This window comes from Variovorax paradoxus (genome assembly GCF_022009635.1).
In the GTDB taxonomy this organism is placed as follows: domain Bacteria; phylum Pseudomonadota; class Gammaproteobacteria; order Burkholderiales; family Burkholderiaceae_C; genus Variovorax.
The window spans coordinates 1,908,506-1,963,409 of the sequence record NZ_CP091716.1; the positions used below are offsets into that span (position 1 = coordinate 1,908,506).

The window sequence follows — 54,904 nt, forward strand, 5'->3', positions numbered from 1 at the left end:
CCGCGCCGCCAGCGCCGTGACGCATCGCCGTCGCAGCCCAGTGCCTTCCCGGCCGACGGCACTTACGCGCCGCCGCCGCGCTATCGCCAGTGACGCTGCCGCCATGAAACGTGTTGCCGCCTTCCTGCTGCTCGCGCTGGCTGCCGCCACCGGCGCGCAGGCCATGAGCATCCGCGAACTGCGCACGCTCGAGGCCAGCGAGAAGGACGGCAAGGCCTATGCCGGCTATTACCTCGTGGGCGTGCTGGAAGGCCTGCGCGAAGGCGTCGAATCGTCGCAGCGCAACGGGCAGAAGCCCGTGTTCTGCGTCGAGGGGCGCCGCCTCGAGCCCTCCATGGCCCGCTCGCTCTACCAGACCGAGCTGAGCCGCAACGCCGACAGTTACGAAGCCGACATGCCAGTGCAACTGGTCATGGCCGGCGCCCTGAAGAACAGCTACCGCTGCACGAAATGACCGCTCCCGAATCCGCCCGCCCGCCGCTCGACCGCATCCGCTCCGACGTACGGTCCATGCATGCCTATGCGGTACAGGACGCGCGCGGCCTCATCAAGCTCGACGCGATGGAAAACCCCTTCGGCCTGCCGCTCGCGCTGCAGGCCGAGCTGGGCGCCCGCCTGGGCGCGCTGGCGCTCAACCGCTATCCGGGCGACCGCGGCGCCGAGCTGCAGCGCGCGCTGGCGGCCCACGCGCAGATGCCCGAAGGCTTCGCGCTGATGCTGGGCAACGGTTCGGACGAGCTGATCTCGCTGCTGGCCATTGCCTGCGACCTGCCCGGCGCGACGGTGCTGGCGCCGGTGCCCGGCTTCGTCATGTACGCCATGAGCGCGCAGCTGCAGGGCCTGAAGTTCGTCGGCGTGCCGCTCACGGCCGATTTCGAGCTCGACGAGGCCGCCATGCTGGCCGCCATCGCGCGCGATAAGCCCGCCATCGTCTACCTGGCCTACCCGAACAACCCGACCGCCAACCTCTGGAACGACGCCGTCGTCGAGAAGATCGTCGAGGCCCAGGGCGCGCAGGGCGGCCTGGTGGTGATCGACGAGGCCTACCAGCCCTTTGCCGCGCGCAGCTACATCGACCGGCTGGCCCGGCACCGCCATGTGCTGCTGATGCGCACGCTCAGCAAGTTCGGCCTGGCCGGCATCCGGCTGGGCTACCTGATGGGGCCGGCCGCGCTGGTCGCCGAGATCGACAAGGTGCGCCCGCCCTACAACATCAGCGTGCTCAACTGCGAGTGCGCGCTGTTCGCGCTGGAGCACACCGAGGTGTTCGAGGCCCAGGCCCGCCAGATCCGCGAGGAGCGCGAGCGCCTCATGACCGGGCTCGGCCGCCTGCCGGGCGTCAAGACCTGGCCCAGCGACGCCAACATGATCCTCTTGCGCGTGCCCGATGCCGCCAAGACCTTCGAAGGCATGAAGGCTCGCGGGGTTCTGGTGAAGAACGTTTCTAAAATGCACGAACTGCTCGCAAACTGCCTGCGCCTCACCGTCGGAACGGCCGACGAGAATGCGCGGATGCTCGCGGCGCTCGAAGCCTCACTATGACCACCCCCACCAGCCAGGACAGCGGCGACCGCATCGCGTCCGTCACCCGCAACACCGCCGAAACGAAGATCACCGTCACCGTCAACCTCGACGGCACCGGCAAGGCCAAGCTCTCCACCGGCATCGGCTTCTTCGACCACATGCTCGACCAGATCGCCCGCCACGGGCTGATCGACCTCGACATCGACTGCCAGGGCGACCTGCACATCGACGGCCACCACACGGTGGAAGACGTCGGCATCACGCTGGGGCAGGCCGTGGCCAAGGCCATCGGCGACAAGAAGGGCATCCGCCGCTACGGCCATGCCTACGTGCCGCTCGACGAAGCCCTGAGCCGCGTCGTCATCGACTTCTCGGGCCGCCCCGGCCTCGTGATGCACGTGCCCTTCACCAGCGGGATGATCGGCACCTTCGACAGCCAGCTCACCTACGAGTTCTTCCAGGGCTTCGTGAACCACGCCTTCGTCACGCTGCACATCGACAACCTCAAGGGCGTCAATGCGCACCACCAGTGCGAGACCGTCTTCAAGGCCTTCGCGCGCGCCATGCGCGGCGCGCTCGAGCTGGACCCGCGTTCCGTCGGCGTCATCCCCTCGACCAAGGGCTCGCTCTGAACGCGGTCGTCCATCAGCTATGAAATCTGTAGCAAATACCGTTGCCGTCGTCGACTACGGCATGGGCAACCTGCATTCGGTGTCGCAGGCCGTGCGCCATGCGGCCGACCAGGTGGGCGTGGAGGTGTTCGTCACCTCCGACCCGGACGTGGTCCGCAAGGCCACCCGCGTGGTGCTACCGGGGCAGGGCGCCATGCCCGACTGCATGCGCGAGCTGCGCGACTCCGGCCTGCAGGAATCGGTGCTCGAGGCGGCGGCCAGCAAGCCGCTGTTCGGCGTGTGCGTGGGCATGCAGATGATGCTGTCGCGCAGCGACGAGGGCCCGACCGAGGGCCTCGGCCTCATTCCGGGCGAGGTCGTCAAGTTCGACCTGGCCGGGCGGCTGCAGGCCGACGGCAGCCGATTCAAGGTGCCGCAGATGGGCTGGAACCAGGTGCGCCAGGCCCGGCCGCATGCGGTGTGGGCGGGTATTCCCGACCTGAGCTACTTCTATTTCGTGCACAGCTTCTACGCCCGGCCGGCCGACGCCCGGCACAGCGTGGGCGAGGCCGATTACGGCGCGAGCTTTACCGCAGCCATCGCACGCGATAACATTTTTGCTACCCAGTTCCACCCGGAGAAGAGTGCGGACCACGGGCTGCAGCTCTATCGCAACTTCCTCCACTGGAACCCCTGAACCCATTTTTCCGACCGGGCCGAACCTTTCACAGCCCGGATTCCGCTCACTCGCGTCACTTCCATGCTCCTCATTCCCGCCATTGATCTCAAAGACGGCCACTGCGTTCGCCTCAAACAGGGCGACATGGACCAGTCCACTGTCTTCAGCGAAGACCCCGCCGCCATGGCCCGCAAATGGGTCGAGGCCGGCGCACGTCGGCTGCACCTGGTCGATCTGAATGGCGCCTTCGCCGGCAAGCCGCAGAACCACGCGGCGATCAAGGCAATCCTTAAAGAGGTGGGCGACGACATTCCGGTGCAGCTCGGCGGCGGCATCCGCGACCTCGACACCATCGAGCGCTACATCGACGACGGCCTGCGCTACGTGATCATCGGCACCGCCGCGGTCAAGAACCCCGGTTTCCTGAAAGACGCCTGCAGCGCCTTCGGCGGCCACATCATCGTGGGCCTGGACGCCAAGGACGGCAAGGTCGCCACCGACGGCTGGAGCAAGCTCACGGGCCACGAGGTGGCCGACCTGGGCAAGAAGTTCGAGGACTACGGCGTCGAGTCGATCATCTATACCGACATCGGCCGCGACGGCATGCTGTCGGGCATCAACATCGAGGCCACCGTGCGGCTCGCGCAGGCGCTGACCATTCCGGTGATCGCCTCGGGCGGCCTGTCGAACATGGCCGACATCGACCAGCTCTGCGCGGTCGAGTCGGACGGCATCGAGGGTGTGATCTGCGGCCGCGCCATCTACTCGGGCGACCTCGACTTCGCCGCCGCGCAGGCCCGCGCGGACGAACTGGCCGCCTGACGCCTTCCCACCTTTAGGCCAGGCCCTGCAGCGCGTGCTTTCCGCGCTCGCCATTGCCAACTACCGCTCGCTGCGGCAACTGACGGTGCCGCTGGGCCGGCTCACGGTCGTGACCGGGGCCAACGGCAGCGGCAAGTCGAGCGTGTACCGGGCGATGCGCCTGCTGGCCGACATCGCCAACGGCGGGGTGATCCGTTCGCTGGTGCGCGAGGGCGGCCTGTCTTCCACGCTGTGGGCAGGGCCCGAGCGCTTCTCGGCCGCCATGCTGCGCGGCGAGATGCCGGTGCAGGGCACCACGCGCAGCGAGCCGGTGGCTCTCCAGCTCGGCTTTGCCGGTACCACGGCCGAAGACTTCGGCTATGCCATCGACATCGGCCTGCCGCCGCCGATTCCGTCGACTGCCTTCTCGCACGACCCCGAAATCAAGCACGAGGCTATCTGGAGCGGCCCCTTGCTGCGGCTGTCGACGCAACTGGTCGACCGCAAGGGCGCCGCGCTGCGCCTGCGTGAGGGCAAGGGCTGGCAGGCCGTGGGCCGGCCGATTCCGGCCTTCGCCAGCATGATGACCGAGCACGCCGACCCGCGCGACGCGCCGGAGATGCTCACGCTGCGCGAGCAGATGCGCTCATGGCGCTTCTACGACCACTTCCGCTCCGACGCCGAGGCGCCCGCGCGCCAACCGCAGCTCGGCACCCGCACGCCGGTGCTGGCCAACGACGGCGCCGACCTGGCAGCGGCGCTGCAGACCATCCGCGAGATCGGCGACGGCGGCGCCCTCGACCGCGCGGTGGACGACGCCTTTCCGGGCGCAAGCATCGAGGTGCGTGCGTCCGGCGACCGCTTCGAGACGCTGATGCATCAGCACGGCCTGCTCAGGCCCCTGACGGCCGCCGAGCTGTCCGACGGCACGCTGCGCTACCTGCTGTGGATCGCGGCGCTGCTCACGCCGCGTCCACCCGCGCTGCTGGTGCTCAACGAGCCCGAGACCAGCCTTCACCCCGACCTCCTGCCGGCCCTCGGCCGCCTCATCGCGCAGGCCGCGCGCGGCTCGCAGGTGATCGTGGTGTCGCACGCCGCGCGGCTGATTGCCGCGCTGGAGGACAGCGACGGCGTGCAGCCCGTGGTGCTGGAGAAGCGGTTCGGCGAGACGCGCATCGCCAACCTCGACATGAGCGAGATTCCGCGCTGGGAGTGGCCGGCACGGTGACGGCTGCCGCCTGGCGAAGGCCTACTCGGCCTTCACCGACATCGTCTGGATGATCGTCTCCAGCTGCGCGCTCATCGGCAGGTTGATGCTCTCCCCGGTCGGCAGCTTGCGCAGGAACCAGCGCTTGTACTGCCGCTCGATCTCGCCGTCTTCCGCGAGCACCTGGAAGGCATCGATGACCACCTTGTTCAGTTGCGGGTCGTCCTTGCGGTACATGATCCCGTAGGGGTCGTAGGAGAGAAAGTCGCCGACCACCTCGTAGTCGGCCTTGGCCGCGTCCTGGGCGATCAGGCCGTAGAGCAGCACATCGTCGGTCGCGAAGGCGTCGGCCTGGCCGCTCTTCACGAGCCCGAACGACTCCGCGTGGTCACGCGCCACCAGCAAGTCGATGCCGAGCTTGAACTTCGCCGACAGGTCGCGCAGCGTCTTCTCGTTGGTGGTGCCGGCCGTCACCGCCACCTTCCTGCCCGCGAGGTCGCGGAACGACTTGATGGGCGAGCCCTTGCGCACCAGCACCTTGGTGCCGGAGACGAACATGGTCGGCGAGAAGCTCACGCGCTTCTGGCGCTCGAGGTTGTTGGTGGTCGAGCCGCATTCCAGGTCGACCTTGCCGCTCACGACCGCGTCGATGCGCGAGTCGGACGTGACGGGCACCCACTGGATGGCGAGGCTCTTGTTCACCGCGTCTTCGATGGCGCTCACCAGCGAGCGGCACAGTTCGATCGAATAGCCGATGGGTTCCTTGCGCGTGTTGAGGAACGAGAACGGCACCGACGACTCGCGGTAGCCGATGGCGATGGTGCCGCTGGCGCGTGCCTTGGCCAGCGTGCCGATGAGTTCCTGCGCCTGGGCGGCAACGGCCGCCGTGGCCAGCGTCACGGTTGCGAGCAGCAGGCCGGCGATGCGCTTCATGATGGCGCCTTGGCTCATGCGTGCGCCGGATGGGCGAGGGTGGCGCTGGCCTCTTCGTCGAGCGCCTTGGCGTTGATCTCGGCGTCTCTCTCGGAGAGCAGTTCGCCTTCCCACTTGGCAACCACGGCGGTGGCGATGGAGTTGCCCACCGCGTTGGTGGCCGAGCGGCCCATGTCGAGGAAGGTGTCCACGCCCAGGATCAGCAGCAGGCCGGCCTCCGGAATGTCGAAGTGGTTCAGCGTGGCGGCGATCACCACCAGCGAGGCACGCGGCACGCCGGCCATGCCCTTGGAGGTGAGCATCAGGATCAGCAGCATCGTGACCTGCGTGCTGATCGGCATGTGGATGTTGTAGGCCTGTGCGATGAAGAGCACGGCAAAGGTGCAGTACATCATGGAGCCGTCGAGGTTGAACGAGTAGCCCATGGGCATCACGAAGCTCGAGATCTTGCGTTTCACGCCGAAGCGGTCGAGCGCCTGCAGGATCTTGGGGTAGGCCGCCTCGGAACTGGCCGTGGCAAAGGACAGCAGGAAGGCTTCCTTGATGAGCACCAGCAGCTTGAACACGCGCGGGCCGAGGAACAGGAAGCCCGCCAGCGTCAGCACGCTCCACAGCACGAACAGGCCCAGATAGAAGTCGCCCATGAACACCGCGAACTTGATCAGGATGCCCAGCCCGTTCACGGCCACCGTGGCGGCCATGGCCGCCAGCACCGCGAGCGGCGCGAGCTTCATGACGTAGCCGGTGATCTTGAGCATGGCGTGCGACAGCTCCTCGATGGCCGCCACCAGCGTCTTGGCCTTGTCGCCCAGCGAGGCGAGCGCCACGCCGAAGAACATCGAGAACACCACGATCTGCAGGATCTCGTTGTTGGCCATGGCCTCGACAAAGGACTTGGGCACCGTGTGGCTCACGAAGTCCTTCAGCGTGAACTTGGAAGTCGCGAGGTTGGCCGAGGCGCCGATGTCGGGCAGCGGCAGGCCCAGGTTCTCGCCGGGCTTGAGCAGGTTGGCCATGATCAGGCCGATCACCAGCGAGATCAGCGAGGCCGTGAGGAACCAGCCGATGGCCTTGCCGAACACGCGGCCGACCGACTTGGCGTCGCCCATGTGCGCGATGCCCACCACCAGCGTGGAGAACACCAGCGGGCCGATCAGCATCTTGATCAGGCGCAGGAACACGTCCGAGACAATGGAGACGTAGTCGGCGATCTCCTTGGCGGCTTTCTTGTCCGGAAAGCTTGTGAAGATCATGTAGCCCACGAGGATGCCCAGGACCATGGCGATCAGGATCCAGGCGGCCATCGGCAGCTTCTTTTTCATGCGTATCCCCTTTTGTCGTGTATGAGTATTTCTTCGGCCACAGGGTATCGAAGAAGCCCCATGGCACGCAATGGCTCCAGAGGCCCAATTCCATGCGGCGGCCATGCGGCTGGCGCTGCCTACAATTCCTTGCATGGAAATCAGCTCGATCGAGTTTCGCGGCCAGCTCGCCGTATGCGCCCGTGGCGCCGACGGCAGTAGCCTCACCGTGGCGCTGCACGGCGCGCAAGTACTCTCCTGGATCACGGCCGACGGGGTGGAAAGGCTTTACCTGAGCCCGCGCGCCGTGTTCGACGGGCAGGCGGCCATCCGCGGCGGCGTGCCGATATGTTGCCCGCAATTCAACCAGCGCGGCATGCTGCCCAAACATGGTTTCATGCGCAATCTGCCTTGGGAAGCCGAAGCCGCCGGCATGCCCGGCACGCTCCGGCTCACGCTGCGCGACAGCGAAGCCACCCGCAAGCTCTGGCCGCATGCCTTCGAGGCGCGGCTCGAAGCCACCCTGGAAGCCGGCAAGCTGCGCACGGCGCTCACGCTGCTCAATACCGACAACGCGCCCTGGACCTTCGCCGCGGCGCTGCACACCTACCTGCGGGTCGACGACATCGCTCAGGTGCGGCTCGAAGGCCTGCAGGGTGCCAACCGCTGGGATTCGCTGCGCGACGATCGCCATGTGGAAACCGAGCCGGCGCTGCATTTCGACGCCGAATTCGACAGCGTCTATGCCGCGCCGCCCGAGCCGCTGCGGCTGGTTCAGCCCGCCGGCACCCTCGAGATCTCGCAAAGCGCCAGCTGCACCGAAACCGTGGTCTGGAACCCCGGTGCCGTGCTCGGTGCGAAACTCGCCGACATGCCCGAAGACGGCTATCGCCACATGCTCTGCGTCGAGGCGGCCCGCATCGACGAGCCGGTGCTGCTGGCACCCGGCGCCCAATGGCAGGGCTGGCAACAGCTTTGCGTTCTCTGATTCTTTTCCGGTTCATCCCATGCTTGCCAAACGCATCATTCCCTGCCTCGACGTCACCGGCGGCCGTGTCGTCAAGGGCGTCAACTTCCTCGAACTGCGCGACGCCGGCGATCCGGTCGAGATCGCGGCGCGCTACAACGCCCAGGGCGCGGACGAACTGACCTTCCTGGACATCACCGCCACCAGCGACGGCCGCGACCTGATCCTGCCGATCATCGAGGCCGTGGCCTCGCAGGTCTTCATTCCCCTGACCGTGGGCGGCGGCGTGCGCACCGTGGCCGACGTGCGGCGGCTGCTCAACGCGGGCGCCGACAAGACCAGCTTCAACTCGGCCGCCATCGCCGACCCGAACGTGATCGACGCCGCCTCGCAGAAATACGGCTCGCAGTGCATCGTGGTGGCCATCGACGCCAAGCGCCGCACGCCTGAAGAGGCCGCCACGCGCGGCGCCGGCTGGGACGTGTACAGCCACGGCGGGCGCAAGAACACCGGTCTCGATGCCGTCGAATGGGCCACCGAGATGGTCCGCCGCGGTGCCGGCGAGATCTTGCTGACCAGCATGGACCGCGACGGCACCAAGAGCGGCTTCGACCTGGCGCTGACCCGCGCGGTGAGCGACGCGGTCGGCGTGCCGGTGATCGCCTCGGGCGGCGTGGGCAATCTCGACGACCTGGCCGACGGCATCCAGAACGGCGGCGCCGACGCGGTGCTGGCCGCCAGCATCTTCCACTACGGTGAATACACGGTCGGGCAGGCCAAGGCCCGCATGGCCGAGCGCGGAATCCCTGTGCGCAGCTGAGCTTTAAGGGTCTTTTTCTATCCCTGACAATACCTCCATGAATTGGCTCGATGAAGTGAAGTGGGACGCGAACGGCTTGGTGCCGGTCATCGCGCAGGAACAGGGCAGCAACGACGTCCTGATGTTCGCGTGGATGAACCGCGAGGCGCTCGAAAAGACCGCTGAGCTGGGTCGCGCCGTGTATTTCAGCCGTTCGCGCAACAAGCTCTGGTTCAAGGGCGAGGAATCCGGCCACGTGCAGACCGTGCACGAGATCCGCCTCGATTGCGACAACGACGTGGTGCTGCTCAAGGTCACCCAGCTCGGCCACGAGCCCGGCATCGCCTGCCACACCGGCCGCCACAGCTGCTTCTTCAGCAAGTACGAGAACGGCAACTGGACCGTGGTCGAGCCCGTCTTGAAAGACCCGGAGTCGATCTACAAATGATGGCCGCCGTGAACACCGAGATCTCCGATGCCCTTGCCCGACTGGCCGCCGTCATCGAGACGCGCCTGCCCGCGCAAGGCGGCGACCCCGAAAAAAGCTACGTTGCGCGCCTGCTGCACAAGGGGCCCGACGCCTTCCTCAAGAAGATCGGCGAGGAAGCCACCGAGGTCGTGATGGCCGCCAAGGACGCCGACCACGGCGGCGACCGTTCGAAAATAGTGAACGAAGTGGCCGACCTGTGGTTCCACACCATGGTGGCGCTGGCGCACTACGGCTTTTCGCCGGCCGACGTGGTGGCGGAACTGGAGCGCCGCGAAGGCACCAGCGGCATCGAGGAAAAAGCCCTGCGCAAGGTGCAGCAGCGCAGCAGCGAAGAAAAAGGCGGGGTATCCGGATGAGCGACATCACCACCATCGACGACTTCTCCTCGGGCAAGACGCCCGAGCAGATCGAGAGCTTGCGCCAGATCACGCTGGCGGTCTACGTGCTGTATGCGCTGTCGTGGTTCACCGGCGGCCTCACGGGCATCGTGGGCATCGTGCTGAACTACGTCAAGCGCGAAGACGCCGCGGGCACGCTCTACCAGAGCCATTTCACCTGGCAGATCCGCACCTTCTGGTGGGGATTGTGCTGGTCCATCCTGGGGTTCATCACCATCTGGATCCTGGTCGGTTTTCCCATTCTCTTTGCCACGGCCGTGTGGATGATCTACCGGCTGGTCAAGGGATGGCTGAACTGGAGCGAACGCAAGCCCATGGCTGTCTGAGCATGTCACACGATCCCAACTGCATCTTCTGCAAAATCATCGAGGGCAAGATTCCCTCGCGCAAGGTCTACGAAGACGAAGACCTGTTCGGCTTTCACGACATCGCGCCGTGGGCGCCGGTGCACTTCATGCTGGTGCCCAAGAAGCACATCGCCTCGATGGCCCAGCTGACGCCCGACGACGCGGCCCTCATGGGCAAGATCATGACCCTGGCACCCAAGCTGGCGCTGGAACAGGGCTGCAGGCCCTATCCGGAAGGCGGCTTCCGGGTCGTGGTCAACACGGGCGCCGAGGGTGGGCAGGAGGTCCAGCATCTCCATGTCCATGTCATGGGCGGTCCCCGGCCATGGCTTCGCGGCTGAGCCGCATTAAGCCAAACTGTCACATTACGCCCGACTAAAATCGGGCACATTCTTAGGAGTCTTCCATGGGTTCTTTTTCTATCTGGCACTGGCTGATCGTGCTGCTCGTCGTGGTCATGATCTTCGGCACCAAGAAGCTGCGGAACATGGGTTCGGACCTTGGTGGCGCCGTCAAGGGCTTCAAGGACGGCATGAAGGACGGCAGCTCGTCCGACGCCGCCGCTTCGTCGGCCCCTGCGCAGCAAGTGACGGGCCAGCCGGCCAACAGCGACAAGTCGACGATCGACGTCGAAGCGCGTCAGAAGTCCTGAGCGCGGCCCGCACGTGCTCGACCTCGGCATTGAGAAGCTGGCGCTGATCGGCGTCGTGGCGCTGATCGTCATCGGCCCGGAAAAGCTGCCGCGCGTGGCCCGCACCGTCGGCACCTTGCTCGGCAAGGCGCAGCGCTACGTCAACGACGTCAAGGCCGAAGTCAACCGCTCGATGGAGCTCGACGAACTGCGCAAGATGAAGACCACCGTGGAGGATGCGGCGCGCGACGTCGAGCACAGCATCCACACCGGTGCGAGCGAATTCGAGAAGCAGTTCTCCGGGTCGGGCGAAACCCTCTCGGCGCTGGCCGAACCAGAGCCGCCACCGCCGCCCGAATACAAGCACCCGCGCAAGAACTGGCGCCTGAAGCAGGGCGCCACGCCGCAGTGGTACAAGGCGCGCAACGGCGTGCGCACCAAGGCGCTGTCGGGCGCCGCGCGCGTCGCGCGCTTCCGTCCGCACACGATCAACAAGATCAACTAGCGCATCCACAACACCGCGTTCTGAGCGCGCCGCACGCCGGCCGACGTCACGCTTTCTTCTTTTCCAATGGCCGATTCCGACAACAAGAACAAAGACAAAGAAGACGAGCTGGCGGGCACCGAGCAGCCGTTCGTGGCGCATCTGGTCGAGCTTCGCGACCGGTTGCTCTACTGTGTCTACGGGCTCGTGGTCGCCGGCATCCTGCTGGCCATCTGGCCGGGCCCCGGCGGGCTGATCGACCTGATCGCCATGCCGATCAAGGCCCACATGCCGCACGACGCGAAGCTCATCGCCATCGGAGTGTTCTCGCCGTTCTTCGTGCCGCTCAAGGTGTTGATGATGGCGGCCGTGCTGCTGGCGCTGCCCTGGCTCATGTACCAGGCGTGGATGTTCGTGGCGCCGGGCCTCTACAGCCACGAAAAGAAGTTCGCGCTGCCGCTGATCTTCTTCGGCAGCCTGCTGGCCTACGCCGGCATCGCCTTCGTGCAGCTCTTCGTGCTGGACAAGATGTTCAGCTTCATCCAGCGTTTCGCGCCCGCCGCGGTGCAGGCGACGCCGGACATTTCCTCCTACGTCGAGGCCATTCTTTCGCTCTACATCGCGTTCGGCGTCGCCTTCCAGGTGCCGATCGTCGTGATGCTGCTGGTGCGCTTCGAGATGGTCACCATCGAGAAGCTGAAGTCGTTTCGCGGCTACTTCATCGTGGTGGCCTTCGTGGTGGCCGCCGTGCTGACCCCGCCCGACGTGGTGTCGCAGCTCGCCCTGGCCGTGCCGATGTGCCTGCTTTACGAGGTGGGCATCATCGGCGCCAAGTATTTCGCCAGCAGCGGCAAGAAGCCGGAAGACGAAGAAAGCGCCGATTCGGCATCATCCAGCTGATCCGCTGAATGGGATAGCCGCAGGCGATCCCAATGTCCAGAACACCGAGGAACCGGCTTAGCCGGGTCTCAGGTGTTGCCCCCGGTAGGGGGAAGGCGAAGCGGACACGAAGTGCCGCGCAGCCTGGGGGCGAGCCTATTCTTGTTGATTGGGCACTTGCCGCACCGGGCTCTTTGGTCGAAGCCCCGGCGTCACATCCAGTTCCATCTTGTCGCTGCCGCGTTGCAGCGCGAAGCGCGAGGTGCTGCCGGGCTTCAGGCCGGCCACCGCGGTCAGCAGCGCCTGCACGTTGTCCGTCTTCTTCTCGCCCACCGAGGTGATCACGTCGCCCGGGCGAATGCCGGCCTTGGCCGCGGGGCCGTTCTGCAGCACGCCGGTGATGATCACGCCGGAGTCGGCCTTCACGCCGAAGGTCTCGGCCAGTTCGGGCGAGAGGTCGCTCGGCTCCACGCCGATCCAGCCGCGGCGCACCTGGCCTTCCTTGACGATGCCTTCGAGCACGATCTTGGCCATCGAGACCGGGATCGCGAAGCCGATGCCCATGCTGCCGCCCGAGCGCGAGTAGATCGCGGTGTTGATGCCCTGCAGGTTGCCGTGCACGTCGATCAGCGCGCCGCCCGAGTTGCCGGGGTTGATGGCCGCGTCGGTCTGGATGAAGTTCTCGAAGTTGTTGATGCCCAGCTGGTTGCGTCCCAGCGCCGAGACGATGCCGCTGGTCACGGTCTGGCCCACGCCGAAGGGGTTGCCGATGGCCAGCACCTGGTCGCCCACCTGCAGCGCGTCGGAGTCGCCCAGCACGATCACCGGCAGCTTGTCGAGCTCGATCTTGAGCACGGCCAGGTCGGTGTCGGGGTCGGTGCCGATCACCTTGCCGCGCGCGTGACGGCTGTCGTTCAGCGTCACTTCGATCTCGTCGGCGCCCTCGACCACGTGGTTGTTGGTGAGGATGTAACCGTCGGTGCTGACGATCACGCCGCTGCCCAGGCCCACCTGGGGCTGGTCGTCTTGGTCGCCGAAGAAGAAGCGGAACCACGGGTCGTTGCTGCGCGGATGGCGCTGCGCCGCCTTGCTGGTGTTGATGCTCACCACCGCCGGCGAGGCCTTCTTGGCCGGCACGGCCAGGCTGCCGGGCGTTGCGATGGCCGGGTTGGCGGTGGGCGCCTGCACGACCGACACCACGCCGCCCAGCGAGGTCGCGCGCTTGTTGAGCCATTCGGGCTTGAGCGTCGCGACGACGAAGTACGCCGCGAGCAGGACGGTCACGGCTTGGGCAAAAAGCAGCCAGGTACGTTTCATGAAAACTTGCTGAAAAGACGTTCGGAGAGCGCCATTCCAGGCGCGGCACTGCCTCCGATTGTCCCTCAACGGCACTGTCCATAGACCGCGCCGGGCGGTCGAGATTGCGGCCGGTCGGCTGCGTGAATCCGGGATAACCCCTAGTATTCCGGGTCGGTTCCGATCCGGACCGTGCTTTCCAGGCCTCCCGCGCTGCCCACCCGGCGGATGCGGCCAGGCGTTTCGTCGGCGCGCCGCCTCCCGTTCCCACCCGGTCTCGCGGACCGGTGCGCGCAGCAACGATATCTCCGTCAGCCATGACCCCAGAAGCAACCCTCCCGGACGGCGCGCAGCCGGCGCCGGCACGCACGCTCGGCACGAGCGACTACAAGACCCTGGCCCTGTCCGCCCTCGGCGGCACGCTGGAGTTCTACGACTTCGTCATCTACGTCTTCTTCGCCACCGTGCTGGGAGCGCTGTTCTTCCCGACGGACATGCCCGACTGGCTGCGGCAGCTGCAGACCTTCGGCATCTTCGCGGCCGGCTACCTGGCGCGGCCGGTGGGCGGCATCGTCATCGCGCATTTCGGCGACATCTTCGGCCGCAAGCGCATGTTCACGCTGTCGATCTTCCTGATGGCGGCGCCCACGCTGGTCATCGGCCTGCTGCCGACCTACGCGAGCATCGGCGTGGCGGCGCCGCTGCTGCTGTTGCTGATGCGCGTGCTGCAGGGCGCGGCCATCGGCGGCGAGATGCCGGGTGCCTGGGTGTTCGTGGGCGAGCATGTGCCGGCCAGGCGCTACGGTTTCGGCATCGGCATGCTGACCTCGGGCATCACCGGCGGCATCCTGCTGGGTTCGCTGATCGCGGTGGCCATCAACCGCCATTACTCGCCCGAGCAGGTGAGCGACTTCGCCTGGCGCATTCCGTTCATCCTGGGCGGGGTGTTCGGGCTGGTGTCGGTGTACCTGCGCCGCTTCCTGCATGAGACGCCCGTGTTCAAGGAGCTGGCCGGCCGCCGCAGCGTGGCGCGCGAACTGCCGCTGCGCACCGTGCTGCGCGAGCACCGCCTGGCCTGCGTGTACGTCGCGCTGCTGACCTGGGTGCTGTCGGCCGCCATCGTGGTGGTGGTGCTCTACACGCCCACCTACCTGCAGAAGGTGCACCACATCCCGGCCGCGCTGTCGCTGGAAGCCAATGCGCTGGCCACGCTGACCCTGACGCTGGGCTGCATGCTCGCGGGCTGGGCCAGCGACCGTTTCGGCACGCGCACGGTGATGCTGGTGGGCTGGGGCGGACTGTTCGCGACCGCCTACCTTTTCTACACCGGCCTGCCCGGCACGCCGGCCACGCTGTTCTGGCACTACGGGCTGGTCGGCCTGTTCGTGGGCACCATCGCCACGGTGCCGATCGCGGGCGTGCGCGCGTTCCCGGCGCCGGTGCGGTTCACCGGGCTTTCGTTCGCCTACAACATGTCTTATGCCGTCTTCGGCGGGCTCACGCCGGTGATCCTCACGCTCTGGCTGCAGCACGACACCATGGCGCCCGCGCACTACGTGGCGGTGCTGGCGGCGCTGGGCTTCCTGCTCGCGCTCCTGCCCCTTGCCGTGCGCGGCCATGCCATGCGCGACGGCGTGGCGCCCGCGGGGCGCGCGACAATGTCGCGATGAGCACCACCCGCCACGAACTGCTTCACGCATTCGACCTGCTGCTCGCCCCCGGGCGCTTCAAGGATTACGGACCCAACGGCCTTCAGGTCGAGGGGCGCACCGTGGTCCGCAAGATCGTCTCGGGCGTGACCGCCAGCCGCGCCTTGATCGAAGCCGCCATCCGCGCCGAAGCCGACGCCATCTTCGTCCACCACGGCCTGTTCTGGCGCGGCCAGAGCGGCTGCGTCACCGGCTGGATGAAACAGCGCCTGGGCCTGCTGCTCGGCCACGACATCAACCTGTTCGCCTACCACCTGCCGCTCGACGCGCACCCTGAGTTGGGCAACAACGCGCAGCTTGGCCTGCAACTGGGGCTCGTGGCCCATCCTGGCGCCACCGGGCGCTTCGGCGAGCAGGAGCTGGGTTTCCTGGGCACGCGCGAGAACGGCGAGGGCTTTGCCGATGCCAAGGCGCTTGCCACCCATGTGGAGGGCGTGCTGAAGCGGCCCGTCACGCTGCTCGATACCGCGCAGCGTCCCATCAAGACCGTCGCCTGGTGCACGGGCGGCGCCCAGGGCTATTTCGAGGCCGCCATCGCGGCCGGGGCAGACGCCTTCATCACCGGCGAGATCTCGGAACCCCAGGCCCACTACGCACGCGAGATGGGTGTGGCCTTCCTGGCCTGCGGTCACCATGCCACCGAGCGCTACGGCGCCCAGGCGGTGGCCGGGCACGTGGCGGCGCAGCTCGGGCTGACGCACGAGTTCATCGACATCGACAACCCCGCATGAGCGCAGTGAACAGCCCCATCGCCATCACCCTGGGCGACCCCGCGGGCATCGGCCCCGAGATCATCGCCAAGGCTTTCCGCGAGGCGCCGGATGCCACGCGTGGCGCCTTCGTGGCCGGCGACGTCGGCACGATGCGCCAGGCCTCCCAGGCGCTGGCCGCGCCGGGAGAACTGGCGTGGCCGGTGCTGGAGATCGAATCCGTCGCCGAGGTTGCCACCGTGCCGCCGCGCTGCATCCCGGTGCTGCAGGTCATCGCGCCGCCTTCGGGCATCGAGATAGGGCAGGTCAGCGCCGAGGCCGGCCGCGTGGCGGGCGAATGCGTGGTCTGGGCCGCGCGGGCCGCGTTGCGCGGCGAGGTGGCCGCCATCGTGACCGCGCCGCTGCACAAGGAGGCGCTGTCCGCCGCTGGCTTTCCGTATCCCGGCCATACCGAATTGCTGCAGGCCGAGGCCGCCGCGCACCTGGGCCGCACCGTGGCCGACGTGCCGGTGCGCATGATGCTGGCCAACGACGAGTTGCGCACCGTGCTCGTCAGCATTCATGTGTCGCTGCGCCAGGCCATCGAGGCGGTCCGCTTCGAGGGCGTGCTCGAGACGCTGCGCATCACGCACCGCGCGTTGACCCATGCGCTGGGCCGCATGCCGCGCATCGGCGTGGCGGGCCTGAACCCGCATGCGGGGGAGGGCGGCCTTTTCGGCTCGGAGGAGCGGGAGGTCATCGTGCCGGCCATCGAGGCCGCGCGCGCCGAAGGCATTGACGCCCATGGGCCCTATGCGCCCGACACCGTGTTCATGCGCGCGCGCGCCAAGGGCGGCGTGCCGTCCAGCGGCGAGTTCGACGTGGTGATTGCGATGTACCACGACCAGGGCCTGATCCCGGTCAAGTACCTGGGCGTGGAGAAGGGCGTGAACGTGACGCTGGGGCTGCCGCTGGTGCGCACCAGCCCCGATCACGGCACCGCGTTCGACATCGCGGGCACGGGGCAGGCCGATGCGTCCAGCCTCGTCGAGGCATTGCGCATGGCCCGTCGGCTGAGCTGAAAGCGAGAGCCGCCGGGGCTTTCAGGAACACCGAGGAACCGGCTCTGCCGGGCCTCTGGTGTTGCCCCCGGTAGGGGGTAGGCGAAGCGACACGAAGTGCGCGCAGCCTGGGGGCGAGCAACAGTTATCGCTTGAGGCTATCGCGAATTTCGCGCAGCAGTATCACGTCTTCGGGCGTTGCGGGGGCGGCGGCCGGTGCCGGCTCTTCGCTGCGCTTGAGGCGGTTGATCTGCTTGACCATCATGAAGATGATGAAGGCGAGGATCACGAAGTTGACCGCGATGGTGATGAAGTTGCCGTAGGCCAGCACGGGCACGCCGGCCTTCTTCAGGTCGGCCAGCGTGTTCGCCACGCCGGCCGGTGCGGTGCCCAGCACCACGTAGAGGTTGGAGAAGTCGAGCTTCCCGAACACCAGGCCCACCAGCGGCATGATGATGTCGGCCACGAGCGAATCGACGATCTTGCCGAACGCGCCGCCGATGATCACGCCGACCGCCAGGTCGATGACGTTGCCCTTGACGGCAAATTCCTTGAATTCACTGAGGATGCTCATGATTCAAAAGGCTGCTGGAGCTCTGCTGTTGAAGGAGAGCCGAGTATGCCCGCGATTGTTCACTTCCCAGGCGGGCGCAACGCGACATCGACGTGCGCGGTGGGTAACCCTTCACGACTGCGCGCGGCAATCTGCCTGAAGCCGTCCTCGAGGTGCCGCACGAAGCGCGGCGTGTCGAAGTAGCCGCGGCGCGCCTCCTTGGCCGCGGCCAGCCGCGCGCGCAAGGCAGCGAGTTCGTCGGGGTGCGTGGCGTAGTGGATGGCCTTCTGCACGTACTCCGCGTGGTTCGTGGCCACCAGCTCCGGCAGCCCGATGGCGCCCAGCAGGCTGCCCGCCATGCGCGACACCATCGTCGAGCCCGTGAGCGCCAGCAGCGGAACGCCCGACCACAGCACGTCGTTCGCGGTGGCGCCGCTGCTGTAGGGGAAGGTGTCGATGAACAGGTCGGCCAGGCCGATGCGCGCCAGGTGCTGGTCGACCGGCATGCGCGGCGACACGATCAGGCGCTCGGCCGGCAGGCCGGCCTTTTCCCAGTGCGCGCGCAGGTTGCGCTCGAAGCCGTTCGGGCCTTGCGCGAGCCATAGCACTGAGTTCGGAATGCCCCGCACGATGCGGACCCAGGCGTCGAAGGTTTCGGGCTGGATCTTGAAGGACTGCGAGAAATTGCACAGCACGAACGCGTCTTCCGGCAGGCCGTGCGCCTCGCGCGTGGCCTTGTGCGGGTTGACGGGGCGCTTCGTGTCGATCACCTGGAAGGTCTCGGGCAGGCGCAGCAGCTTCTCGGTGTAGCAGTCTTCCGTGCCCTGCGGCGAGAGAAAACCGTCGGACACCAGGTAGTCGTAGTTGGTAGAGCCGCTGGTGCCCATGTAGCCCAGCCACATGAGCTGCGCGGGCGCCGTGTGATAGGCCATGACCTGCGGCTTGGCGCCGCGCGTGTCGCCCGAGAGGTCGACCAGGATGTCGATCTCGTCCTCGCGGATGCGCTCGGCCATCTGCTGGATCGACTGGCCGTGCATGTCCACGAAATGCTCCGCCGACGCCGCGATGCGCGCGCGCGCCGGGTGGCCGTCGTCCGGGCCGTAGGAGTACACGAAGACTTCGAAGTCCTTTCGGTCGTGCAGGCTGTAGAGCTCGGCCGTCAGGTGGGCCACCGGGTGGTTGCGGAAGTCGAACGAGTAGTAGCCCACGCGGATGCGCGGCGATGTGCGGCGCGCCCCGGCATCGGCAAAGGGCTTGATGGCCGTGTTCCTGTCGGCCAGCGTGGCGGAGCGCTGGGTCCAGTGCATCAGCCGGTGGGCGTCGTCGTAGTTCGACATCAGGATGAACGACGACGCTGTCTGGTCGTCGACCGGATTGTCCAGGCGGGCCGCGATCTTCGCGCGCAGCTCGGGCACGCCCTCCCAGCGGGCGATGTGCGCCTTTTCGCCGAGCAGCCACACCATGGCCGGCATGAAGTCCGGGTCGTCGCGCAGGCACTGCTCGAACTCCGCGATGGCGGCCTCCGACTGCCCGGCCATCACGTAGGTCACGCCGAGGTTGCAGCGCGCGAGCACCTGGCGCGGATGCAGTTCGAGGGCCTTCTTGAGCACCTCGATGGCCGCGTCGTAGCGGCCCTGGCGGAAGTTCGTCGCGCCGAGGTTGTTCAGCAGCGCTTCCTGTTCGGGCATCGACTCCAGCGCGAGCTTGTACAGCTCTTCCGATTCGTCGAAGCGCATCGCCGCGCCCTCCAGCGCGGCGCAGACGCCGTAGAGCGCCGCCACCGCTTCGGGGTCCGACAGGGCCCTGGCCCGCACTTCGACTGTCGAATGGCGCATGGCGCGCTGCATCGGCGCGATGGCCTCTTCGTTGCGGCCGCAGGCGATCAGCGCGCGCGACAGCAGATAGGCCGCCTCGAAGTCGGGCGGATCGGTCTGGGCCTGCTCCAGCGAAGTCAGCGCGCCGGCCCAGTCCTTCTGGTGGGCGCGGATCTTCCCGATGTTCTTGTGGGCGGCGATGTAGCCGGAGTCCAGCTTCAGTGCCTGGCGGAACTGCTCGACAGCCTCTTCGAGGCGGTCCTGCTCCATGTCGATCGCGCCGGCGTTGTTCCATGCCGCGGGTGACTGAGGCGCCAGCCGCGTGGCCTCGCCGGCGGCTTCGCGTGCCTGGCGGAATTTTTTCTGCTGGCGGTAGACCGCCGACAGGTTCACATAGGCCTCGGGATAGTTCGGCAGCGCCTTGATCGCGCGGCGAAGGTCTTGCTGCGCTTCGGCCAGCAGGCCCATGTGCATGAAGATGGTTGCGCGCGTATTGAAATAGAAGTGGTGCGGCGACTTCGCGATCGCACGGTTCACGTAGTTCAGCGCCAGCTTCGGGCGGCCCTGCCGGTAGAGCGCCTCACCCGTGAGGTGCAGTGCGTCGGCGTGCTCGGGGAATTGCGACAGCAGGTTTTCGTAGATCCGCAGGGCTTCGGTGAAGCGGCCCATGCGGTGCTGCGTCAGCCCCTGTTCCAGAAGACGGCTTGCCTCATCGGCGGAGGCGGTGGGCGCGGGGGCGAGAGAAGGTGAGTTCATGAAGCCGTGGGTTGGACGGGTCAGAAGATCGGCCGCTGAAATTCCGGCCTGGAGGCATGAAAAAAGACCGGCCACCCAGTATAGGTGGCCGGCCTCGTGTTGTAACCGTTGGCAACCCCCGGCAGCGCACAGGCGCCGCCCGGGGATCGCCGCGTGGATCACCAGGACCAGGAAGCGCCGACCCCGCCGCCGACCTTGCCGCTCTGGCCGGTGCCGAGGTTGACCTTGATCTGCGACGCCTCGCCGAGGCGGAAGCTGATCGCGGCCGCAATCGCCGAGCGGCCGTCGTAGGAGCCGACGCCCACGCCCACGCCGAACTGCTTGCCCGCTTCCAGGGCCGGCACCGAGGCCGCGGCCATCGCGATGGCCGCGCCGGTGCTGCCGACCTTGCGCGCGTCCTGCACTTCGCTGCGCACCTGGTTCAGCTGTTGCATGTTGGCTGCGTCCGTCGGCAGGATGCCTGGGGCCACGTTCTGCACGCGGCCGTTCGCCACCACGCCGTTGCCCGCCGTGATCGTGCCGCCGGCGTTCACGTTGCCCGTCACGTTGACCGTGCCGGCATTCAGCGTCGTGACGTTGCCCGTCACCGCGTTGATCGTCGTGATGTTGCCGGTCTGCGTGTTGAGCACCGTGATGTTGCCGTTGGCCGCGGTGATCGTCTGGAAGTTGCCGGTGGTCGCGTTCACCGTGCCGGCATTGACCGTGCTCGCGTTCACCGTCGTTGCGCTCACCGTGTTGGCGGTCAGTGCGTTGATGGTGGCGCTGGCCGCCGTCAGGTTGGTGGTGCTGACGTTGGTCGAGTTCAGCGTGTTGATCGTGCCGTGGCCCGCCGACAGGTTGGCCGTCGTGATGTTGGTCGACGTCAGGTTGTTGATCGTGCCGTTGGCGGTCGTCAGGTTGTTGGTGCTGACGTTGGTCGCGCTCAACGTGTTGATCGTGCCGTTGTTTGCGGTCAGGTTCGTGGTGCTGACGTTCGTGGCGTTCAGCGTGTTGACCGTACCGTTGCTCGCCGACAGGTTCGTCGTCGTGACGTTGGTAGCGCTCAACGTGTTGATCGTGCCCGCGGTCGCCGACAGGTTGGATGTCGTGACGTTGGTCGCGTTCAGGGTGTTGATCGTGCCGTTGCTGGCCGTCAGGTTGGTGGTGCTGACGTTGGTGGCGTTCAGCGTATTGACCGTGCCGTTGCTTGCCGACAGGTTCGTCGTCGTGATGTCGGTGGCGTTCAGCGTGTTGATGGTGCCGCTGCTGGCCGTCAGGTTCGTCGTGCTGACGTTCGTGGCATTCAGCGTATTGACCGTACCGTTGCTTGCCGACAGGTTCGTCGTCGTGATGTCGGTGGCGTTCAGCGTGTTGATGGTGCCGCTGCTGGCCGTCAGGTTCGTCGTGCTGACGTTCGTGGCATTCAGCGTATTGACCGTACCGTTGCTTGCCGACAGGTTCGTCGTCGTGATGTCGGTGGCGTTCAGCGTGTTGATGGTGCCGCTGCTGGCCGTCAGGTTGGTGGTGCTGACGTTGGTGGCATTCAACGTATTGACCGTACCGTTGCTCGCCGACAGGTTGGTCGTCGTGATGTCGGTGGCGTTCAGCGTGTTGATGGTGCCGTTGCTGGCCGTCAGGTTGGTGGTGCTGACGTTGGTGGCATTCAACGTGTTGACCGTGCCGTTGCTTGCCGACAGGTTCGTCGTCGTGATGTCGGTGGCGTTCAGCGTGTTGACCGTGCCCGTGGTCGCCGACAGGCTGGACGTCGTGACGTTGGTCGCGTTCAGCGTGTTGATGGTGCCGTTGCTGGCGGTCAGATCGGTCGTGCTGACATTGGTCGCGTTCAGCGTGTTGACCGTGCCCGTGGTCGCCGACAGGCTGGACGTCGTGACGTTGGTGGCGTTCAGCGTATTGATGGTGCCGTTGCTGGCGGTCAGGGCCGTCGTGCTGACGTTGGTCGCGTTCAGCGTGTTGACCGTACCGGTGGTCGCCGACAGGCTGGACGTCGTGACATTGGTCGCGTTCAGCGTATTGATGGTGCCGTTGCTGGCCGTCAGGTCCGTCGTGCTGACGTTGGTGGCGTTCAGCGTGTTGACCGTGCCCGTGGTCGCCGACAGGTTGGATGTCGTGACGTTGGTCGCGTTCAGCGTATTGATGGTGCCGTTGCCGGCGGTCAGATCGGTCGTGCTGACATTGGTGGCGTTCAACGTGTTGACTGTGCCAGTGGTTGCCGACAGGCTGGACGTCGTGACGTTGGTCGCGTTCAACGTATTGATGGTGCCGTTGCTGGCGGTCAGGGCCGTCGTGCTGACATTGGTCGCGTTCAGCGTGTTGACCGTACCCGTGGTCGCCGACAGGCTGGACGTCGTGACGTTGGTCGCGTTCAGCGTGTTGATGGTGCCGTTGCCGGCGGTCAGATCGGTCGTGCTGACATTGGTGGCGTTCAACGTGTTGACCGTGCCGGTGGTCGCCGACAGGCTGGACGTCGTGACGTTGGTCGCGTTCAGCGTGTTGATGGTGCCGTTGCTGGCGGTCAAGTCCGTCGTGCTGACATTGGTAGCGTTCAGCGTGTTGACCGTACCGGTGGTCGCCGACAGGCTGGACGTCGTGACGGTGGTCGCGTTCAACGTATTGATGGTGCCGTTGCTGGCGGTCAGGGCCGTCGTGCTGACATTGGTCGCGTTCAGCGTGTTGACCGTACCCGTGGTCGCCGACAGGCTGGACGTCGTGACGTTGGTCGCGTTCAGCGTGTTGATGGTGCCGCTGCTGGCGGTCAGATCGGTCGTGCTGACATTGGTGGCGTTCAGCGTGTTGACCGTACCGGTGGTCGCCGACAGGCTGGACGTCGTGACGTTGGTGGCGTTCAGCGTATTGATGGTGCCGTTGCTGGCCGTCAGGTCCGTCGTGCTGACGTTGGTGGCGTTCAGCGTGTTGACCGTGCCCGTGGTCGCCGACAGGTTGGATGTCGTGACGTTGGTCGCGTTCAGCGTATTGATGGTGCCGTTGCCGGCGGTCAGATCGGTCGTGCTGACATTGGTAGCGTTCAGCGTGTTGACCGTACCGGTGGTCGCCGACAGGCTGGACGTCGTGACGTTGGTCGCGTTCAGCGTATTGATGGTGCCGTTGCCGGCGGTCAGATCGGTCGTGCTGACATTGGTGGCGTTCAGCGTGTTGACCGTACCGGTGGTCGCCGACAGGCTGGACGTCGTGACGTTGGTCGCGTTCAGCGTATTGATGGTGCCGTTGCTGGCGGTCAGATCGGTCGTGCTGACATTGGTGGCGTTCAGCGTGTTGACCGTACCGGTGGTCGCCGACAGGCTGGACGTCGTGACGTTGGTCGCGTTCAGCGTATTGATGGTGCCGTTGCCGGCGGTCAGATCGGTCGTGCTGACATTGGTGGCGTTCAGCGTGTTGACCGTACCGGTGGTCGCCGACAGGCTGGACGTCGTGACGTTGGTCGCGTTCAGCGTATTGATGGTGCCGTTGCTGGCCGTCAGGGCCGTCGTGCTGACGTTGGTGGCGTTCAGCGTGTTGACCGTACCCGTGGTCGCCGACAGGTTGGACGTCGTGGTGTTCGTCGCGTTGATGGTGCCGGCAGTGAGCGTGCCGGTACTGATGCTGGTCGACGTGAGACTGGTGATCGTGCCTGTCGCGGCGGTCAGCACGTTGGCGCCGAGGGTGCCGGTGAAGGTTCCGTTGGTTGCCTGGACACCGTTGGCCGTCACGGTGCCGGTGATGTTGGCGCTGCCTGCCGTCAGGGCCGCGATGTTGGCGCCGGCCGCGGTCACGTTGCCGGTGACGTCGACGCTGCCGGCGGAAACGGTGGCAGACGTGATGCTTGACGCGCTGAGCGTATTGATGGTGCCGGTGTTGGCGGTGATGGTGCCCGCGCTGATGCTGCCGGCAGTCAGGGAGGTCGTACTCACGCCCTGGGGCGCGTTCAGCAGGCCACCGGTGTTGGTTGCGTTGCCACCGTTATTGATCCGGATGGGGTCGCCCCCGATCGTCACTGCCTGCGCGTACGCCACTGGCAGCGTCATTACATATCCCGCCCCCACCAATACCGAGGCAAGCAGGTGGCTGATGCCCGTGCTGCGCGTGCCGGAAGACGAACGTTTGGAAGAGCGCTTGGGTGTAGTCATTTGGACCTTTTTCCTTGATGTATCGATGGCGACTTCCGGGCTCCCAGAGTCCCTTGTCGCGTGAAAGCAGGGTCGGGTTTCATTGCGTTACCCGGTGCAACCGATGCTAGGAATCGAGGTACTTGCTGAACATCACCGGGATCCGTAGTTCTGCGGTCCCGCGAGCGCTTCGATGCGTGTTCGAAAAAAAGTGGAGAGGTCCGCAAAGCCAATGCCCATGCGGCTTCGCGGGCATCACATGAATCCGTGGGCCATGCGTCGACACGCGATGTCGAGCGCGTTTCGTGTTGCGCGGTGCTACGTAACGTGCGCTCAAAACGCCACGTAACAACCGCGCGAAAACGACCTTTTCAGAGCCCTCTCAAGACCGCGTTGCACGGTCCGTTTGCGTCAATTTCTTCAATGAAATCAAAGTACTACAGGCAATGGCATGCCTGTTCGCACGGTGCTTTTTCGCGCAGGCATCGTTCCTGCGACATCTGAAACGAAAGACAACATTTCGAAGCTACCCGCAGGTAGCAATGAGCAAGAGGGGATGTCGCGTGGTCAATCTGTTTTCGAGCTTTGCCAATGCCTACATGGACACGGTTTTCCGTGTCGCCAGGGGAGTGCGGTCATGGAAATGAATATGAGTGTCCGTTGCCAACCCGTGCGGCCGATGCCGTCGGTTGCGCAGATGTATGGCGGTGTCTTCCATGCCGCGCTGATCGTCGCGGACGATCTTGCGGTCGCCGATCGCATGCGTCGCATCCTGGCCGAGCTCGCGCCGCGCCGCCGCATCGTGGTGGCGTCGAGCCGCGCCGAAGCCTGCAACCTGCTGGCCGCGCTGCCGTATGACCTCGCCCTGGTCGATATGCGGCTGCCGTCGAACGAAGGCATCTCGCTGCTTCATCATGTGCGCCAGAACTACCCGGGCATCGAAAGCGTCGGCATGTCCGATATCGACGACCAGGAACTGGTGGGCGCCGCGATTGCCGCGGGCGCCATCGGCTATCTGCTGACGGAAGCGGACGACATCGAGCTTGCCTATCTGCTGCGTTCGGTGGAACGCGGCGGCGCGCCGATGGACTCGCGCATCGCGCGGCGCATACTGAGTTCGATCGCCGCGTCCGCCAAGGCGCGCACGATCGAGCCGATCCGCGTGCAGGAGCCGCAGCAAGACGAGCCCGTGTCGGCCACGAAGCTGCCGCGCGGCCTGCTGTCGCCCAGGGAGCTCAAGGTGCTGCGGCTGATTGCGCAGGGCTGGAGCAACCGGCAGATCGCGGAAGCGGTCTATCTGTCGGTCAACACCATCGAGTTTCATGCCAAGAGCATCTACCGCAAGCTGTCCGTCAAGTCGCGGACCCAGGCGGTTCATGAGGCGATGCAGCACGGTCTTCTGAACTGAAGACGGCATCGGGGACAACCCTTGTCGCCAGGCGCCGCGCCGCCCTGCGCGCGCCTTGCAGCCCGCCTGCAGGCGGGCCGGACGCAATTCGGCCGTTGAATTCTCCCCCAGCGCCCCGCTACAATCGCTGGTTGACCCTGTTCAAGCCAAGGGTTGGCCCTGCTCCAGCGAAGAAGACAAGAGGATCCCCATGAGTGACATGACCTCCGGCTCGCCCCGGATCGACACAGGCAAACGAACCTGGCTGATCGCGTCCAGTTGTGCCGGCGTGGTGGGTGGCGTGGCAACCGCCATTCCCTTTGTGAGCACTTTCCAGCCTTCCGAGAAGGCCAAAGCCGCCGGCGCAGCGGTAGAGGTCGATATCTCGGGCCTCAAGGTCGGCGAGAAGATCACCGTCGAATGGCGTGGCAAGCCGGTCTGGATCCTCAAGCGCACCCCCGAGCAGGTCGCGGAACTCCCCAAGCTGGACGGGCAACTCGCCGACCCCCTGTCCAAGCGTCACCCCGACGAATTCACCCCCAAGTACGCACAGAACGAGCACCGTTCGATCAAGCCCGAAGTGCTGGTCGTGGTTGGCATCTGCACGCACCTGGGCTGCTCCCCGAGCGACCGCTTCCAGGCCGGCCCGCAGCCCTCGCTGCCCGCCGACTGGGAAGGCGGCTTCCTCTGCCCCTGCCACGGTTCCACTTTCGACCTGGCTGGCCGAGTCTTCAAGAACAAGCCCGCGCCCGACAACCTGCCGGTGCCGCCGCACATGTACCTGTCGGACACCAAGCTCCTGATCGGTGAAGACTCCAAGAAGGCCTGAGGCGGAAGAAGAACATGGCTGAATTCCACGAGATTTCCCCCAACGCACCGACCAGCGAAAAACTGCTGAACTGGGTCGACAACCGGTTCCCGCTCAGCAAGCTCTGGAACGACCAGTGGGGCAAGTACTACGCGCCGAAGAACTTCAACTTCTGGTACATCTTCGGCTCGCTGGCCATGCTGGTCCTGGTGATCCAGATCGTCACCGGCATCTTCCTGGTCATGCACTACAAGCCCGATGCGGCCCAGGCGTTCGCCTCGGTCGAGTACATCATGCGCGACGTGCCATGGGGCTGGCTGATCCGCTACATCCACTCGACGGGCGCCTCGGCGTTCTTCATCGTGGTGTACCTGCACATGTTCCGCGGCCTCATGTACGGCAGCTACCGCAAGCCGCGCGAGCTGATCTGGGTGTTCGGCTGCGCGATCTTCCTGTGCCTGATGGCCGAAGCCTTCATGGGCTACCTGCTGCCCTGGGGCCAGATGTCCTACTGGGGCGCCCAGGTGATCGTGAACCTGTTCGCCGCCATCCCGTTCATCGGCCCCGACCTGGCCCTGCTGATCCGCGGCGACTACGTGGTGAGCGACGCCACGCTGAACCGCTTCTTCAGCTTCCACGTGATCGCCGTGCCGCTGGTGCTGCTCGGCCTGGTGGTGGCCCACCTGATCGCGCTGCACGAAGTGGGTTCGAACAACCCCGACGGCATCGAGATCAAGGCCAAGCGCGGCCCCGACGGCCATCCGCTCGACGGCATTCCGTCGCACCCGTACTACACGGTGCACGACATCTTCGGCGTGGTGGTGTTCCTCACGATCTTCTCGGCCGTGATCTTCTTCGCGCCGGAAGCTGGCGGGTACTTCCTCGAGTACAACAACTTCATTCCGGCCGATTCGCTGAAGACGCCGAACCACATCGCCCCGGTCTGGTACTTCACGCCGTTCTATTCGATGCTGCGCGCAACCACCGACGACATGGTCAACGTGTTCTCGCTGATCATCGCCGCGGGCGCCATCCTGAACTTCGTCAAGGGCAAGTCGGGCACGGCGTTCAAGGTCGCGCTCATCGTCGTGGCGGCCGTGGTCATCTTCCTGCTCAAGTCCTTCGACGCCAAGTTCTGGGGCGTGGTCGTGATGGGCGGCTCGGTCATCATCCTGTTCTTCCTGCCGTGGCTCGACCACAGCGAAGTCAAGTCGATCCGCTACCGTCCGAGCTGGCACAAGTACGTGTACGGCGCCTTCGTCTTCTTCTTCCTCATCCTCGGCTACCTGGGCATCCAGCCGCCGGGCGTCTGGGGCAACCTGGTCATCGGATCGTTCGCGCTCGACATCGCGCAGACCATCTCGCAGATCGGCACGCTGGTCTACTTCGGCTTCTTCCTGCTGATGCCGTGGTGGAGCCGCAAGGGCGAGTTCAAGACCGTGCCCGAGCGCGTTGTCTTCGCCGCCCATTGAGACATGCTGCCCAAGAGAGCTGAGAGAAACACGATGAAGAAGAAAAGCATTTCCGGCTGGCTCGCGGTCCTGGGTCTGGCGCTGGGCCTGACCTTCTCCGCAGCCGCGTCGGCCGAGTCCGAAGGCATCGCCTGGGACAAGGCCAACACCAAGACCAACGACATGGCCGCGCTGCAGAACGGCGCCAAGCTGTTCGTCAACTACTGCCTGAACTGCCACTCGGCGGCGTTCATGCGCTACAACCGACTGCAGGACATCGGCATCACCGAGCAGCAGATCAAGGACAACCTTCTGTTCACGACCGACAAGGTCGGCGAAACCATGAAGGCCAACATCGATCCGCGCCAGGCCAAGGACTGGTTCGGCACCACGCCACCCGACCTCACGCTGGTCGCGCGCTCGCGCGCCGGCCACGGCGGCACGGGCGCAGACTACCTCTACACGTATCTGCGCACCTACTACCGCGACGACACAAAAGCCACCGGCTGGAACAACCTTGCGTTCCCCAGCGTCGCCATGCCGAACCCCCTGTGGGAACTGCAAGGCGAACGCCGCCCGGTCTACACCAAGGTCGAACAGCACGGCCACGAAACCGAAGTGTTCAAGGGCTGGGAGCAAGTCACTCCCGGCACCCTGACACCCGTGCAGTACGACAATGCCGTCGGCGACCTGGTGAGTTACCTGCAATGGATGGCCGAGCCGGCTCAGAACACCCGCATCCGCATCGGCGTGTGGGTGCTGCTGTTCCTGGCCATGTCGGTGGTTTTTGTGTGGCGACTGAACGCCTCGTACTGGAAAGACGTCAAGTAGTTCCGTCCACGCCGACCGGGCGCCCCGCCAGGGCATCCGGTCCCACAGAGTGGGTTGCCAACGCGACCCACTCTTTTTGATTTTTAGGAGTCTCTCGCCATGATGGTCTTGTATTCAGGAACGACCTGCCCCTTTTCCCACCGCTGCCGCTTCGTGTTGTTCGAAAAGGGCATGGACTTCGAGATTCGCGACGTCGATCTCTACAACAAGCCCGAAGACATCAGCGTGATGAACCCGTACGGCCAGGTGCCGATCCTGGTCGAGCGCGACCTGATCCTGTACGAGTCGAACATCATCAACGAGTACATCGACGAGCGCTTCCCGCATCCGCAGCTGATGCCCGGCGACCCGGTCGACCGCGCCCGCGTGCGCCTGTTCCTGCTCAACTTCGAGAAGGAACTGTTCGTGCATGTGTCGACGCTCGAAAACCGCACCGCCAAGGGCAACGACAAGGCGCTCGAAAAGGCCCGCTCGCACATCCGCGACCGCCTGACGCAGCTGGCACCCGTGTTCCTCAAGAACAAGTACATGCTGGGCGACAACTTCTCGATGCTCGACGTGGCCATCGCGCCGCTGCTGTGGCGCCTCGACTACTACGGCATCGACCTGAGCAAGAACGCTGCGCCGCTGCTGAAGTACGCCGAGCGCATCTTCTCGCGCCCGGCCTACATCGAAGCACTGACGCCGTCTGAAAAGGTCATGCGAAAGTAAGTAAGCTCCGTGCTTGCTTTCATCGTTTTTCGCCGTCTTTCATGATCAACGCGCTCGAGTCGTCTTCCACCCGCCCGTACCTTATCCGGGCGCTGTATGAATGGTGCACCGACAACGGGTTCACCCCCTATGTCGCCGTGCAGGTCGACGACACCGTCCAGGTTCCGCGCGAGTACGTGAAGAACGGCGAGATCGTGCTCAACATCAGCTTCGACGCGACCAGCTCGCTCAAGCTCGGCAACGATTTCATCGAGTTCAAGGCCCGTTTCGCGGGCAGTGCGCGCGAAATCAGCGTGCCGGTGGGGCGCGTGATCGCGATCTACGCGCGTGAAAACGGGCAAGGCATGGCGTTTCCCGCGCCGGTGCCCGCCGCTTCCGCGTCGGACAGCGGCAACGGCGAGGTGCCGTCATCGGCACCGTCTTCGCCGCAGGGCCCCGCGCGCATGCCGCTGCGCGATGCCTCGCGCGGCACTGAAGGCGACGCCAGCAAGATCGTCCACCTGGTGACGGGTGATGACGCCGACGAAACGGTAGATGCGGGCCCGGCCACGGACCCTGCCGACGAGCCGCCGCGCCCGCCGGCCGGTGGCGGATCCAGGCCGTCGTTGAAACGCATCAAGTGAGCTGGGCGGCCGGATCATGCCGGCCACGCCACTAGAATCACGCTCTGAAGAAATTCACCAGCCGCTTTAGCTCAATTGGTAGAGCACCCGCCTTGTAAGCGGAAGGTCGTCAGTTCGATTCCGACAAGCGGCACCATTCGAAAACCCCTGGCTCACCCGTGATCCAGGGGTTTTTTCATGCGCCGCGCGCCGAGCCTCCGTGCTCGCCCGCAAACGCATACGCAGGCCCCATGCGTTGCTGCTTGCAGTGCCGCAGCGCTTCCGCCGCCGAAGCCATCAGGCTGGCGAGCGTGTCGCCGTCGGCGGGATGGCAGGCGATGCCCATGCTCAGCTCGCCGCCCGCGAGCAGGCGGCCTTCGTATGTGACTGGCGTCGCGCCCGCGGTCTCGATGCGGATGGCCATTTCCGCGAGTTTCTGGCGTGTCGGGCTGCCGACCAGCAGCAAGGCAAATTCGTCATCGCCCAGGCGCGCCACCATGTCGTCGGCACGCACCTGCTGGCGCAGCCGCTGCGCAATGGCCGCGAGCACCGCGTCGCCGCCTGCGCGGCCATGCCGTTCGTTCACGCGGCTGAAACCGTTCAGGCCGACCAGCATCAGCGAGAACGGCCGGCCTTCGCGCAGCCATTCGTCGCCGCGGCTCTCGAAGCCGGCGCGGCTGGTGGCGCCCGTGAGCGCGTCGGTGCCCATGGCGCCCATCAGCGCATGCGTGTGCGCCTCTTGCGCCTTTGCGGAATTCAGCACGTGGCGCAGCCGGGCGCCGACGGCCAGGGCGAGCATCGCGAGTTCGGCGATCGCGGCGGCTTGCGCCATGTTCAGCCGGCCGGGCACCCAGGGCTGTTCGCTCCAGACCGGCAGACGCGTGACCGAGATGCCCGCCAGCAGCAGCAAGGCGCCGATGCAGAACAGTACTGCCGGCCAGCGCAGGCGGGGCAGTGCGATGAACGCCCCCGCCGTCAGGACCACCGTGGCCGCGACCAGCAGCCCCTGCACGGCGCGCAGCGTCCATGCCAGTTGTGTCTCGGCCGCGGCGTACAGCAAGGTCAACACCAGCGCGATACCGACGCCCTGCGCCACCCGGTCGAGCCGGGGCGCGAAATGCCGCAGCCGCAGCAACTGCCGCGCGAATTGAAGCCGGAAGATCGCCCAGAGCGCCAGCGCCGCCGCCGCCCAGTGCGCGAGCGGATCGTCCGGCGCCAGGCTGTTCATGCCGGCGAAGCCGAGCAGCGCGAAGGCGCAGGCCAGCACGTAGTAGCCGTGGATCAGCGCGCCGAACACCAGCAGCAGCACGAGGCCGCAGACCATGAGGCCGGCCAGCAGGCCGTAGCTCACACCGTCGATCATGATGGGCGACGGCCCTTGGCGGAAAGCAGGCGAGGGGGGGACATGGACGGCATCCGGACAGTTCGAGGCAAGAGGCCTTTGAAAGGCGGGTAACCGATCGTATCCGCCGGGCAATGCCGCGCCATGCATTCCGTCTCACAAAAGCGTCAGTCCCGGGCGTCGGCGGGCGACTTTCTTCCTGCTTTCTTCTTCTAGAACTCCGCGCCTTCGACCAGGAAGCGCAGCCGCCGCACGCCCTGCCATTCGTCCGCGTCCAGCCGGAATGCCAGCTTGACCCTGGGCGGCAACGGCTCGGTGTGGCTGAACCACATGGCGTCGATCGGCTGGCCCTGGTGCCGCAGCTTGAGCGACAGGTGCTTTTCGCCCACCAGCCGCTGCGACACCACCTCGACCTCCTCGCTGAAGGTTGGCGGCGCGAAGCCCTGGCCCCAGACCTCGCGGTGCAGCGTGTCGACGAGGTCAATGCGCATGTACTCGCGGGCGATGGGCCCGTCGGTCTCGATCTGCCGGGTGAGCGCGGCGTCGGCCAGCAGCTCGCGGGCGACCTGGGCGAAGCCTTTCTCGAAGGTCTCGAAGTGCTCGCGCGCCACCGTGCAGCCGGCCGCCATCGCATGGCCGCCGAAGCGCAGCAGCACGCCCGGATGGCGTTTGGCCACGAGGTCGAGCGCGTCGCGCAGGTGAAAGCCCGGGATCGAGCGGCCCGAGCCCTTCAGCTCCTGCTCCTTGCCCGGCGCGCCGCTCGCGGCGAAGACGAAGGTCGGACGGTGGAAACGGTCCTTGATGCGCGAGGCCACGATGCCCACCACGCCTTCGTGGAAGCCCGCATCGAACACGCTGATGGCCGGCGGCGGTGCCGCGATGCCCTCGCCATCGGTGCCGTTGGAAAACAGCGACTCCGCCAGCAGCAGCGCCTGGTCGCGCATGCCGCCCTCGATGTCGCGCCGTTCGCGGTTGATGCCGTCGAGCATGCGCGCGAGTTCCTCCGCGCGGCCGGCGTCGTCGGTCAGCAGGCATTCGATGCCCAGCGTCATGTCGGCCAGCCGGCCGGCCGCGTTGATGCGCGGGCCCAGCGCAAAGCCGAAGTCGAAGGTGGTGGCTGCCGATGCATGGCGGCTCGCCGCCTTGAACAGCGCGGCCACGCCGGCAGGCATCGCGCCGGCGCGGATGCGGCGCAGGCCCTGCGCCACGAGGCGGCGGTTGTTGGCGTCGAGCTTGACCACGTCGGCCACGGTGCCGAGCGCGACCAGCGGCAGCAGCGCATCGAGCTTGGGTTGCGTGGCCGTGTCGAACACGCCGCGCTTGCGCAACTCGGAGCGCAGCGCCAGCAGCACGTAGAACATCACGCCGACACCGGCGATGCTCTTGCTCTCGAATTCGCAACCTGGCTGGTTCGGGTTGACCAGCACGTCGGCCAGGGGAAGTTCGGGGCCGGGCAGGTGGTGGTCGGTCACCAGCACCTGCAGGCCGCGCGCCTTGGCGGCGGCCACGCCCTCGACGCTGGCGATGCCGTTGTCGACGGTGATCAGCATGTCGGCGCCGCTCGCGGCCACGCGTTCGGCGATGGGCGGCGTGAGGCCGTAGCCGTCGACCACGCGGTCGGGCACGAGGTAGCTCACGTTCTTGGCGCCCAGCAGGCGCAGGCCGCGCACGCCGACCGCGCAGGCGGTGGCGCCGTCGCAGTCGTAGTCGGCCACGATGCACAGGCGCTTGTCCTGCGCGATGGCGTCGGCCAGCAGCACGGCCGCGTCGTGGGTGCCACGCAGGGTGTCGGGCGACAGCAGGCGGGCGAGGCCGTCGTCGAGCTCGTCCTTGGCGCGCACGCCGCGGGCCGCGAACAGGCGGGCCAGCAGCGGATGCACGCCGGCCTGCTCCAGCGCCCAGACGGTGCGCGGCGGGATTTCCCGGTCGATGATTTTCATAGCGACTCCAGCACGTCGGCCGCGCGCTTGCGGTCGAACAGGCTCTTGGCCCAGCGGCTCAGGCCGCGTTGCTGCACGGTGTAGCGCTGGGCCGCACGGTCGCCGCACAGCGTGAGCGACACGTCGGCACCGCGGGTGTAGTCGGCCAGCAGCGAGGCGATGTCGTTTGCGTCCAGTGCCTGCCAGGCGGCGGCCCAGCCGGCGCCGTCGTCGCGCAGGGCGGCGACGCGCAGTGCCTCGCTCACCGTGGTTTCCGAAGCGGCGGGCGGCAGGGGCTGTGCTGTCAGCGCGCCGGTGCCGCTGAGCCAGAAGGAGTTGATGGGCGGCACGCCGCGCGCGGCGCGGTCGTCGTTCACGCGCTGGGTGTAGAGCAGCATCTGCATTTCGTTCTGCAGGCGGCGCAGCGGGCGGGCCGCATCGGCCAGCGGCGACCACTGCGAGATGGGCCAGCCCACGGCGCGGTCGATGGAGGCCGTGGCCAGCCCGTCGAAGATGCGCGCGCGCGCCAGCCAGCGGCCGGGCACGGGCGAGGGGTGCAGCGCGATGCCGTCTTCCTCGAAGAAGGGCCGGGCGGCTTCGAGCAGCGTGGCCGATTCGGCGGCGTCGATCTCGATGGCGGACGGATCGCCCAGCACCACGTCGTCGATGCCGACCAGCCAGTTGCACAGCGTGACCACGCCCCAGCCCTCGGTGTCGCCGGCGGCGGCGATGCCCAGGCGCCGCGCCTCAAGCGCGGCCCAGGGAATGCAGCCGTCGGCAGCGGGGATGCCCAGCGCCCGCGCGAGCGCGCGTTCGTGCGGCGGTGAGCGCGTGCTTTCATCCTGCGTGTCGGTGTCCGCGAGGGTCAGGCGCAGCAGCAGGGTTTCGAGATTGGGGAGCCGCAATGTGGGCAGCGCCGCGCGGCATGCCGGGGAACCGCGGCCGGCAAAGGGGATCAACAGGTGACGTGGGAGGGTTTCGGCCATCTCCCTATTGTCCGGGAAGCCCTGAGGTCATCCGGAATGCCACAATTCCGACCCTATGCGATTTCCCTATGAACTGCAGCTCGGCTGGCGCTACACGCGCGCAGGACGGGCGACGCGGCGCAACGGCTTCATCTCCTTCATCTCCGGTGTCTCGATGCTCGGCATCGCGCTGGGCGTGGCGGCGCTGATCATTGTGCTCAGTGTGATGAACGGCTTCCAGAAGGAAGTGCGCGACCGCATGCTCGGCGTGGTGTCGCACATCGAGATCTTCTCGCGCGACGGACAGGCGCTGCCGCAGCTCGAAGAGATCATGGCGGCGGCGCGCAAGCATCCCGAGGTGATCGGCGCGGCGCCCTTCATCAACACCCAGGCGCTCATCGCGCGCGGCGAGGACATGAAGGGCACCGTGGTGCGCGGCATCGATCCCAAGCTCGAGCCCGAAGTGACCGACACCAACAGCATTGCCGCCCACGGCACCTTCGACAAGCTGGTGCCGGGCGAATTCGGCATCGTGCTGGGCGCCGAGCTGGCGCGCTCGCTGTTCGTGCAGCCGGGCGACAAGGTCACGCTGGTGGCCCCGGGCGGTCAGGTCACGCCGGCCGGCGTGGTGCCGCGCCTGAAGCAGTTCACCGTGGTCGGCACCTTCGACTCGGGCCACTACGAATACGACTCCGCGCTCGCCATGGTCCACGAGCAGGACGCCGCCAAGGTGTTCCGCCTCGAAGGCCCGACCGGCATCCGCCTGAAGCTCAAGGACCTCAACGAGGCGCGCGACGTGGCCGACCAGCTGGCCGTGAGCCTGCCGGGCGAGTTCCTCATTCGCGACTGGACCCGCCAGAACAAGACCTGGTTCGCGGCCGTGCAGGTCGAGAAACGCATGATGTTCATCATCCTCACGCTGATCGTGGCGGTGGCGGCCTTCAACCTGGTCTCCACGCTCGTCATGACCGTGACCGACAAGCGCGCCGACATCGCCATCCTGCGCACGCTGGGCAGTTCGCCGCGCAGCATCATGGGCATCTTCGTGGTGCAGGGCGCGATGGTGGGCGTGATCGGCACCGTGGCCGGTTTGCTGCTGGGCCTGGGCATCGCCTTCAACATCGACGTGATCGTGCCCTTCCTGGAGCACCTGTTCCACGCGAGCTTCCTGCCGAAGGACATCTACCTGATCAGCAAGATGCCAAGCGATCCGCAGCAAAGCGACATCGTGCCGATCGCCATCATTTCCCTGGTGCTGTCCTTCGTGGCCACCCTGTATCCGAGCTGGCGCGCCAGCCGCGTGAACCCCGCCGAGGCCCTGCGCTATGAGTGAAGTCGTATTGAAGGCCCGCGGCCTCACCAAGCGTTTCCACGAAGGCAGGCTGGACCTGACCGTGCTGCATGGTGTCGATCTCGACGTGCACGCAGGCGAGACCCTGGCCATTGTCGGCGCCTCGGGCTCCGGCAAGAGCACGCTGCTGCACCTGATGGGCGGATTGGACGCGCCCACCTCGGGCAAGGTCGAACTGCTGGGCAAGGACATCGCCCATGTCGACGCGGCCGAGCAGGGCCGGTTGCGCAACCAGCACCTGGGCTTCGTCTACCAGTTCCATCACCTGCTGCCCGAATTCAGCGCGCTCGACAACGTGGCGATGCCGCTGAAGATCCGGCGCACGGAGCCCGCCACGGCCGCGCATGCGGCATCGAAGATTCTCGAAAGCGTGGGCCTGGGCCAGCGCTTGCACCACCGGCCGGCCGAGCTGTCGGGCGGCGAGCGCCAGCGCGTGGCGATTGCGCGCGCGCTGGTCACCCAGCCCGCCTGCGTGCTGGCCGACGAGCCCACCGGCAACCTCGACCGCAGCACTGCGGACACGGTGTTCGCGCTGATGCTTGACCTGGCGCATCGGCATGGAACGGCGTTCGTGATGGTCACGCATGACCAGGAGCTGGCGAAGCGGTGCGACCGGGTGCTGCAGTTGGTGGCTGGGCGCTTGGCCGGCTGAGCTGCTATCGGTCGGAGCCACCGGCTTCGCGGCGCTGCATGACGGCTCGAAGCTGCGTCAGGTGGCGGCTGGTCCGCCAGCGTGACCAAATAGCCAGCAGCGCCAGCAACGTGCCACCCGTCGCAATGGAGAGCGTCCATTGAAGGTTGCTGCTTCGTGCCTGCGCCAGGATCTGGACAGTGGACGCATAGGCGCACTGCGCCTGGCCATCAGCCGTCATCTCGAAGAGCCTGGAGCCATCGTGGAGAACGGAAACCGAGGTGCCTCTTGCCACTCGGACGATCTGCTGTTCGCATGCATGGATGGAGAACCGCTCGGAGCGGCCGTCGGACTCGATGACCGCATAGTTCGTGGATCGCGCCCGTCCTTTTCCCGGCTCGACACCGACAAACAGCCCTGAGGCGACTGAAAGCTCCTCTCTCTTTGCTTCCTGGATGATTGTCTGTGAGCTGAGCGCGGCAAAAAACACCGCAATCCAGAGTCCGCCCAAGAGCGCTCCCGTCATCCCCCACAAGCTTCTGTTCATTGTCGGATTTTGCCGTCGGACCGGTTTCACCCGACGGTCAGACCGACGCGTCCTCGTGCACATACCGCGTGCCCAACGGCAGCATGCAGACGAACTGGTTGCCCAACGTCAGCACGAGGCCGAGCTGCCCGCCAACGTGAGTGACCTGGCAGACAGCATTCGGTGCGGCCGTCGTCCCTGCTGCGGCTGAACGCACGACAGCGCGGGTCGCGGGTTGGCACAGCATGGCGAGCAGTACGTTCGCGTCGCGGTTGAGCAGAGACTGGCGATAGAGCTGAAGCGCCGCCTCCGTTTCGGGGTCGTCTTGCGTGCGCCCTGACGACGGCGCTTCACGGCCGCGCAAGCGCATCAGAGCGCGATGCAACTGCTGCCGGCAACCGGCTTCAGTCTTTCCGCTGACTTTGGCGATCTCGCTGTAGCTCAGTTCGAAGACTTCGCGCAGCAGCACTGCGGCGGCGTCGGTCCGACTGAGGCGCTCTGCCAGTAGGCGCAATGCGTGATCGGCTTCCTGGGCCTGTGCCGCCTCAGTCTCCGCTGATGGCGCTTGGGGGGAAAGCCCTTCGGCATCCTTCAGCCACCACTGCATCCACCTATCCCGCCGCAGCCGGTCGACGGCCAGGTTCTGCATCACCGTGGTCAGCCACGCCTGCGCCGAATCGGGCGCGGGCTTGTCGGCCGCCTCCAGCGCACGCAGATAGGTGTCCTGCACCACGTCCTCGGCATCCGCCGTGCCGCCCAGCATGCGCGCTGCCGCGCGAACCAGCCGGCTTCGCAGTGCCGGGAATTGCGAGAGATAGCGTTCATCGAGCATCGGCGCAGCTTGCCATAGCCCGCAATGTCACGAAACTGTGGGCTTGTTCGTCAAGACAGTCCAACCACAGGAGCTTTCTTCATGCCCAACATGCCCATGTTCTCGATGGAATCCGACGAAGACGACACCAAGCCCGCGGCCACGGCCGAGCCGCGCAACTCCTACCTGGAGGAAAAGGCGTTCAAGTCGCGCACGCTGTTGATCTTCGGCACCATCAGCGATTCCGTGGCCGCCGACGTCACGCGCCGGCTCATCGCGCTGGACGCCGACAGCGCCGACAAGCCCATCGACATCCTCGTGAGCTCGCCGGGCGGGCACCTGGAGTCGGGCGATGCCATTCACGACATCGTGCGTTTCATCAGCGCGCCGGTGAACATGATCGGCACCGGCTGGGTCGGCAGCGCCGCCACGCACCTGTTCCTGGCGGCGCCGCGCGAGCGCCGGGTGTGCCTGCCCAACACGCGCTTTTTGATCCACCAGCCCAGCGGCGGCGCGGGCGGGCAGGCGACCGACATCGCCATCCAGGCGCAGGAAATCATCAAGGCCCGCCAGCGCATCGCGCACGAGATCGCGCGCGAGACCGGCAAGCCTATCGACGTGGTGCTGGCCGACATCGAGCGCGACCGCTGGCTGTCGGCCCAGGAGGCCGTCGAATATGGATTGGTCTCGCGCATCATCCAGCGCAAGACCGAACTGCTGCAGGGCTGATCAGGCCTTGGGCTTGTAGGCGACCACGTCGATCTCGACGCGCGCATCGATCATCAGCCGCGCCTCGGTGGTCGAGCGCGCCGGCTTGTTCTCGCCGAAGTAGCTCATGTAGATGCGGTTGAAGGCACCAAAGTCGCGCGCGTCCTGCAGCCACACGGTGCTCTTGCACACGTCGTCCAGCGTGGCGCCGGCCAGCGCCAGCACGGTCTTGATGTTTTCCATCACCTGGCGCGTCTGTGCCTCGATGCCGCCCACCACCAGCTCGCCGTTCTTGTCGACTGGCACCTGACCCGACACATAGACGAAGTCGCCGGCGCGCACGGCCGGGGAGAACGGACGCACCTGGCGGTCGGAGGCGAGGGGCGGGGCGCCGAGGTATTCGAGAGGCATGGGGACTCCTGGAGGTTGAAGAAAGCTGTCTGTGGGAAAGGGAAGCCGCGAGTATCCATCCAATCTGAAAATCTATTTCAGAAAAACCCTCGTGCAAGGGTTAACACGGATGATTTGGCATGGATAGTGCTTCAAAGTCCGGGCCGAAAAGAAAATTTCTTTCACAAACTCGCACGCCTCATGAAGGAGTTCCCCATGCCCCACGTCGGTCCGGTCCAGCGCCTTTCCTTGCCCAAGCTGTCCAAGCGCAGCCTGCTGGGCGCTTCACTGCTCGCGATGCTGTGCGCCGCGCTGCCCCAGCAGCAAGCCCATGCCCAGGGCCCGCGCAATTTCGCCACGCTGGCGATGGTGGCCGAGCCGCAGACGCTCGACCCGATGGCCTCCACCGCCGACCTGGTGGGAACCATCATGCAGCACGTGTACGAGACGCTCTACACCTTCGACGCCAAGTGGAACGTGGTGCCGATGCTGGCCGAGGGCATGCCCAAGATCTCGGCCGACGGCAAGACCTACGCCATCGCCCTGCGCAAGGGCGTGATGCTGCACAACGGCCGCGAACTCAACGCCGACGACGTGGTCGCCAGCCTGCAGCGCTGGATGGACCAGTCGCCGCGCGGCAAGGCGGTGGGCAAGGAAATCGACAGCCTCAAGGCCAAGGGCCCGCTGGCGGTCGAGATCGTGCTGAAGGAGCCCTATGCGCCGCTGCTGTCGCAGCTCGCGCTGCCCAGCGGCATGGCGGCCATCATGGCCAAGGACTCCATCGCCTCGCCGCTGAAGGACTTCGTCGGCACCGGCCCCTACAAGTTCAAGGAGCGCCGCCCCGACCAGTTCGTGCTGCTCACGCGCTTCGACAAATACTCGGCCCGCAAGGAAGCCGCGAGCGGCTACGGCGGCAAGCGCGAAGCGGCCATCGAAGAACTGCGCTTCGTGCCCGTGCCCAACGCCAGCACCCGCGTCGAGGGCGCACTGGCCGGCCAGTACGACTTTGCCGACCTGCTGCCGGTCGAAGCGCTGCCGCGCCTGGAAAAGTCGGGCGGCAAGACCGTGCCGATCATGACGCCCTCGTTCGGCTTTCCGTACCTCGTGCTGAACACCAAGGAAGGCGTGGCCGCCAGCCAGCCGGTGCGCCAGGCGATCCAGACCGCGCTGGGCGAAGGCGAGATGCTCGCGGCCGGCTTCGGCGACACCCGCTTCTTCGTGGCCGAGGCCAACCACTTCCCCAAGGGCTCGCCCTTCTATTCGACCGCCGGCGCCGACCAGTACAACCAGCGCAACGCCGCAAAGGCCAAGGAAGCCGCCGCCAAGGCCGGCTACAAGGGCGAGCCGATCCGCGTGCTCACCAGCCGCCAGTACGACTTCCACTACAACATGGCGCTCCTGATGGCCGAGCAGCTCAAGCGCGCCGGCTTCAAGGTCGACCTCAACGTGGTCGACTGGGCCACGCTGGTGCAGCGCCGCAACGACCCCAAGCTGTGGGACGTCTACGTGACCCACTCGGGCCAGTTCCCCGAGCCCATGCTCTCGCCGCCGCAGCTGGGCGACGGCGCGCCCGGCTGGTGGGAAACGCCTGCCAAGAAGTCGGCGCTGCAGGCGTTCAATGTCGAGAGCGACCCTGCCAAGCGCGGTGCGCTGTGGGGCAAGGTGCAGCAGGTGGTGTACGACGAGGTGCCTTACATCAACGTCGGCAAGTTCAACGGCCTCTCGGCCAAGAGCCCGGCGCTGGACAACTACACGCCAGCGACCTGGCCGTTCTTCTGGAACGCGAAGATCAAGTAAGAAGGCACGGAACACCGCCATGCCATCGCGTCGCCAACTTCTGCAAGCCAGCGCACTGGCCTCCGGCCTCGGAGCCCTCGGCCTCACCGCCTCTACCGTTCAGGCGGCCACCTCCGGCCCCGTCTACGCCTACGTCGGCACCTACAGCGACGGCGGCAAGCCGTGGCGCGGCGGGCGCGGCCAGGGCGTGCATCAGTTCGTGCTCGACAGCGCGACCGGTGCACTCAAGCCCATTCCCGGCGCGCCAGTGGCCGCGGCCAGCACGGGGGAGGGCGCCAAGCTGCGCAACCCCGCGTCGCTCGCGCGCCATCCGACGCTGCCCATGCTGTATGCGGCCAACGAGTTCGAGGCCGGCTCGGTCTCCGCCTTTCGCATCGGCGCCAACGGCGCGCTGTCGTTCGTGGCCGAAGTGCCCTGCGGCGGCAAGGACCCGGCCTACATCAGCGTGCACCCCGACGGCCGCTTTCTGTTCACGGCCAACTATGCGAGCGGCGACGTCAGCGTGATCGCGCTGCGTGCCGACGGCACGCCCGACGCCGAGCGCGCAGCCGTCGTCTACAAGGACGCCGAAGCCTGCGGCGCCACCGCGTGCAAGCCCGGCGCCGACGTGGTGCCGGCCGCCGCGCGTTCGCACGAGGGCTTTGCCACCAGCGACCACGACGGCCCGCATGCCCACATGGTGCATGCCGACCCGAAGGGCAACTTCGTGCTGGTGGCCGACCTGGGGCTCGACCGCGTCATCTCGTACCGCTTCGACCGGGGCACCGGCGTGCTGAGCCAGCCCAGCACGGTGGCCGTGTCCGAGAGCTCGGGCGCGCGCCACTTCATCTTCCATCCGAACGGCAAGTGGTTCTACCTGGTGAACGAGGAAGCCTCGACCATCGCCTTCATGCGCTACGACGACGCGAGCGGCATGCTCACGCCGGTGAGCGAGACCTCGGCGCTGCCCAAGGGCTTCAAGGGCACCAGCTACGCGTCGGGCATTCGCATGCTGCCGGACGGCCAGCACTTCGTGTCGCTCAACCGCCTGCACGACTCGATCTCGATCTTCAAGGTCGACGCCCGCACCGGCGCCCCCACGCTGGTGCGCGAGGAATGGTCGCGCGGCAACTATCCGCGCAGCTGCACGCTCGACCCGAGCGGCCGCTTCCTCTATGTGTGCCATAACAAGCAGGGCGACAACGTGACGGTTTTCCGCGTGAAGGGTGGCGACATCCAGTTCACGGGCCAGTACGTCGCGGTCGGCTCCGCCGCGGCCATCGAGTTCTCCGCGTGATGAAGAAATCGCTGTTCCGCTACATCGCCTCCCGCGCGGCGGGCATGCTGGTCGTGCTGGCCATCGTGGCGGTGCTCGTGTTCGTGCTCACGCGCGCGGCCTCGGGCGACCCGGTCTCGGTGCTGCTGGGCGATCAGGCCACCGCGGCCGACATCGCCCGCGTGCAGAAGGAATACGGGCTCGACAAGCCGCTGCCCGTGCAGTTCGGCTACTGGCTGCGCGAGGTGCTCCAGGGCAACCTCGGCACGTCGATCTTCCTGCAGCGCCCGGTGACACAGGCGCTGTGGGAGCGCTCCGAGCCCACCACGCTGCTCGCGCTGATGGCCGTGGCCATTGCGGCGTTGATCGGCGTGCCCTGCGGCATCGTCTCGGCCGTGTTCCGCGGTCGCGTGGTCGACCAGTTGTTCACCGGCATCGCGATGCTGGGCGCGAGCATCCCGAGCTTCTGGCTGGGTATCGTGCTCATACAGATCTTCGCGGTGTCCTTCGGCTGGTTCCCGGTGTCCGGCTACGGCGCGCCCGACGCGCCATTTGCCGAGCGGCTGCATTCGCTGGTGCTGCCGGCCACGGTGCTGGGCCTTCTGAACTCGGCGCTCATCATCCGCTTCACGCGCGCCTCGATGCTCGACGTGCTGGGCGAAGACTATGTGCGCACCGCGCGCTCCAAGGGCCTGAGCGAAAGCGTGGTCGTGCTCAAGCATGCGCTGCGCAACGCGCTGGTGCCCATCGTCACGGTGATCGGCCTCACGGTCGCGCTGATGATCGGCGGCGCCGTCATCACCGAAACCGTGTTCGGCCTGCCCGGCGTGGGCAACCTCGTGGTCAGCGCCGTGCTGCGGCGCGACTACCCGGTGATTCAAGGCGCGCTGCTGGTGATTGCCGCGATCTACGTGCTGATCAATTTCTCGATCGACCTGCTGTATGCCGTGGTCGATCCGCGCGTGAAGGTCTGAAGAACATCATGCAAATGCCAAGAATGCTCCGCCAGCTGATGCACCGACGCATCGTGATGGTCTCCGCGCTGGTGCTGCTGGTGATTGCCGTCATGGCCATCGGCGCACCGCTGTTCGCCTCCGCCGACCCCAACGACACCGCGGTGCTGGAACGCCTGAAGGCGCCCAGCGCCGAGCACCTGCTCGGCACCGACGAACTCGGCCGCGACATGTATTCGCGCATCGTGCACGGCGCGCGCTACTCGCTGGCCATCGCCGCGCTCACGGCGCTCGGCGCGGTTGTCGCTGGCACGGTGCTGGGCCTGATGGCCGGCTTTTTCCGCCGGCTCGACGCGCCGCTGATGCGCGTGGTGGACGCGATGATGTCCTTCCCAGACATCCTGCTGGCCATCGCGCTGGTGGCCATCCTGGGGCCTTCGCTCGTCAACACGGTGCTGGCGCTGGTGCTGGTCTACACGCCGCGCGTGGCGCGGGTGGTGCGCGCATCGACGCTGGTGGTGCGCGAACTGCTGTTCGTGGAAGCCGTGCGCGCGCTGGGCGTTCGCACCTCGCGCATTTTGTGGCGGCACATATTGCCGAACCTGATGTCGCCGATCCTGGTGCAGGTGTCCTTCATCTTCGCCTACGCCATCCTGGCGGAAGCGGGGCTCTCGTTCCTCGGCGTCGGCGTGCCGCCCGAGATCCCGACCTGGGGCACCATGGTCGCGGGCAGCCAGCAGTATGCGCACCAGGCCTTCTGGGTGGTGCTGTTCCCGGGGCTCGCGATCATCTTCACGGCGTTGTCGCTGCAACTGCTGGGCGACGGCGTGCGCGACCTGCTCGACCCCAAGCTCAAGAAGACCTCGTGATGACGACGAACGCCAACAACACCCCACGTCTCGCGGTCAGCAACCTGAGCACGAGCTTCCCCACCGAAGACGGCCTCGTGCGTTCGGTGGCCGACGTGAGCTTCTCGATCCAGCCCGGCAAGACGACTGCGCTGGTCGGCGAATCGGGCTCGGGCAAGTCGGTCACCAGCCTCACGCTGATGCGCCTGTTGCCCAAGACGGCCAATGCGCAGGTCAGCGGCAGCGCATCGTTCGTGACGCGCGAGGGCAAGACGCTCGACCTGCTGCGCATCGGCGAGCGCGAGATGCGCTCGCTGCGCGGCAACCAGCTGTCGATGATCTTCCAGGAGCCGATGACCAGCCTGAACCCGGTGTTCACCATCGGCGAGCAGATTGCCGAGAGCGTGCGGCTGCACAAGGGGCTCGACCGCAAGGCGGCGATGGCGCATGCCAGGCGCATGCTCGAGCTGGTCGAGATTCCCGCCGCGGCGCAGCGCATCGACGAGTATCCGCACCAGCTTTCGGGCGGCATGCGCCAGCGCGTGATGATCGCGCTGGCCATGGCCTGCGACCCGACGCTGCTGATCGCCGACGAGCCCACGACCGCGCTCGACGTGACCATCCAGGCGCAGATCCTCGAGCTCATGCGCCGGCTGCAGGCCGAGACGGGCATGAGCATCCTCTTCATCACCCACAACCTGGGCGTGGTCGCGCACCATGCGGACGACGTGGTGGTGCTGTATGCGGGCCGCGTGGTCGAGAGCGCGCCGGTGCGGCCGCTGTTCGTGCAGCCGGAGCATCCGTACACGCAAGGCCTGCTGGCCTGCCTGCCGGGCAAGGCGCGGCTGCCGAGCCAGCCCAAGCCCAAGCGGCTCTTCGCGATTCGCGGCCAGGTGTCGAGCCCGCTTGCGCCGCCGCCGGGCTGCGCCTTCGAGCCGCGCTGCGACCAGGCGCTGGCCGAATGCAGTGCGGCGATGCCGCCGCTGATCGAAACGCAGCATGGCCGCGAGGCGCGCTGCGTTCGGGTGCAGCCGGTGCAACCTTTGGCGAGGGTCGCATGACGCTCACGCTGCTGTCCCCGTCTTGCTCCCTCCCCGTCTGGGGGAGAGCCAATACAACAAGCCCACGATGACCACCGCAGCTCCCCTCATCGAAGTCCGCGGACTCAAGAAATACTTCGGCAGCAGCGACCGTCCGGTGCGCGCGGTCGACGACGTGTCCTTCGCCATCCAGCCCGGCGAAACGCTGGGCCTGGTCGGCGAATCGGGCTCGGGCAAGAGCACCATAGGCCGCACCGTGCTGCGGCTGCTCGAACGCACGAGCGGGCAGGTGCTGTACCGCGGCGACGACATCGGCGCGCTGTCGGGCGAACGCATGCGCAAGCTGCGCAGCAAGCTGCAGATCATCTTCCAGGACCCGTACGCCAGCCTGAACCCGAAGATGCGCATCAGCGCGATCCTCGGCGAGGCGCTTTCCACGCACGGCCTGCACAAGGGCGCCGCCGCGCGCGACAAGCGCATCGCCGAGCTGCTCGAGACGGTGGGCCTTCGCGCCGAACATGCGAGCCGCTTCCCGCACGAGTTCTCCGGCGGGCAGCGCCAGCGCATCGGCGTGGCGCGCGCGCTGGCGGTGGAGCCCGAGTTCATCGTGGCCGACGAGCCGCTGTCGGCGCTCGACGTGTCCATCCAGTCGCAGGTCATCAACCTGCTGGCCGACCTGCGCGAGCGGCTGGGCCTGACGATGCTCTTCATCTCGCACGACCTCGACGTGGTCGAGTACCTGTGCGACCGCGTGGTGGTGCTGTACCTGGGCAAGGTGATGGAAGTCGCGACCACCGACGAGCTGTTCGCTCGCCCCTCGCACCCCTACACCCGCGCGCTGCTGGCCGCCAGCCCCAAGCCCGACCCCGAGGTTGCGACCGAGCGCATCGCGCTGAAGGGTGACATTCCCAGCCCCATCTCGCCGCCCTCGGGCTGCGTGTTCCGCACGCGCTGCCCACATGCCATCGAGGCCTGCGCCCAGACCGTGCCCCCTCTCGAAGAAATTTCAGCAGGACACTACAGCGCCTGTATCCGCAAAGAACTGCACTCCAACACCGCCGCATGACCATGACCGACACGAACGTGACCGTCTCCAACGATTTCACCGACCCGCTGCTGGGCAGCAACTTCAAGGGCTACCCGCGCACGCAGGCGCCGCGCCGCCGCAGCGAAGTCGGCGCCGCCGGATGGAACGTGCTGGCCGGCGACCTGCCGCTGCCGCTGGCCGTGCTCAAGCGCGAGGCGCTGGAGCACAACCTGGCCTGGATGCAGTCGCGCGTGCGCGAGTGGGGCATCGACCTCGCGCCGCACGGCAAGACCACCATGTCGCCGCAGCTCTTCCAGCGCCAGCTCGACGCCGGCGCCTGGGGCCTGACCTTCGCCACCGTCACGCAGCTGGCGGTGGGCGTGGCGGCCGGCGCGCGCCGTACGCTCATCGCCAACCAGGTGGTGAGCGACGAAGACCTGGCCGGCATCCAGATGCTGCTGAAGGCGAACGCCGGGTTGCGCATCGTGTTCCTGGTCGATTCGCTGGCGCAGCTCGCGCTCATCGAGGACTGGGCCGCGCGCCATGCCGGCAGCGTACCTTTCGAGGTGATGCTGGAGATCGGCGTCGAAGGCGCGCGCACCGGCTGCCGCACGCACGAGGAAGCCGTTGCCCTGGCCACGCGGCTGCGCGCCAGCGGCGCGGTGAAGCTCGTCGGCATCGAGACCTACGAAGGGCAGGGCGCCACGGGTGCCAGCGAGCCCGACACGGCCTATGCGAAGACGCTGATGGACCGCGTGGAGGCTGTGGCGCGCCATTGCGACACCCATCAGCTCTTCGAGACCGACGAGGTGCTGGTCTCGGCCGGCGGCTCGGCCATCTTCGACCTGGTGGCCGGCCGGCTCAAGCCCGCGCTCGGCGCGCCGGTGCGCGGCCTGCTGCGCTCGGGCTGCTATGTCACGCACGACCATGGCTTCTACAAGCGCATGGTGAGCGCCGTCGACGAGCGCCTGGGCTGCGGTTGCGGCGAGAGCCTGGTGCCGGCGATGGAAGTGTGGGCCACGGTGCAGTCGCGCCCCGAGCCCGGCCTGGCGATCCTGGCCGTGGGCAAGCGCGACATCTCCTTCGACCTCTCGCTGCCGGTGCCCATCGCGCGCGCGGCGCGCGGCGCGCTGCAGCCGGCAGGCGTGCCGGCCGGCTGGAAGATCACCGCGCTGAACGACCAGCACGCCTACCTGCGCTGGGACGCCGGCGAGGAAGCCGAGGCGCCCAAGGTCGGCGACCGTGTCGGGCTGGGCATTTCGCACCCCTGCACCACCTTCGACAAATGGCACTGGATGCCGGTGGTCGAGAACGACTACCGCGTGAGCGACGCCGTCGCCATGCACTTCTGAGCGCGCACCGATGACACCCTCCCTGCTCCAGAAGATCGCGCAGATACGCAGCGACGCCCCGGCGACGCGGCGCGCGATTCTCGACCTGATCCTCGAAGACCCCGACCGCGTGCTCGAAGAAAGCTTCGAGCAGCTGGCCGAGCGCTCGCGCAGTTCGGTGCCGACCATCATGCGCACCTGCCGCGACCTGGGCTTTGCCGGGCTGCGCGAATTCAAGCTGGCGCTGGCGCAGGAACTGGCGCTGGGCGGCTCGCCGCTGCACCGCCGCGTGAACATCGAGGACGCGGCCGACGAGGTGGTCGGCAAGATCGCGCGCAGCGCGGCGGCGTCGGTGTCGGGCGTGCGCGGGCAGCTCGACATGCAGGTGCTCGACGGCGCGGTGGCGGCCATCGCGGCGGCGCCGCATGTGGACCTGTACGGCGCTGGCGCCACATCGTGGTTCATGGCCAACGACCTGCAGGCGCGGCTCTTCCGCCTGGGCCTGTCGGCCAATGCCTGGGCCGACTACCACCTGCAGCAGGTGGCCGGCGCGGCGCAGCGCCCGGGCGGCGTGGTCATCGCCATCTCGCACGTGGGCGGCATGCCCTCGCTGCTGGACGCGGTGGACATCGCGCGCGGGCAGGGCGCCAAGGTGGTCGCGCTCACGCGGCCCGGCACGGCGCTCGCGGCCAAGGCGGACTTTCTCTTGGGCCTGTCGGTGCCCGACGACGCGGTGATGCACGTGGGCATCGACGCCTACCTGACGCACCTCACGGCCATCGAGATATTGACGGTGCTCGTGGCGCAGCGGCGCGGCGAACCCGCGGTGCAACGCCTGCAGCGCGCGCGCGATGCGTTTCAGCGGCACGGCATCGATGCGACCACGCATCCGCTTCAGAGCTGGGACGGCGGAGGAGTCAAGCATGGCTGACAACAACACATCATCGAAGGCCGTGCTGCTCGAAGGCGGCCTGGTGGTCGACGGATCGGGCGGCCCTTCGTGGCCCGGCGACGTGCTGCTGCAGGGCGACCGCATCGCCGCGCTCGGCGAGGGCCTGCGCGAGCGGCTGCCGCAAGGCCTGGCGCTGGCGGACATCGACATCGTCGACTGCCGCGCGAAGGTCATCGCGCCCGGCTTCATCGACGCGCACACGCACGACGACGCCATCGTGCTGCGCGATCCGCTGTGCCTGCCCAAGGTGTCGCAAGGCATCACCACGGTGGTGACGGGCAACTGCGGCATTTCGCTCGCGCCGTACCGCACGCCGCAATCGCTGCCGCCGCTCACGCTGCTGGGCGCCGATTCGTTCAAGCACGCGACCATGGCCGAGTACCGCGCCGCCGTCGATGCGACGCAACCCGCGCTCAACGTGGCCGCGCTGGTGGGCCACACCACCTTGCGCTTCGCGGCCATGGAGGCGCTCGACCGGCCCGCGAGCGGCGACGAACTGGCGCGAATGGAAGCGCTGCTCGACAGCTGCATGGCCGACGGTGCGCACGGCATGTCCTCGGGCCTCTTCTACGAGGAAGCCTTCGCCGCGCCCGCCGAAGAAGTGACGGCGCTGGCGCGCGTGGTGGCGCGCCACGGCGGCGTGTACGCCACGCACCTGCGCAGCGAGATGCAGCAGATCATCGAGGCGCTGCACGAGGCCGGCGACTCGGCCTTCGCCGCCGGCGTGCCGCTGGTCATCTCGCACCACAAGTGCGCCGGTCCGGCCAACTGGGGCCGCACCAGGGAAACGCTGCCGCTGATCGAGTCGCTCGCGCAGCGCCAGAAGATCGCGATGGACGTGTATCCCTACGTGGCCGGCTCCACGGTGCTGCGCGAAGACCTGGTCGACGGCGTGATCGACGTGCTGCTCACATGGTCCGACCCGCATCCCGAGATGACGGGCCGGCTCATTTCCGACATCGCGCGCGAGTGGGGCACCACCGAGCAGGAAGCCTGCCTGCGGCTCAAGCCCGGCGGCGCCTGCTACTTCCAGATGCAGGAGGAAGACGTGGAGCGCGTCATTGCGCATCCGCTCACCATGATCGGCAGCGACGGCCTGCCGCACGACCGGCATCCGCATCCGCGGCTGTGGGGCGCCTTCCCGCGCGTGTTCGCGCGCTACTGGCGCCAGCGCCGGCTGTTCACGCTGGAGCAGGCGGTGCACAAGATGACCGGCATGACCGCGCGCAACCTGCGCATCGCCGACCGCGGCCTTCTGCGCGCCGGCAACATGGCCGACGTGGTGGTGTTCGACCCCGAGACCATCGCCGACACCGCCACCTACGACCAGCCGCACGGCGTGAGCCTGGGCGTGGAGCGCGTGTTCGTGAACGGTGTGCTGGCCTATCGCGGCGGTGAGCCGGAGGCGCGGGTGTTGGCGCGCGCGGGGCGGATGCTCACGCGCGGAGCCTAGGCCGGCAGGGGGCTGCCGCTCGCCGGCTAGCGCCCTTTGCTTACGGTTATTCACAGAGTTGTCACCTTAAGTTCACAAAATCGGGCCGCTTTTCAGCAGCTCCGGGCAAGCCTTGTCCCGGCGTGTTCAGCCCCTTTTCTGTGGACTCACATGACAAAAAATAAATGGACTCGCGCCCGTGTCGCGGGCTTGGCGGGCCTGGCGGCCATTTCGCTCGCGGCCTGTGGCGGCGGTGGTGGCGGAGGTGGAGGTACTTTCTTCCCGGCCAGCGGCCCTTCGGCCGGCAATGGCGGCAACAACAATCAGGCCGCGCCGGCCGCTGTGGCCCTCCAGCCGCTGGTGGGCGGTTCGCAGTATTCGGGCACGGCCAGCTTTGGCGACACCGTGTCCATCGCGCTCGACCAGCCTGCCACCGGCAAGCTCACCCTGCGTTTCGTCGACTCGCGCTTCGGTCTCGCGGGCTCGGTGAGCGCCAGCTACGCCACCCAGGCCGACGGCTCGCTGCTGGCCAGCAACTTCGCGGCGGTCGCCGGCACCGGCGTGCCTGACGCACTGGTCGCCGCGCTGCCCAAGCTCAGCCTGCGCTTCCAGCTCGACGGCAGCCTGCTCAGCGGTTCGCTGGCGCAGGTGCCCAACCTCAAGGCGGGCAACGGCGCGGTGCTGCAAGGCGAGATCGCCGCATCGAACCAAGGCGTGGCCGACGTGGCGCGCCTGGCCGGCGTCTACAACTTCATCAAGCTCACCAGCGCGTACAACGCCAAGGGCATGGTGCAGGGCGCCCCCGCATCCGACTTCGGCCAACTGAGCATCAAGGCCGACGGCAGCGTACGTGCCTGCATGGGCCAGGCCTATGCCGACAGCTGCAGCTCGGGCCAGGCCGGCCTGCTCGCCGCCGAAGACGACCAGAAGACCTACCCCGGCGCATTGGCGCTGACCCTGGGCGGCCAGCGCATCGGCCGCGTCATGGTCAACGCGCAGTCGGGCGCGGCCACGCTGCTGGCAGACGAATTCACCAGCGCCGCCGACGGCAGCTTCCGCACCGGCACCTGGGTGCTGCAGAGCGCGCCGAGCGCCCTGGCCGCCACTGCGCTGGACGGCGAATGGCTGTGCAGCCAGCCCGAACTCGACGCCGCCACCGGCGCGCTCACGGGCCGCACGCAACGCAACTTCGTGTCGATCGGCGCCAATCTGTTGCAGACCGACACCATCGACAACGACGTCAAGCTCAGCGTCAACGCCGGCATCGGCGGCTCGGCGACCTCCACCGTCAGCGGCATGAACGGCCTCGTCGCCGGACAGTGGGTCGACAGCCAGAAGATCGGACGCGTGCTGCTGCCCGTGGGCAAGCAGACGGCGTACTACATCGGCTCGGGTGCGAGCACGGGCGTGGCGGCTACGCATATCTCGGGTGTGTGCCGGGCGTTGCCGGTGCAGCCGGTGATCAATACCTACGCGGCGGCGGCTGTCAACGTTCCCATGACGATTCGCATCGGCGATGCCCATCCGACGCAACCGGCGATTGGCTACGACCAGGTCTATTACAAGCAGGCGCGCTATCGCAACAACAAGAACGGCTCGACCGAGTGGAAGAAGGAGTTCGCCGACTTCTGCGAAGCCGCCGGCCTGTCCGACTCGAAGGGCAGCACTGTCATCGCGGGCACCTCGAAGCTCACCGACACCACTACCTTCACATGCTCCGGAAAAACGGTCGACCAGACCGCGATGAAGTCCGCGGTCGTCGGTCCGCGCGGCGTGCTGTATCTCACCGATGGTCATCACACCCTCACCAGCTTCTGGGACGCACCGGACGGTGGCGGCGCGGAAGTCAACATTCCCGTGGTGATGAAGGGTAACTTCATGAGCCTGAGCAACGCGGCATTCTGGCGCGAGATGCGCAAGAGCAAGAAGGTGTGGCTCAAGCTGCCCGATGGCCGCGCCATCACGCCTGCGGAACTGCCGCAGCAACTGGGCCTGAACAACGGTCTGCAGGACGATCCGTACCGCGCGCTGCTGTACTTCACGCGTGGTCTGGGCTATGACCAGCCTACGGTAAGCACCGACCCCGCCAATCTCACCCCGAGCCCTGAGTTCCTGGAGTTCTACTGGGCCGAATGGCTACAGGCGAACCCGCAGAACCTGAAGCTGTCGGCCTACAACCTGACGAATTCCGACAGCTATATGCAGGCCATTGGCGCGGCATCGGACCTGATGAACCGTGCGGATCCGAACACGATCATCGGCTCGTCGGGTCTGACGGCAACGGCCATGGGCCAGCGCCCGATGCCATACGCTCCTGCGGATCTGGCTGCGCTCTATGTGAGCGCCGACCCACTCAAGCCAGGCAAGCTGGCCTATGCGCTGAGCTACCGCGCTTCGCTGGCAGCCAAGTAAACCTCGCGCACTCCGCTGCATGAGATCCAAGGCCGGGCAGATGCCCGGCCTTTTTCTTTGTCGCCGGTAGTTAGGATCAGGCCCCACCGCCCAACTCCCGCCGCCCATGCCCGCAGCCGCACGCCATCTCGTTTTCCACGCAGCCATCGTCCTGCTGTTCGGCCTGCTGCTGGGCGCTCCTTATGCGAAAGCCATCAAGCGCGAGGCCGCCGCGCATATCGTCAACTCCTGGCGCGTCGCGCACCTGAGCCTGCCCATCGGCGCGACGCTGATGCTCGCGACGGCGGCGGTGCTGCCGTCGCTCGCGGTGCCGGCATGGGCGATGTGGCTCATCGCCATTGCGCTGATCGTGTCGGCCTACGGCTTCTGCGTATCCACGCCGCTCGCGGCCATTTCGGGGCAGCGCGGGTTGTCGTCGGGTGGCACGGGGCTGGGCCGGCTCGTGTACCTCGGCAACATGGTCGGTGCGGTGGCGTCCATCGTCGCGGCGGTGGCGTTGCTGGGCGCGGCTTTCGTCTCGCTCTGAGCGGCGCATGCAGCAGGCGCGGGCGGTTCCCGTTGTTCAGCTCGTCGGTCCCGGCGGTGCTGGAAAGACGACCGTCGGAAGCGAGCTTGCCCGGCAACTCGGCTGGCAGTTCGTGGACCTCGACCGGGAGTTCATGTCGCGCGAAGGCGATATCTCCGGCTACATGGCCGTCCACGGCTATGCCGGCTACGCGAGGCGCAACCTCGCCCTGCATGCGGAATTGCGCGGTGCATTCACCGCACCGACCGTGTATGTGCTCTCGTCCGGCTTCATGACCTACCCAGCCGACGTGGACGCGAGCTATGCCGGCATTCGCGCCGCCGTGGAGCGCGACACGCTGACCTTGCTGCTGCTCCCCTCCTTCGAACTGGAGACTTGCGTCCAGGCCATCGTCCGGCGACAGTTGTCCAGGCCTTATTTGCCGGGCAACGCCGCGAGCGAGGAGGCACGTATCCGCCAGCGCTTTCCGGTGTTCATGGCCTTGCGGTGCGCGCGTTTCCTCAATGACGGCGCACCGGAAGAAGCAGCGGCGCACATGGCCCGCTTTGTGCGCGAACGCGTCGACAACTGAGGAGGATAAGACCCGATGGAATCCCGAAGAAGAAACCTCGTGCTTGCCGGTGGCGCCACCCTGCTGGGCGCGGCAAGCTTCGCCGGTGCCGCCGAGGAGCCGCGCATCCCGGCGGAAGCCCTCGACAAACTGCTTGCGGACGCGAGCAGCAACGCGCCCGCGCTTCGCGCCGTCGTGGTCATGCGCAACGGCGTGCTGGCCGGCGAGCGCTACTACGCGGGCGCTTCCGCCAACGACTTGCTGGCGATCAACTCGGCGACCAAGAGCGTCTGTGCGATGCTGGTGGGGCAGGCGCTGCAGCAGGGAAAGATCCAGGGCCTCGGGCAGACCGTCGGCGAACTGCTGCCGGAAGCCGTGCGCAATGCGCCGGACTCGCCGGCAGCGCGGGTCACGCTGCAACAGATCCTCACCGGCACCACGGGGCTCGCTTACAACTGGCGCACGGGGATCGAGCTGCTGTTTTCGGCGGCCGACCCCGTCGCCCATGCGCTGAGCCTGCAAGCCGATGGCGCCGCGCCCGGCATCTGGTCGTACAACGACGCGGCGGTGTCGCTGCTCACGCCGATCCTCGAGCGCGCACACGGCGGCATGCCGGTCGCCGATGTCGCGAAGCGCGACCTGTTCGCACCGCTGGGCATCGAGCGCTTCACCTGGCGCAACGACAAGTCCGGCCATGCCACGGCCTACATGGGCCTGAGCCTGCGCACGCGCGATCTCGCGAAGCTGGCGTGGACCATGGCCGACGGCGGCCGCTGGAACGGCGCGCAGGTGGTGTCGGCCGACTGGGCCGCGGACAGCACGCGCCGTCATGTACCGGCACTGTGGCGCAATCCGCCGCTCACCGACATCGGCTACGGCTACCTCTGGTTCACCGGGGTGCTCGATGGCCGCGAGGTGGCCTGGGGCTGGGGTTATGGCGGGCAGTTCTCGCTGTTCGTGCCGTCGCTGCGCCTCGTGGTCGCGACTGCCGCCACGTCGCCCGCGCCTCGGGACGTGGCCGCGCAGACCGCCACGGTGGCGGCGCTGGTGCGGCAGATCGCGACGCTGGCCGCCGCTTCCGCCTAGCCTTTCGCGGCGCGCGCCTCGTCTTCCGCCGCCGGCTGCGCCTGAAACATCCGCGAAAAGTCGCAGCACTCCTGCGCCAGCATGACGATCGACGAGGTGAGGGCGCTGCGGTGCTCGCCCTTGTGCATCGCCACGTAGTGCACCAGCGGCAGCGCGGGCGTCACGTCGATCACCGCGAGCATGCCGGCCGCCACCAGCGGTTCCAGGCACTGGCGCGGCAGGTAGCTCACGCCCAGGCCCGACACGGTGAGCCCGGTCAGCGCCACCAGGTTGCTCACCACGATCACGTCCGCCGGCTGCACGCCTTGCTCCTTCATCCAGGTGTCGTAGGCGCGGCCGGTGCCGGAGCTGTTGCCCTGCACCAGCATGCGGTGGCGCGCCAGCTCGTGCAGCCGCATGGTGCCGGTGGCGGCCACCACACCGGGCTTGCACATCCACATGCTCTTGACCTTGCCGATGACCTTGTGCGGCATGCGCGAGTCGGCAAAGGTCTCCGGCACGATGACCAGGTCGAGCTCGTCGGCCCGCAGCTTGTCGCGCAGCTTGAGGCTGTCGTCCACGTCAGGCTCCAGGATTACCTTGGGGTAGTGCTGGCGGATCAGCCCCACCAGCCGCGGCAGCCAGGTCATGGCCGTGAGCTCGGTCACGCCGATGCGGATGCGCCGCTCCACCACGCCGGGCTTGCCGAACTGCTCGATGGCCGCGTCGCGCTGCGCCAGCAGCTTCTGCGCGAGCACGTACATCTCCTCGCCCTTCTCGGTGAGGCGCGCGGTGCGCTGGCTGCGGTCGAACAGTTCGGTGTCGAACAGCAACTCCAGTTCGTGCACTCGTTTGGAAATGGCCGACTGCGAGGCATGCAGCTGGTTGGCTGCCTGGGCGAAGCCGCCCAGCCGGGCGATCCAGTAGAGGGCTTCGAGTTGCTTGAAGGTCATCACGGTGCGCGGCTCCCGAAAATGGGCAAATAGAACGCTTTATTTCATGCAATTCGATCACAAAAAATCGCTTTTAGAAATTCAATGCGAGGCAGAAGATTCGCCCAAACCAACGTCATCGACTCTTCAAGGAACCACCATGGACCTCAGGAAACTGCCCCTCGCGCTCGGTCTCACCCTCGCTTTCGCCTGCGGCGCCGCCAGCGCCCAGGACGGCGGCACGCTTCAGAAGATCAAGGACAGCGGCATCATCCAGATCGGCGGGCGCGACAGCCAGATCCCCTTCTCGTACAAGCTCGGC

General features: G+C 66.9%; 55 protein-coding genes and 1 tRNA gene (2 of these 56 cut by a window edge). 43 read left to right on the forward strand and 13 right to left on the reverse strand.

Features of this window, described 5'->3' with window-relative positions; genetic code table 11:
* The 7 genes from L3V85_RS08900 to L3V85_RS08930 form a co-directional block, all read left to right on the forward strand.
* A protein-coding gene (locus L3V85_RS08900; protein WP_237678952.1) for a hypothetical protein crosses the window boundary here: on the forward strand, positions 1–93 show its final stretch. It extends 720 nt beyond the left edge of the window; the window shows 93 of its 813 coding nt (coding positions 721–813); the start codon falls outside the window, past its left edge; it ends in the stop codon at positions 91–93.
* A 10-nt stretch (positions 94–103) separates the two neighbouring features.
* Positions 104–454, forward strand: a complete 351-nt coding sequence (locus tag L3V85_RS08905) for a hypothetical protein (protein WP_237678953.1) — start codon at positions 104–106, stop codon at positions 452–454.
* A complete protein-coding gene (gene hisC, locus L3V85_RS08910; protein WP_237678954.1) occupies positions 451–1,542 on the forward strand; it encodes a histidinol-phosphate transaminase in 1,092 nt (363 codons plus the stop codon). Before L3V85_RS08905 ends, hisC begins: the two co-directional genes overlap by 4 nt.
* Positions 1,539–2,156 carry an imidazoleglycerol-phosphate dehydratase HisB gene (gene hisB / locus L3V85_RS08915; protein ID WP_237678955.1) on the forward strand — a complete coding sequence of 206 codons (618 nt, stop codon included), beginning with the start codon at positions 1,539–1,541 and terminating at the stop codon, positions 2,154–2,156. The genes hisC and hisB overlap by 4 nt, the downstream gene beginning before the upstream one ends.
* Before the next feature lie 19 nt (positions 2,157–2,175).
* Positions 2,176–2,832 carry an imidazole glycerol phosphate synthase subunit HisH gene (gene hisH / locus L3V85_RS08920; protein ID WP_237678956.1) on the forward strand — a complete coding sequence of 219 codons (657 nt, stop codon included), beginning with the start codon at positions 2,176–2,178 and terminating at the stop codon, positions 2,830–2,832.
* A 63-nt stretch (positions 2,833–2,895) separates the two neighbouring features.
* Positions 2,896–3,636: a 1-(5-phosphoribosyl)-5-[(5-phosphoribosylamino)methylideneamino]imidazole-4-carboxamide isomerase gene (gene hisA, locus L3V85_RS08925; RefSeq protein WP_237678957.1), complete on the forward strand. Its 741-nt coding sequence runs from the start codon at positions 2,896–2,898 to the stop codon at positions 3,634–3,636.
* 34 nt (positions 3,637–3,670) lie between these two features.
* Complete coding sequence (locus L3V85_RS08930) at positions 3,671–4,843, forward strand: AAA family ATPase (RefSeq protein ID WP_237678958.1); 1,173 nt, start codon at positions 3,671–3,673, stop codon at positions 4,841–4,843.
* Between the two features lie 21 nt (positions 4,844–4,864).
* On the opposite strand, the gene L3V85_RS08935 is transcribed toward L3V85_RS08930, so the two are convergent.
* Together L3V85_RS08935 and L3V85_RS08940 are read right to left on the reverse strand one after the other, a co-directional pair.
* On the reverse strand, positions 4,865–5,755 hold the full coding sequence (locus L3V85_RS08935) for an amino acid ABC transporter substrate-binding protein (protein ID WP_237678959.1): 891 nt from the start codon (positions 5,753–5,755) through the stop codon (positions 4,865–4,867).
* A gap of 14 nt (positions 5,756–5,769) precedes the next feature.
* Positions 5,770–7,077, reverse strand: coding sequence for a dicarboxylate/amino acid:cation symporter (locus tag L3V85_RS08940; protein ID WP_237678960.1), 1,308 nt, complete (start codon positions 7,075–7,077; stop codon positions 5,770–5,772).
* A 133-nt stretch (positions 7,078–7,210) separates the two neighbouring features.
* Between L3V85_RS08940 and L3V85_RS08945 the strand changes: the two genes are divergently transcribed.
* From L3V85_RS08945 to tatC, 9 genes are all read left to right on the forward strand, one after another.
* Entirely contained in the window at positions 7,211–8,044 is an 834-nt protein-coding gene (locus tag L3V85_RS08945) for a D-hexose-6-phosphate mutarotase (protein WP_237678961.1), read from the forward strand.
* 19 nt (positions 8,045–8,063) lie between these two features.
* Positions 8,064–8,843: an imidazole glycerol phosphate synthase subunit HisF gene (gene hisF, locus L3V85_RS08950; protein WP_237678962.1), complete on the forward strand. Its 780-nt coding sequence runs from the start codon at positions 8,064–8,066 to the stop codon at positions 8,841–8,843.
* A 37-nt stretch (positions 8,844–8,880) separates the two neighbouring features.
* Positions 8,881–9,270 carry a phosphoribosyl-AMP cyclohydrolase gene (gene hisI / locus L3V85_RS08955; RefSeq protein ID WP_081266437.1) on the forward strand — a complete coding sequence of 130 codons (390 nt, stop codon included), beginning with the start codon at positions 8,881–8,883 and terminating at the stop codon, positions 9,268–9,270.
* Positions 9,267–9,668, forward strand: coding sequence for a phosphoribosyl-ATP diphosphatase (locus tag L3V85_RS08960; RefSeq protein WP_237678963.1), 402 nt, complete (start codon positions 9,267–9,269; stop codon positions 9,666–9,668). The genes hisI and L3V85_RS08960 overlap by 4 nt, the downstream gene beginning before the upstream one ends.
* Complete coding sequence (locus L3V85_RS08965) at positions 9,665–10,036, forward strand: DUF4870 family protein (protein WP_237678964.1); 372 nt, start codon at positions 9,665–9,667, stop codon at positions 10,034–10,036. Before L3V85_RS08960 ends, L3V85_RS08965 begins: the two co-directional genes overlap by 4 nt.
* 2 nt (positions 10,037–10,038) lie before the next feature.
* Positions 10,039–10,398, forward strand: a complete 360-nt coding sequence (locus tag L3V85_RS08970) for a histidine triad nucleotide-binding protein (protein WP_237678965.1) — start codon at positions 10,039–10,041, stop codon at positions 10,396–10,398.
* A 65-nt stretch (positions 10,399–10,463) separates the two neighbouring features.
* A complete protein-coding gene (tatA, locus tag L3V85_RS08975; RefSeq protein ID WP_237678966.1) occupies positions 10,464–10,709 on the forward strand; it encodes a Sec-independent protein translocase subunit TatA in 246 nt (81 codons plus the stop codon).
* 13 nt (positions 10,710–10,722) lie between these two features.
* A complete protein-coding gene (tatB, locus tag L3V85_RS08980) occupies positions 10,723–11,193 on the forward strand; it encodes a Sec-independent protein translocase protein TatB (protein ID WP_237678967.1) in 471 nt (156 codons plus the stop codon).
* A 66-nt stretch (positions 11,194–11,259) separates the two neighbouring features.
* Positions 11,260–12,072 carry a twin-arginine translocase subunit TatC gene (gene tatC, locus L3V85_RS08985; RefSeq protein WP_237678968.1) on the forward strand — a complete coding sequence of 271 codons (813 nt, stop codon included), beginning with the start codon at positions 11,260–11,262 and terminating at the stop codon, positions 12,070–12,072.
* A 135-nt stretch (positions 12,073–12,207) separates the two neighbouring features.
* Here tatC and L3V85_RS08990 read toward each other — a convergent pair whose 3' ends face one another.
* Positions 12,208–13,368 (reverse strand): trypsin-like peptidase domain-containing protein, encoded by a 1,161-nt coding sequence (locus L3V85_RS08990; protein ID WP_237678969.1) that lies wholly within the window; start codon positions 13,366–13,368, stop codon positions 12,208–12,210.
* Between the two features lie 296 nt (positions 13,369–13,664).
* On the opposite strand from L3V85_RS08990, the gene L3V85_RS08995 reads away from it, so the two are divergent.
* Genes L3V85_RS08995 through pdxA form a run of 3 tightly spaced genes read left to right on the forward strand, consistent with a single transcriptional unit; the run spans position 13,665 to position 16,827 of the window.
* The gene (locus L3V85_RS08995; RefSeq protein WP_237678970.1) at positions 13,665–15,017 is read left to right on the forward strand and encodes an MFS transporter; all 1,353 of its coding nucleotides are present in this window, start codon (positions 13,665–13,667) and stop codon (positions 15,015–15,017) included.
* Positions 15,014–15,787, forward strand: coding sequence for a Nif3-like dinuclear metal center hexameric protein (locus tag L3V85_RS09000; RefSeq protein ID WP_237678971.1), 774 nt, complete (start codon positions 15,014–15,016; stop codon positions 15,785–15,787). The genes L3V85_RS08995 and L3V85_RS09000 overlap by 4 nt, the downstream gene beginning before the upstream one ends.
* Entirely contained in the window at positions 15,784–16,827 is a 1,044-nt protein-coding gene (gene pdxA / locus L3V85_RS09005) for a 4-hydroxythreonine-4-phosphate dehydrogenase PdxA (RefSeq protein ID WP_237678972.1), read from the forward strand. Before L3V85_RS09000 ends, pdxA begins: the two co-directional genes overlap by 4 nt.
* A 124-nt stretch (positions 16,828–16,951) precedes the next feature.
* Here the strand turns inward: pdxA and mscL are convergent, their stop codons facing one another.
* The 3 genes from mscL to L3V85_RS09020 form a co-directional block, all read right to left on the reverse strand.
* Complete coding sequence (mscL, locus tag L3V85_RS09010) at positions 16,952–17,380, reverse strand: large conductance mechanosensitive channel protein MscL (RefSeq protein WP_237678973.1); 429 nt, start codon at positions 17,378–17,380, stop codon at positions 16,952–16,954.
* 59 nt (positions 17,381–17,439) lie between these two features.
* Positions 17,440–19,929: a tetratricopeptide repeat protein gene (locus tag L3V85_RS09015; RefSeq protein ID WP_237678974.1), complete on the reverse strand. Its 2,490-nt coding sequence runs from the start codon at positions 19,927–19,929 to the stop codon at positions 17,440–17,442.
* A gap of 158 nt (positions 19,930–20,087) precedes the next feature.
* On the reverse strand, positions 20,088–24,050 hold the full coding sequence (locus L3V85_RS09020) for a beta strand repeat-containing protein (RefSeq protein ID WP_237678975.1): 3,963 nt from the start codon (positions 24,048–24,050) through the stop codon (positions 20,088–20,090).
* Between the two features lie 628 nt (positions 24,051–24,678).
* Here L3V85_RS09020 and L3V85_RS09025 point away from each other — a divergent pair.
* The 7 genes from L3V85_RS09025 to L3V85_RS09055 all read left to right on the forward strand — a co-directional run bounded on the left by L3V85_RS09025 (position 24,679) and on the right by L3V85_RS09055 (position 29,976).
* Positions 24,679–25,437, forward strand: a complete 759-nt coding sequence (locus L3V85_RS09025; RefSeq protein ID WP_237678976.1) for a response regulator transcription factor — start codon at positions 24,679–24,681, stop codon at positions 25,435–25,437.
* A gap of 190 nt (positions 25,438–25,627) precedes the next feature.
* Positions 25,628–26,245, forward strand: coding sequence for a ubiquinol-cytochrome c reductase iron-sulfur subunit (petA, locus tag L3V85_RS09030; RefSeq protein ID WP_237678977.1), 618 nt, complete (start codon positions 25,628–25,630; stop codon positions 26,243–26,245).
* A gap of 14 nt (positions 26,246–26,259) precedes the next feature.
* Positions 26,260–27,696 (forward strand): cytochrome b, encoded by a 1,437-nt coding sequence (locus L3V85_RS09035; protein WP_237678978.1) that lies wholly within the window; start codon positions 26,260–26,262, stop codon positions 27,694–27,696.
* A 33-nt stretch (positions 27,697–27,729) separates the two neighbouring features.
* Positions 27,730–28,506: a cytochrome c1 gene (locus tag L3V85_RS09040; protein WP_237678979.1), complete on the forward strand. Its 777-nt coding sequence runs from the start codon at positions 27,730–27,732 to the stop codon at positions 28,504–28,506.
* Between the two features lie 99 nt (positions 28,507–28,605).
* A complete protein-coding gene (locus tag L3V85_RS09045) occupies positions 28,606–29,217 on the forward strand; it encodes a glutathione S-transferase N-terminal domain-containing protein (protein WP_081266420.1) in 612 nt (203 codons plus the stop codon).
* Positions 29,218–29,258: 41 nt separating this feature from the next.
* Positions 29,259–29,840, forward strand: a complete 582-nt coding sequence (locus L3V85_RS09050; protein ID WP_237678980.1) for a ClpXP protease specificity-enhancing factor — start codon at positions 29,259–29,261, stop codon at positions 29,838–29,840.
* Between the two features lie 60 nt (positions 29,841–29,900).
* A tRNA-Thr gene (locus L3V85_RS09055) sits at positions 29,901–29,976 on the forward strand.
* Between the two features lie 39 nt (positions 29,977–30,015).
* Here the strand turns inward: L3V85_RS09055 and L3V85_RS09060 are convergent.
* The 3 genes from L3V85_RS09060 to L3V85_RS09070 all read right to left on the reverse strand — a co-directional run bounded on the left by L3V85_RS09060 (position 30,016) and on the right by L3V85_RS09070 (position 34,066).
* Positions 30,016–31,182, reverse strand: a complete 1,167-nt coding sequence (locus tag L3V85_RS09060; RefSeq protein WP_237678981.1) for a GGDEF domain-containing protein — start codon at positions 31,180–31,182, stop codon at positions 30,016–30,018.
* Positions 31,183–31,373: 191 nt separating this feature from the next.
* Positions 31,374–33,101: a single-stranded-DNA-specific exonuclease RecJ gene (gene recJ / locus L3V85_RS09065; RefSeq protein WP_237678982.1), complete on the reverse strand. Its 1,728-nt coding sequence runs from the start codon at positions 33,099–33,101 to the stop codon at positions 31,374–31,376.
* Positions 33,098–34,066, reverse strand: a complete 969-nt coding sequence (locus L3V85_RS09070) for a hypothetical protein (RefSeq protein ID WP_237678983.1) — start codon at positions 34,064–34,066, stop codon at positions 33,098–33,100. The genes recJ and L3V85_RS09070 overlap by 4 nt, the downstream gene beginning before the upstream one ends.
* 55 nt (positions 34,067–34,121) lie before the next feature.
* Between L3V85_RS09070 and L3V85_RS09075 the strand changes: the two genes are divergently transcribed.
* Both L3V85_RS09075 and lolD read left to right on the forward strand, forming a co-directional pair.
* A complete protein-coding gene (locus tag L3V85_RS09075; RefSeq protein WP_237678984.1) occupies positions 34,122–35,378 on the forward strand; it encodes a lipoprotein-releasing ABC transporter permease subunit in 1,257 nt (418 codons plus the stop codon).
* The gene (gene lolD, locus L3V85_RS09080) at positions 35,371–36,048 is read left to right on the forward strand and encodes a lipoprotein-releasing ABC transporter ATP-binding protein LolD (RefSeq protein WP_237678985.1); all 678 of its coding nucleotides are present in this window, start codon (positions 35,371–35,373) and stop codon (positions 36,046–36,048) included. The genes L3V85_RS09075 and lolD overlap by 8 nt, the downstream gene beginning before the upstream one ends.
* A gap of 4 nt (positions 36,049–36,052) precedes the next feature.
* Here lolD and L3V85_RS09085 read toward each other — a convergent pair whose 3' ends face one another.
* On the reverse strand, positions 36,053–36,574 hold the full coding sequence (locus L3V85_RS09085; RefSeq protein ID WP_237678986.1) for a hypothetical protein: 522 nt from the start codon (positions 36,572–36,574) through the stop codon (positions 36,053–36,055).
* 37 nt (positions 36,575–36,611) lie between these two features.
* Positions 36,612–37,385, reverse strand: a complete 774-nt coding sequence (locus L3V85_RS09090) for a sigma-70 family RNA polymerase sigma factor (protein ID WP_237678987.1) — start codon at positions 37,383–37,385, stop codon at positions 36,612–36,614.
* A 105-nt stretch (positions 37,386–37,490) separates the two neighbouring features.
* On the opposite strand from L3V85_RS09090, the gene L3V85_RS09095 reads away from it, so the two are divergent.
* Positions 37,491–38,093, forward strand: coding sequence for an ATP-dependent Clp protease proteolytic subunit (locus L3V85_RS09095; protein ID WP_237680531.1), 603 nt, complete (start codon positions 37,491–37,493; stop codon positions 38,091–38,093).
* On the opposite strand, the gene L3V85_RS09100 is transcribed toward L3V85_RS09095, so the two are convergent.
* Complete coding sequence (locus L3V85_RS09100; protein WP_081266413.1) at positions 38,094–38,483, reverse strand: RidA family protein; 390 nt, start codon at positions 38,481–38,483, stop codon at positions 38,094–38,096.
* A 195-nt stretch (positions 38,484–38,678) separates the two neighbouring features.
* On the opposite strand from L3V85_RS09100, the gene L3V85_RS09105 reads away from it, so the two are divergent.
* The 13 genes from L3V85_RS09105 (at position 38,679) to L3V85_RS09165 (ending at position 53,671) form a co-directional block, all read left to right on the forward strand.
* The gene (locus tag L3V85_RS09105; RefSeq protein ID WP_237678988.1) at positions 38,679–40,259 is read left to right on the forward strand and encodes an ABC transporter substrate-binding protein; all 1,581 of its coding nucleotides are present in this window, start codon (positions 38,679–38,681) and stop codon (positions 40,257–40,259) included.
* 19 nt (positions 40,260–40,278) lie between these two features.
* Positions 40,279–41,535, forward strand: a complete 1,257-nt coding sequence (locus L3V85_RS09110) for a lactonase family protein (protein ID WP_237678989.1) — start codon at positions 40,279–40,281, stop codon at positions 41,533–41,535.
* Positions 41,536–41,546: 11 nt separating this feature from the next.
* Positions 41,547–42,488 carry an ABC transporter permease gene (locus tag L3V85_RS09115; protein WP_272934810.1) on the forward strand — a complete coding sequence of 314 codons (942 nt, stop codon included), beginning with the start codon at positions 41,547–41,549 and terminating at the stop codon, positions 42,486–42,488.
* Positions 42,489–42,496: 8 nt separating this feature from the next.
* Positions 42,497–43,336: an ABC transporter permease gene (locus tag L3V85_RS09120; RefSeq protein ID WP_237678991.1), complete on the forward strand. Its 840-nt coding sequence runs from the start codon at positions 42,497–42,499 to the stop codon at positions 43,334–43,336.
* A complete protein-coding gene (locus tag L3V85_RS09125) occupies positions 43,336–44,376 on the forward strand; it encodes an ABC transporter ATP-binding protein (protein WP_237678992.1) in 1,041 nt (346 codons plus the stop codon). Before L3V85_RS09120 ends, L3V85_RS09125 begins: the two co-directional genes overlap by 1 nt.
* A gap of 67 nt (positions 44,377–44,443) precedes the next feature.
* The gene (locus L3V85_RS09130) at positions 44,444–45,421 is read left to right on the forward strand and encodes an ABC transporter ATP-binding protein (protein WP_237678993.1); all 978 of its coding nucleotides are present in this window, start codon (positions 44,444–44,446) and stop codon (positions 45,419–45,421) included.
* A gap of 2 nt (positions 45,422–45,423) precedes the next feature.
* A complete protein-coding gene (locus L3V85_RS09135; RefSeq protein ID WP_237678994.1) occupies positions 45,424–46,734 on the forward strand; it encodes an amino acid deaminase in 1,311 nt (436 codons plus the stop codon).
* A 10-nt stretch (positions 46,735–46,744) separates the two neighbouring features.
* Positions 46,745–47,644 carry a MurR/RpiR family transcriptional regulator gene (locus L3V85_RS09140; protein ID WP_081266407.1) on the forward strand — a complete coding sequence of 300 codons (900 nt, stop codon included), beginning with the start codon at positions 46,745–46,747 and terminating at the stop codon, positions 47,642–47,644.
* Positions 47,637–49,118 (forward strand): N-acyl-D-amino-acid deacylase family protein, encoded by a 1,482-nt coding sequence (locus L3V85_RS09145; RefSeq protein WP_237678995.1) that lies wholly within the window; start codon positions 47,637–47,639, stop codon positions 49,116–49,118. Before L3V85_RS09140 ends, L3V85_RS09145 begins: the two co-directional genes overlap by 8 nt.
* Before the next feature lie 150 nt (positions 49,119–49,268).
* The gene (locus L3V85_RS09150) at positions 49,269–51,509 is read left to right on the forward strand and encodes a ParB/Srx family N-terminal domain-containing protein (protein ID WP_237678996.1); all 2,241 of its coding nucleotides are present in this window, start codon (positions 49,269–49,271) and stop codon (positions 51,507–51,509) included.
* A gap of 106 nt (positions 51,510–51,615) precedes the next feature.
* Positions 51,616–52,035, forward strand: coding sequence for a hypothetical protein (locus L3V85_RS09155; protein WP_237678997.1), 420 nt, complete (start codon positions 51,616–51,618; stop codon positions 52,033–52,035).
* 7 nt (positions 52,036–52,042) lie between these two features.
* A complete protein-coding gene (locus L3V85_RS09160) occupies positions 52,043–52,606 on the forward strand; it encodes a shikimate kinase (RefSeq protein WP_237678998.1) in 564 nt (187 codons plus the stop codon).
* Positions 52,607–52,621: 15 nt separating this feature from the next.
* Complete coding sequence (locus tag L3V85_RS09165) at positions 52,622–53,671, forward strand: serine hydrolase domain-containing protein (protein ID WP_237678999.1); 1,050 nt, start codon at positions 52,622–52,624, stop codon at positions 53,669–53,671.
* Here the strand turns inward: L3V85_RS09165 and L3V85_RS09170 are convergent.
* Positions 53,668–54,603, reverse strand: coding sequence for a LysR family transcriptional regulator (locus L3V85_RS09170; protein ID WP_237680532.1), 936 nt, complete (start codon positions 54,601–54,603; stop codon positions 53,668–53,670). The genes L3V85_RS09165 and L3V85_RS09170 overlap by 4 nt on opposite strands.
* A 139-nt stretch (positions 54,604–54,742) precedes the next feature.
* Here L3V85_RS09170 and L3V85_RS09175 point away from each other — a divergent pair, with 139 nt between their 5' ends.
* A protein-coding gene (locus L3V85_RS09175; RefSeq protein ID WP_237679000.1) for a transporter substrate-binding domain-containing protein crosses the window boundary here: on the forward strand, positions 54,743–54,904 show its start. Its footprint extends 735 nt past the window's final position; 162 of the gene's 897 nt are visible here — the first part of the coding sequence; the start codon lies at positions 54,743–54,745; the stop codon falls past the right edge of the window.

Bases quoted from the DNA above. Each gene is read 5' to 3' on its own strand.
- recJ (WP_237678982.1), bottom strand. From the start codon at position 33,101: ATGAAAATCATCGACCGGGAAATCCCGCCGCGCACCGTCTGGGCGCTG.
- L3V85_RS09145 (WP_237678995.1), top strand. From the start codon at position 47,637: ATGGCTGACAACAACACATCATCGAAGGCCGTGCTGCTCGAAGGCGGC.
- L3V85_RS08960 (WP_237678963.1), top strand. From the start codon at position 9,267: ATGATGGCCGCCGTGAACACCGAGATCTCCGATGCCCTTGCCCGACTG.
- hisH (WP_237678956.1), top strand. From the start codon at position 2,176: ATGAAATCTGTAGCAAATACCGTTGCCGTCGTCGACTACGGCATGGGC.
- L3V85_RS09110 (WP_237678989.1), top strand. From the start codon at position 40,279: ATGCCATCGCGTCGCCAACTTCTGCAAGCCAGCGCACTGGCCTCCGGC.
- L3V85_RS09100 (WP_081266413.1), bottom strand. From the start codon at position 38,483: ATGCCTCTCGAATACCTCGGCGCCCCGCCCCTCGCCTCCGACCGCCAG.
- hisA (WP_237678957.1), top strand. From the start codon at position 2,896: ATGCTCCTCATTCCCGCCATTGATCTCAAAGACGGCCACTGCGTTCGC.
- L3V85_RS09085 (WP_237678986.1), bottom strand. From the start codon at position 36,574: ATGAACAGAAGCTTGTGGGGGATGACGGGAGCGCTCTTGGGCGGACTC.
- L3V85_RS08940 (WP_237678960.1), bottom strand. From the start codon at position 7,077: ATGAAAAAGAAGCTGCCGATGGCCGCCTGGATCCTGATCGCCATGGTC.
- L3V85_RS09015 (WP_237678974.1), bottom strand. From the start codon at position 19,929: ATGAACTCACCTTCTCTCGCCCCCGCGCCCACCGCCTCCGCCGATGAG.
- L3V85_RS09150 (WP_237678996.1), top strand. From the start codon at position 49,269: ATGACAAAAAATAAATGGACTCGCGCCCGTGTCGCGGGCTTGGCGGGC.
- L3V85_RS09165 (WP_237678999.1), top strand. From the start codon at position 52,622: ATGGAATCCCGAAGAAGAAACCTCGTGCTTGCCGGTGGCGCCACCCTG.
- L3V85_RS09155 (WP_237678997.1), top strand. From the start codon at position 51,616: ATGCCCGCAGCCGCACGCCATCTCGTTTTCCACGCAGCCATCGTCCTG.
- hisB (WP_237678955.1), top strand. From the start codon at position 1,539: ATGACCACCCCCACCAGCCAGGACAGCGGCGACCGCATCGCGTCCGTC.
- L3V85_RS09020 (WP_237678975.1), bottom strand. From the start codon at position 24,050: ATGACTACACCCAAGCGCTCTTCCAAACGTTCGTCTTCCGGCACGCGC.
- tatC (WP_237678968.1), top strand. From the start codon at position 11,260: ATGGCCGATTCCGACAACAAGAACAAAGACAAAGAAGACGAGCTGGCG.
- L3V85_RS08945 (WP_237678961.1), top strand. From the start codon at position 7,211: ATGGAAATCAGCTCGATCGAGTTTCGCGGCCAGCTCGCCGTATGCGCC.
- L3V85_RS08990 (WP_237678969.1), bottom strand. From the start codon at position 13,368: ATGAAACGTACCTGGCTGCTTTTTGCCCAAGCCGTGACCGTCCTGCTC.
- L3V85_RS09090 (WP_237678987.1), bottom strand. From the start codon at position 37,385: ATGCTCGATGAACGCTATCTCTCGCAATTCCCGGCACTGCGAAGCCGG.
- petA (WP_237678977.1), top strand. From the start codon at position 25,628: ATGAGTGACATGACCTCCGGCTCGCCCCGGATCGACACAGGCAAACGA.
- L3V85_RS09120 (WP_237678991.1), top strand. From the start codon at position 42,497: ATGCAAATGCCAAGAATGCTCCGCCAGCTGATGCACCGACGCATCGTG.
- L3V85_RS08970 (WP_237678965.1), top strand. From the start codon at position 10,039: ATGTCACACGATCCCAACTGCATCTTCTGCAAAATCATCGAGGGCAAG.
- L3V85_RS09050 (WP_237678980.1), top strand. From the start codon at position 29,259: ATGATCAACGCGCTCGAGTCGTCTTCCACCCGCCCGTACCTTATCCGG.
- L3V85_RS08905 (WP_237678953.1), top strand. From the start codon at position 104: ATGAAACGTGTTGCCGCCTTCCTGCTGCTCGCGCTGGCTGCCGCCACC.
- pdxA (WP_237678972.1), top strand. From the start codon at position 15,784: ATGAGCGCAGTGAACAGCCCCATCGCCATCACCCTGGGCGACCCCGCG.
- tatA (WP_237678966.1), top strand. From the start codon at position 10,464: ATGGGTTCTTTTTCTATCTGGCACTGGCTGATCGTGCTGCTCGTCGTG.
- hisI (WP_081266437.1), top strand. From the start codon at position 8,881: ATGAATTGGCTCGATGAAGTGAAGTGGGACGCGAACGGCTTGGTGCCG.
- L3V85_RS09170 (WP_237680532.1), bottom strand. From the start codon at position 54,603: ATGACCTTCAAGCAACTCGAAGCCCTCTACTGGATCGCCCGGCTGGGC.
- L3V85_RS09035 (WP_237678978.1), top strand. From the start codon at position 26,260: ATGGCTGAATTCCACGAGATTTCCCCCAACGCACCGACCAGCGAAAAA.
- lolD (WP_237678985.1), top strand. From the start codon at position 35,371: ATGAGTGAAGTCGTATTGAAGGCCCGCGGCCTCACCAAGCGTTTCCAC.
- L3V85_RS09160 (WP_237678998.1), top strand. From the start codon at position 52,043: ATGCAGCAGGCGCGGGCGGTTCCCGTTGTTCAGCTCGTCGGTCCCGGC.
- L3V85_RS09135 (WP_237678994.1), top strand. From the start codon at position 45,424: ATGACCGACACGAACGTGACCGTCTCCAACGATTTCACCGACCCGCTG.
- L3V85_RS09045 (WP_081266420.1), top strand. From the start codon at position 28,606: ATGATGGTCTTGTATTCAGGAACGACCTGCCCCTTTTCCCACCGCTGC.
- L3V85_RS09130 (WP_237678993.1), top strand. From the start codon at position 44,444: ATGACCACCGCAGCTCCCCTCATCGAAGTCCGCGGACTCAAGAAATAC.
- L3V85_RS08935 (WP_237678959.1), bottom strand. From the start codon at position 5,755: ATGAAGCGCATCGCCGGCCTGCTGCTCGCAACCGTGACGCTGGCCACG.
- L3V85_RS09025 (WP_237678976.1), top strand. From the start codon at position 24,679: ATGAGTGTCCGTTGCCAACCCGTGCGGCCGATGCCGTCGGTTGCGCAG.
- L3V85_RS08965 (WP_237678964.1), top strand. From the start codon at position 9,665: ATGAGCGACATCACCACCATCGACGACTTCTCCTCGGGCAAGACGCCC.
- L3V85_RS09060 (WP_237678981.1), bottom strand. From the start codon at position 31,182: ATGATCGACGGTGTGAGCTACGGCCTGCTGGCCGGCCTCATGGTCTGC.
- L3V85_RS09000 (WP_237678971.1), top strand. From the start codon at position 15,014: ATGAGCACCACCCGCCACGAACTGCTTCACGCATTCGACCTGCTGCTC.
- L3V85_RS08995 (WP_237678970.1), top strand. From the start codon at position 13,665: ATGACCCCAGAAGCAACCCTCCCGGACGGCGCGCAGCCGGCGCCGGCA.
- L3V85_RS09140 (WP_081266407.1), top strand. From the start codon at position 46,745: ATGACACCCTCCCTGCTCCAGAAGATCGCGCAGATACGCAGCGACGCC.
- L3V85_RS09040 (WP_237678979.1), top strand. From the start codon at position 27,730: ATGAAGAAGAAAAGCATTTCCGGCTGGCTCGCGGTCCTGGGTCTGGCG.
- L3V85_RS09125 (WP_237678992.1), top strand. From the start codon at position 43,336: ATGACGACGAACGCCAACAACACCCCACGTCTCGCGGTCAGCAACCTG.
- L3V85_RS09070 (WP_237678983.1), bottom strand. From the start codon at position 34,066: ATGGCCGAAACCCTCCCACGTCACCTGTTGATCCCCTTTGCCGGCCGC.
- L3V85_RS09105 (WP_237678988.1), top strand. From the start codon at position 38,679: ATGCCCCACGTCGGTCCGGTCCAGCGCCTTTCCTTGCCCAAGCTGTCC.
- hisC (WP_237678954.1), top strand. From the start codon at position 451: ATGACCGCTCCCGAATCCGCCCGCCCGCCGCTCGACCGCATCCGCTCC.
- L3V85_RS09075 (WP_237678984.1), top strand. From the start codon at position 34,122: ATGCGATTTCCCTATGAACTGCAGCTCGGCTGGCGCTACACGCGCGCA.
- hisF (WP_237678962.1), top strand. From the start codon at position 8,064: ATGCTTGCCAAACGCATCATTCCCTGCCTCGACGTCACCGGCGGCCGT.
- mscL (WP_237678973.1), bottom strand. From the start codon at position 17,380: ATGAGCATCCTCAGTGAATTCAAGGAATTTGCCGTCAAGGGCAACGTC.
- L3V85_RS09095 (WP_237680531.1), top strand. From the start codon at position 37,491: ATGGAATCCGACGAAGACGACACCAAGCCCGCGGCCACGGCCGAGCCG.